This window comes from Lacticaseibacillus yichunensis (genome assembly GCF_003946405.1).
Classification (GTDB): domain Bacteria; phylum Bacillota; class Bacilli; order Lactobacillales; family Lactobacillaceae; genus Lacticaseibacillus; species Lacticaseibacillus yichunensis.
In genome coordinates this window covers 115,343-172,444 of sequence record NZ_RHOG01000001.1, presented here as the reverse complement: position 1 = coordinate 172,444, position 57,102 = coordinate 115,343, and the positions used below count along the sequence as shown (strand labels likewise).

Genomic DNA, 57,102 nt, shown 5'->3' with positions numbered 1-57,102 from the left:
CCTTGATCGTCCTCATTTTGATCGTTGTGACCTTTGTGACCTGGGTCCAGCAAGCGAACTACAAGATCCCGATTCAATACACGCGGCGCGTTGCGGCGACTGGCAGTGAAAGCTACCTGCCGTTGAAGATCAACGTGGCTGGGGTCATCCCAGTGATCTTCGCCAGTTCCTTCATCGTCACCCCGCAGACCATCTTGATGGGCCTGCAAAGCAAGTTCAAAGATGCTGGTTGGTATCAGACCTTGTCCAACATCTTCAACATGCAGACGACGGTTGGCACGATCATCTACACCGTCTTGATCGTTGTATTCACCTTCTTCTATGCCTTCGTTCAGGTCAACCCAGAAAAGGTGGCCGAGAACCTGACCAAGCAAGGCAGTTACATCATCGGTGTATGGCCTGGTAAGGAAACAGAGAAGTATCTCTCTGCACTTCTGATCCGGCTGTCCACGGTGGGGGCGCTGTTCTTGGGTCTGGTTGCGCTGATGCCGCAGCTTGCTGCGAACATCTGGGGCCTGCCGCAGTCCATTGGGCTTGGCGGTACCAGCCTTTTGATCGTGGTCATGACAGCGATCGAACTTGTCCGTCAGTTGAACGGCTTGCTGATGAAGCGCGAGTATGTCGGCTTCATCCAGGGCGACCTGACGAAGGACTGATCGCGTTTTCCACTTCGCTTTAGGAGGAAGAAAATTGAATCTGATCTTAATGGGGCTGCCCGGCGCGGGCAAGGGGACACAGGCGGAACGTATTGAAGACGCCTACCCGATCGCCCATATCTCGACCGGCGACATGTTCCGCGCAGCGATGGCTGCGAAGACCCCGCTTGGCCTTGAAGCAAAAGGGTTCATCGACAAGGGCCAATTGGTGCCTGACGATGTGACCAACGGCATCGTCAAGGATCGCCTGCAGGAAAAAGACACCGACCAGGGCTACATGCTGGATGGTTTTCCCCGGACGATTGCTCAGGCGGAAGCGCTCGAGACGATCACCAAAGACCTGAACAAGCCGCTTGACGCGGTGATCAACATCGATGTTGAACCTAGCGTCCTCATCGATCGCCTGTCCGGCCGCTTCATCTGCAAGACTTGCGGCGCCACTTACCACAAGTTGTACAACCCGACCAAAGTGCCGGGTGTGTGCGACCGGTGCGGCGGCACCGAGTTCTTCCAGCGTGAAGACGATAAGCCTGAAACGGTCAAGAACCGCATCAAGGTCAATATCGAAATGAACACCCCGCTTCTCGACTTTTACAAGCAGCGCGATCTGCTTTTCTCAGTCAACGGGGACCAAGACATCGACTTGGTATTTGCAGAAATCAACAAAATTCTGGCCACTGTGGCAAAGTAGACGACTGATGTCTTTTGCACCGCCTCGCGGACTGTTTTCAAAGTCTAGAAATTATGGTACAATATCGCGGTATGTGCGGTGAGTGCCAGTGGCCTCGCCCTTTTTAGCGCGTTTTACATTGCAACCCATCATTTAGGAGGAATATTTAGTGGCAAAAGACGACGTCATTGAAATTCAGGGCACCGTATCGGATACACTTCCAAATGCGATGTTCAAAGTCGAACTTGAAAACGGCGCGACGATTCTCGCCCATGTTTCAGGGAAGATTCGGATGCATTACATCCGTATTTTGCCTGGCGACCGGGTGACCGTGGAGCTGTCGCCTTATGATCTGACCAAGGGCCGGATCACCTACCGCTTCAAGTAATTGCCAGAATGCCCAGGTTCGCCTGGGACGTTTCCTGAGGAGGCTTAATCATGAAAGTACGTCCATCTGTAAAAAAGATGTGTGAGCACTGCAAAGTCGTACGCCGCAAAGGCCGCGTCATGATCATTTGCTCTGCCAACCCGAAGCATAAGCAACGCCAAGGGTCTTAATTCACTTAATAAATAGGAGGTGTCATCTACATGGCTCGTATCGCTGGTGTTGACTTACCACGTGGTAAGCAAATCGTAATCGCCTTGACCTACATCTTCGGGATCGGCAAGACCACTGCGCAGAAGATTCTGGCAGAGGCCGGCGTTCCTGAAAACGTCAAGGAAGAAGACCTGACGCCTGACCAGGAAGACAAGATCCGTGCAGCTGTCGACAACGTTAAAGTTGAAGGCGACCTGCGTCGTGAAGTCAGCCTGAACATCAAGCGCCTGCAGGAAATCGGCTCGTATCGCGGCATTCGTCATCGTCGCGGGCTCCCTGTTCGCGGTCAGAACACCAAGAACAACGCACGCACCCGAAAAGGTAAGAAAGTTACCATTGCCGGGAAGAAGAAATAATCAAGGGAGGTAAATTTCGATGGCAACACGCAAAACTACTCGCAAGCGTCGAGTACGTAAAAACGTTGAGACCGGTGTGGCTCATATCCACTCCACCTTCAACAACACGATCGTGATGATCACCGACCCGCGCGGCAACGCGATCGCATGGTCTTCGGCTGGTGCGTTGGGCTTCAAAGGCTCCCGTAAGTCGACCCCATTTGCAGCGCAGATGGCGGCCGAGGCAGCAGCCAAGGAATCCATGGAACATGGCATGAAGACGGTCGAAGTGACGGTCAAAGGTCCTGGCTCTGGTCGTGAAGCTGCGATTCGCTCACTTCAGGCAACTGGCCTGGAAGTTACGGCGATCCGCGACGTGACCCCAGTTCCGCATAATGGTTCTCGTCCTCCAAAGCGTCGTCGTGTGTAATTGTTACCCCGCGATCGTGTTTGTGTCGGGTAGACAAAACTTCACTTCTCGTTTTGAAAGGGGTACAGACTAGATGATCGAATTTGAAAAGCCAAACATCACCAAAGTTGACGAAAGCACCAACTATGGCAAGTTTGTCGTTGAACCGCTGGAACGCGGTTATGGGACCACCCTTGGGAATTCCCTTCGGCGTATCCTTTTATCCTCACTGCCAGGGGCTGCGGTAGCCAGCATCCAGATCGATGGCGTCCTGCACGAGTTCTCCACGATCGATGGGGTACTGGAAGATGTCACCCAGATCATCTTGAACATCAAGAAGCTCGCTTTGAAGATGAATACCGACGAAGATCGCACTGTTGAGATCGACGTGACAGGGCCAGCCACGGTCACCGCGGCCGACATTGTCACCGATAGCGACGTTGAAGTGCTGAATCCGGAGCAGTATATCTGCACGGTGGCTGAGGGCGGTCATTTCCATATCCGGATGACGGTCCGCACCGGTCGCGGTTATGTCGCAGCCGACCAGAACAAGGTCGACGACATGCCGATCGGTGTCCTGCCGGTCGATTCGATCTTCACGCCGATCAGTCGCGTCAACTACCAGGTGGAAAGCACCCGTGTTGGTCGCCGCAACGATTTCGACAAGCTGACCCTGGATGTTTGGACCAATGGCTCGATCTCCCCACGTGAGGCAATCAGTTTGGCCGCGAAGATCTTGACTGAACATCTTGATATCTTCGTTAATCTGACTGATGAAGCTAAGAACGCCGAGATCATGGTGGAAAAAGAAGAGACACACAAGGAAAAGATGCTCGAGATGACCATCGAAGAGCTCGACTTGTCTGTCCGTTCATACAACTGCCTCAAGCGCGCCGGCATCAATACGGTTCAAGAATTAACCAACAAAACAGAAGCCGATATGATGAAAGTGCGCAACCTGGGCCGCAAGTCGCTTGAGGAAGTCAAGAACAAGCTCTCTGATCTTGGCTTAGGATTGCGTAAAGAAGATTAACCAAAATTCGCAAAGGAGGCCAATTCCATGAGTTACCGGAAATTACAGCGCACGAAGTCTCAGCGTAAAGCTTTGCTGCGCAGTTTGACCACAGATCTGATCATTCACGAACGTCTGATCACCACCGAAGCTCGCGCTAAAGAAGTTCGCGGCACGGTTGAAAAGATGATCACCCTCGGCAAGCGCGGCGACCTGCACGCACGTCGTCAGGCAGCTGCTTATGTTCGCCAGGAGATCGCTGATGTCCAAGAAGTTGACGGCAAGCCGGTCGTAAAGAACGCTTTGCAGAAACTCTTTACCGATATCGCACCACGTTATGCAGATCGTAAGGGCGGCTACACCCGCATCTTGAAGACTGCACCTCGTCGCGGCGACGCAGCACCGATGGTCATCATCGAGCTGGTGTAATGTTTGACCTCCCGCCTCGGCGGGACCATTTCTAAAACGAATCGGCCCCCGTGGTCGATTCACTTTGATCATTTGATCGATGGAGCGTTACGATGTTGGCTGCCACTTCTGGCATGGGCCTTGCGCCCGGCACTGCTTGCAGCGCCGCCGAGTCTAGCTTGCGAGCACCGGGCAACCGGTGTCTCCATCATTAAATGATTTTTTTACATAGCGGAGCTGCGCCTTGGTGCGTGGCTCTTTTTTTGATTCAGGGGTTAGGCGGCGCTCGATGGGGAAAACAGGGCCTAATCATCGCGGCTTGGCTTATGTACCCCTGATCCAGTCGGGCCGTTAACTGGACCAGGGGCCACACACGTTGCGAACGACAGGCCCTCGCCAGTCGTAACTTGTGTGATTGCATTCCTCTTTGAAAACTTTGTGGTATCCGTGCCGCCGCCATATATCGATTGCTGGTGCAGTAAGCTTAGGTCATGTAGGCTTAGAATTTCGGTGACCTTCCCGCTTCCGAAGAAGAAGGCGTCGTTCTCAAGATGGGCCGCATACCCGGTGCTGCAAACAAAGGTGGGCTGCACGACACTTGTGTGGATGCCGGTGGTGCTTATTCAGCTGTCAAAGAGCGTGACATGGCGTTGCCGCCGGGGACGTTGCATCGGTAACGACCCGCTTGCGCAAGTCGTTCGTCTTTCATCATGGGTGGTTCTTTGAGTCGCCGCCATATCGGACGCTGGTGCAAGTTGGGTGACATATAGGCTTAGAATTTCGGTGACCTTCCCCCTTCCGAAGAAGAAGGTGTCGTTCTCAAGATGGGCCGCATTCAGCTCCTGCAAACGAAGGTGGGCTGCACGATATTTTGATGAAAGACTATTGTGGGGACCCGGGTCCCCGTGGTGCAGGTGGTGCTGAACGCTGCTGATCAGGCGTGCGCTCTGTAGGTGTGTTGTTTCCCTCAGTCCTGTCCGGATAGGGTTGGAACGCCTGCGCCAATATCCGGTTGACGCATGGCTCACCCAGGGGGCCGGTAAGAGTCCACCTTCCTGACCCTTACATATAGTTAAGCGGGTGGCAGGCGGAAAATGTGATCGAGATCTCGGGGAAATTTTAAACATTGGTCAGGAATGCCGATGTGACAGGATTTTTAAACACGCACGTATGGGCTAGACCATTCGCGCTGATGTACTGGGTTTAAAGCCTCCAAACCTGTGCCGCATTTATTGGCTGCGGACTTAGCTGTGCGCATCGTTCGTGAGGCGATTGCCATTGCTGACCCGCTGTCACCAGCTAAAGAATCGTGTGAAGCGGGTATTTCAAAAATTGCGATCCCATTTTTTGCCGCGCACTCGCTTAATTATATGGAGGGGAATAATGGGTGAAACGCACCCGCTGATTGTCTGAATCAGGAGCTGCACAAGTGGCAAAGAGGCGCCGAGGCGATTGCCCCGGCGCCAGATGCAATTCAATTGTTAGCTGTTTCGTGCCAGATCGCGAGTGGCACCTGGCCGGCAGAGGTGCGAACCTCAGTTAGAGGTGTGTCTACAAAATAGATCAAACTGGCAACTTGCCCTGTCGCGGTGAACACCTCGAGCGAGGAGCGGTCGAGGATGATCTGAAACGAGGTTGAAGGGGCGAGTGACAAGGCTAGATGTTGCGTCGGGATGGCATCGTGGGTAGTGATCATCAATGTCTGCGCGGTTTGCTCGAGCTGGATGGCCCCGTGTTTTCCAGCGAGCATCAGCGATTGGCCAGCCGCTAGTCCATCGCATGCAGTCACAGCCGTTGCAATCGCAAGCGGCATCGACTTGTCCGTCGCGACGACATCGGTTTCGTAGCCGGCCGGCAGCACGGGTGTTTGGCGCAATGTCCCGTTTTTCCCTAGATGGAGGACCCGCGGACTGCCCATCTGGCCGTTCCACTGCTGGTCGTGCGAGGGAAGATAATCCGTTGCGTCCGCCGAGTGGAGCCAGGAAATCAGGTAACGCGTACCGAGATGCTCAAAGGATTGCGGGGCATAGAAGTCGCGGCCGTGATCAAGTGGGTGAATGGTGCGCGGTGAAAATTGGCCCGTCTGCCAATCCATCTGGCCGAGTGCGAGGTTCACGTTGGCGCCGCCGCCCACGACGCCGATCGCACTGAAGACCAACGCGTCCTGGCCGTCGATTGTCAGGAGGTCCGGGCATTCCGCAATTGTTCCTAGCTCGGGAATCCCACGCAGCAAGATCGATACGAAGCGCCAATGCAGGAGGTCATCAGAGGTGTAGAGCAGGATCTGGCCGGCCTCGGCCCGGTCAGAGGAGGCGAGGACCACATAATAATGGCCATCGTGCATCGTCAGTTTCGGGTCGCGAAAATTTTGCACCGAAGCGCCGGCGGGCAGGTCCGCCTCTGTCAGCACTGGGTTGCTGGCGTATTTTGTGAAGTGAATGCCATCCGTCGAAGTGGCGATGTTCTGATTTTGCCGGACCGTTCCGTCGGCTTGCTGGACGTTGCCCGTGTACATCAAAACCAGCGTGTTGCCTGCCACAATCGCAGAGCCCGAGAAAACACCGTTGCGGTCGTAGTCCTGATCTGGGGCCAACGCGACCGGCTCGTCGTGCCAATCGATCAGGTTACGACTGGTCGCGTGGCCCCAGTGCATCGTGTCCCAGACAGCGCTGTAAGGATTGTACTGGTAAAACAGGTGGAAGCGGCCCGCAAAATAGACCAGGCCGTTGGGGTCGTTCAGCCACCCAATTGGCGCGGCAAAATGCGCTTGCGGGCGAAATTGTGGGGCGACGGTGGCGGCATGATCGCGGATATAGGCATCTGCTTGAGCAAGGGTAAGTGTCATGGTGACCTCCGAAGATGGGAAAGTGGGTCAAACAACCCCAAAACCGTAGCATTTGTGAACGCTTTCGTCAATTCTATGAGCTAGATAAGAGGTCAAACGAACTGATGGGGAAGGGGTAAAAGCATTCGAGCCGAACTAGCTACCCAGACCTGAACGCCGCGCGCCGCACCCTCCAGTTGGTCTTCGGCCCGCATGGTGGGTACATCTAACTGGCTTGGATGCTCGAGGCGAAGGGCACCTCAAGCACCCTAGCCAAGTTAGCTGACCCACCATCCCGCGGGTCTCCGCACCCTCCAGTTGGGCTTCGCCGAGCAGGGGTGGGACATCTAACTGGTTCCGTCACTCGGGGCTAAGTGCGGCCCCAAGCGCCAGAACCAGATTAGCTGCCCACCCCTAAGCGCTCGGCGCCGCACCCTCCAGTTGGGCTTCGCGCGGCAGGTCTGGGATATCTAGTCGACTCAGGCACTCGGTGGCCAAGTACACCACCAAGCGCCTAAGCCGAACTAGCTACCCAGACCTGAACGCCGCGCTCCGCACCCTACCTTTTCATCGCCTCCGCTTAGGGCTAAAATATGGTATTATGTTCGTGTTATGCATTGGAACGGAGGGGCGTCATGACAGAGGCCATTCAGATCGATCATTTGAGCTATACGTATCCCGACGCGACGCACCCGGCCTTGGCGGATGTCTCTTTGGACATCGCACAGGGGGAGTGGGTCGCCATTATCGGCCACAACGGGAGTGGGAAAAGCACACTCGCGAAAAATATCAATGGTCTATTGGCACCCACCAGTGGCCAGGTGACTGTGGCGGGGCTACCACTCACTGAAGAAAATATCTGGGATATTCGGGCGAAGGTCGGGATCGTTTTTCAGAATCCGGATAACCAATTCGTCGGCGCAACAGTCGGCGATGATGTGGCGTTTGGATTGGAAAATCGTGGGATGCCGCGTGACGAGATGATCGTGCGCGTTGATGATGCGCTGGAGCAGGTCAACATGTCTGCTTTTTCCTCGCGGGAGCCAGCGCGGCTTTCCGGTGGGCAAAAACAGCGGGTCGCGATCGCCGGGATCATTGCCCAGCGGCCGGACATCATCATCTTAGATGAGGCGACGTCGATGCTTGACCCGGCTGGCCGCCTGGAAGTGCTTCAATTGATTCAGGCGCTGCGTGAGCGGCAAAGTCTCACGGTTTTATCGATCACCCATGACATCGACGAGGCGGCCAGTGCGGATCGCGTGATCATTTTGAACGACGGCGCGATCAAGGAAAGCGGGACCCCGGCGGAGATTTTCGCCCGAGGGCCTGAGCTGATCGAGCTTGGGTTGGACGTGCCATTTGCAGAGCGCCTCAAACATGCGCTTATTTCCCGCGGGATCAATATGCCCGCACATTATCTTGACGAGGAAGGCCTGGTGAACTACCTGTGGACATTACATTCGACCATGTAAGCTTCACCTATCAGGCAGGGACCCCGTTTGCCGGGGAAGGCTTGCGCGACGTCTCGACCACCATTTCCAATCACAGTTATACGGCCATCATTGGCCACACCGGCAGCGGTAAGTCGACGCTTCTGCAGCACTTGAACGCGTTGCTGAAGCCGACCAGCGGCACGGTGACCATTGGCGACCGGGTGATCACAGCCGAGACCAATAATAAAAATCTGAAGCCGTTGCGGCAAAAAGTCGGGATGGTTTTCCAATTTGCGGAAAATCAGCTGTTCGAGCAGACCGTCGCAAAAGACATCGCGTTTGGCCCGAAAAACTTCGGGGCCAGTGATGATGAGGCGGCCGCCCTGGCCAAACAAATGGTGACACTGGTGGGCCTGCCTGAAGAGGTGCTCACGCAGTCGCCGTTTGATCTGTCGGGCGGGCAAATGCGCCGAGTCGCGATCGCAGGTGTGCTTGCGATGCAGCCGCAGGTGTTGGTGCTCGATGAACCGACTGCGGGCCTGGATCCGGCGGGCCGCCGCGACATGATGACGATGTTTGAGCGGCTCCATGAAACGCAGGGCCTGACGATCGTGCTGGTGACGCATCAAATGGATGATGTCGCCGATTTTGCCGACCACGTGCTCGTGATGGATCAAGGCGCTTTGATCAAGGAAGGCAGCCCGCGTGAGATCTTCGCGGATCCCGATTGGCTGCGTGCGCATCAGCTGGGGCTGCCAAAAGCCACCGCGATGGCCGAGCAACTGATGGCCAAGGGCTTTCGGTTCGACCCGTTGCCATTGACCTCAGATGAGCTGGCGGATCAACTGTTGCCACAGATCGGAGGCGCCCACCATGAATAAATTGATCTTAGGGCGCTACATACCGGGGGACTCCTGGATTCATCAACTCGATCCGCGGACAAAATTGCTGGCGAGTTTCTACTACATCGGCATTATTTTCCTGGCCAATGACTGGAAAAGCTATTTAGTGATGACCCTGGCCACTTTTTTCATGATCTGGCTATCTAAAGTCAAGCTGGGCTTCTTCCTGCGGGGCGTCCGGCCGATGTTGTGGCTGATTCTGTTTACCGTGCTGCTCCAGGTCTTTTTCACCACAGGCGGCAAAGTGTATTGGCAGTGGGGCTGGCTGGCGATCACGCAGTTTGGCCTGTCCAACGGGGCGTTCATCTTCATGCGCTTCGTGCTGATCATTTTCATTTCGACGCTGTTGACCCTGACCACGCAGCCTTTATCGCTGGCGGATGCGGTGGAAAGCCTGCTGCGGCCGCTGCGGGTGTTGCATGTGCCGGTGACCGAGCTCGCGCTGGTCTTGCAGATTGCGCTGCGGTTCGTGCCAACGCTGATGGATCAGACGACGAAGATCATGAATGCGCAGCGCGCGCGTGGCGTGGATTTTGGCTCGGGCAATCTTTTCCAGCAGATGAAGGCGGTCGTACCGCTTCTCATTCCGCTGTTTGTCGATAGCTTTAGCATCGCCGAGGACCTTGCCACCGCAATGGATGCGCGCGGGTACCAAGGCGGCGACGGGCGAAGCAAGTTCCGCGTGCTGAAGTATCACCGCAGAGACGGGGTGGCCGCCGCGGGGATGATCGTGCTCACGGGGTTGCTGCTGTTGCTCCGCGCTTAGAAAGGGAACCGTCAATGACGCATTATAAATTGACCTTGGCCTATGACGGCACGCATTTTGCCGGCTACCAAGTCCAACCCAATCAACGAACGGTCCAAGGCGTGTTGCAAAAAGCGCTGGCGAAAATGGCGAAGGTGGATCATTTCCACATCGACGGCTCTGGCCGCACCGATAGCGGGGTCCATGCGCTCGGGCAAGTCGTGTCATTTGATTACCCGGGAAATATTCCGGTCGAAGCGATACTGCGCGCGATGAACAGTTTGATGCCGCTGGATGTCGAGATTCTCAAGGCAGAGATCGTGCCGGCCGATTTTCACGCGCGCTATTCGGCAACTGGCAAGCGCTACCTGTATCGCGTTCAGCGCGGGCGCTACACCGATCCGTTCAAACGCCTGTACACAGGACATTTTCCCTATAAGCTTGACTTGGACCGGGTGCGGGTCGCGCTCGATGATCTGGTCGGCACGCATGATTTTTCCAGCTTTGCGGCAAGCGGTGGGGAGATTACGGACAAGGTGCGCACGATCTATGAGGCAACGGTGCGCGAGGATGTGGCTGCCAACGAGGTGATCTTTGAATTTTACGGCAATGGTTTTTTGTACAACATGGTCCGTATTCTGGTTGCAACGCTTTTGGAAATTGGAACCGGGCGCCGCGATGTGCACGACTTTTTGCGGCTGTTTGAGGTCAAAGACCGCCAGCAGGCCCGCGGCACTGCGCCGGCATCAGGGTTATATCTGAAAGAAGTTTACTATGATGGGGAGCAGCCGGTGCGTTGATTCCATCGGGCGTGCTGTCAGTTGGGCTCTGGCGAGCACCGCACCCTTTAGTTGGGTTCCGGCTCGCAGGGGTGGGACATTTAGCTGACCTAGGTACTCGGTGGCAAGGAGCGCCACCAAGCACCCAGGCTAAGCTAACTGCCCACCCCTAAACGCGAGCCTCCACACCCTTTTGATAATGATTGACACGCGCGCCTTTTTTTTGTATTCTAGTAGACGGTATTGTTTGCCCCACAATAAGCCCCGGAAACTTAATGCGTGTCAAACAGCACAGAATATTGGAGGAAACAAATCGTGCGTACAACATTCATGGCTAAGCCAGGTGAAATCGAACGCAAGTGGGTCCTGATCGACGCCACTGATATCAGTCTCGGCCGCTTGGCTTCTGTCGTTGCAACCATCTTGCGCGGCAAAAACAAGCCGACCTACACCCCTCATACCGATGTGGGCGACAACGTGATCGTCATCAACGCCGGCAAAGTTAAGCTGACCGGTCGTAAGGCAACGGATAAGATCTACTATCACCACAGTCAACATCCAGGTGGTTTGAAGCATGAAGTGGCTGGCGACCTTTTGAAGGACAACCCAGCTCGCTTAGTCGAATATGCCGTTAAGAAAATGTTGCCGACCAAGAACACGCTTGGCCATCAGCAATTTCTGAAGCTTCACGTTTACGCAGGGGACCAGCACCCTCACGAAGCGCAGAAGCCGGAAGTACTCGACATTACGAACCTAATCTAAGGAGGACACAACTGTGGCTCAAGTATCTTACAGCGGCACAGGTCGCCGCAAAAACTCCGTTGCCCGGGTCCGTTTGGTCCCAGGTTCCGGTAAAATCACGATGAACGGCAAAGACGTCCATGACTATCTTCCATATGAGAACTTGATCTTGGATATCAACCAGCCATTCGATATCACCGAGACAAAGGGCAGCTACGATGTCCTTGTCAACGTTAACGGTGGTGGCTTCTCCGGTCAGGCCGGGGCAGTTCGTCACGGCATTTCCCGCGCTCTTTTGACTGTTGACCCGGATTTCCGCGGTCCCCTCAAGCGTGCCGGCATGCTCACACGTGACCCTCGTATGAAGGAACGTAAGAAGTACGGTTTGAAGAAAGCCCGCAAAGCGAGCCAGTTCTCCAAGCGTTAATCTTTCGTCTCTCAATTTTTACAACAACGCTGCGATCCTCCTTTCGAGGGTCGCTTTGTTATATCCTGAACAAATTCGACGCGACCACCCAATCGCTGAGAGGGGATGGCAAGATGCAAAACAAGTTTCACCTGACGCCTTCGCAAGAAGCGATGTTGTTTGAAAAAAATTTGCCGGGGATCGTCTACAGCGCCGGTCATTTCGAGGGGCTTGCAACCACTCGGCTGGACACGGAGGCGATTCTCAACAATGTCACCGTCGCCGGCGTGAAGCCTGAGGCGATTGAGATCATCCTCAACTTGAAGCATGCGCTGGAATTGGCGAAGACGCTTCCTCAGATGGATCTGGCCGCAATCGCGCAACTGAATGCAGTCGTGCAAGGTGGTGGGGGAATGCGGCCCGGGACGCTTCGGACGGAAAATGTGCTGGTCAGTCTCAGTCGCGATGATTATGTCCCGCCATTGCCGGATGCAGTGATTGCAACGGCCACACTACAGGGACTAGAAGAGAATGCCGGAAGTGCGACTGAGACCGCGCTTCGGACGATGCTGTATTTGTCCAAGGCACAGCTTTTTTACGATGGCAATAAGCGGACGGCACTGGTCGCCGCCAATGCGATTCTCTATCACGCCGGCGCCGGTATTCTTGCCATTCCCGATGATAAGATGCACTGGTATCTGAGCCAGCTGCAAAAATATTATCTGACTAGGAATGATGCGGTGCTCAATTGGTTGTATGAGAATGCGGTGTTCGGGATAAATTGAAAGGTGAGTAGTCAAAGACGCCTTCATGCGCAGCCGATTCGGTTGCGTTTGAAAGGCGTTTTTTATACACCCCAAAAACAGTCGGACAGTGATTGTTGGGACCTAAGCTGAGATTCTTCATGACTCTTTTTGATTTGGACCAGTGGTAAAAGCAAAATAAATAGTTCTGGTCGTGGATTGATGGCGGCTCGCGAGAAGGGACAGCGCTTACTTATGATTTAATAGTCTGTTAAGAATTTACTACAAGTCAATTAAGCCTCTGATGATACATTGGGACCCTAAACAGGAACGCGTAATGGCGACTGAAATTTATACACTATTTGGAGGCTATGATGATGAGTAATTCTCGACATACTGTAAAGGCTGCATTACGGGACATGCGGGTTCATTACAAAGCATATAAGGTCGGAAAATTCTGGGTGTACAGTGCGATCGTTCTTGCGACCTTGGCCGGTGGTTTGGGTGGGACAATCACCGCGGTGAGTGCGGCCACTGAGCCAATTGCCATTCAAGCATCCGCAACTATGGATAAGACGACGACTTCTCAGTCATTACAGGACGCTCAGACCGCGCCTCAATCAACACAGGCTGATGAGACGACACCATTGGCGTCAAGCACTACTACCGCGACAGGTGAGGCATCGGGGACCTCCACTTCCACACCTGCTGATTTGGAGAAGGTCGCCAGCGCTGCGTCAACGCCGGCAGTCAGTTCAAATCTTTCGGCCAGCGAATTGACCGCCAACGTGACTTCGACTTTGATGGTTTCGGCTCAGACACTAGCCAATGCAACTGGTGATGGGCCGTTCACTGCCGGGGTCAACCAGGCCATTCCGTTCGAAGCGTTTGGTGGTGATGGGATGCTGACACGGTTGCTGTTGACCAGTGCCGCTTCTGCCCCATGGTCTGACAATGGGACAGGTGCGAATGCCGCGTTATCACCGGTTATGGGGCTGCCTAGTGGTCAGTATTTCTATGAAGTGGATCTTGGGGGTAACTTAACAGGGAAGCAAGGCCAGGCCCTGCTGGATCAGTTACGCGAAGATGGGACGCAAACAGTCAGCGCGACACTAAAAGTTTATGCCGCGGGTAGTGATGGCCAGGCTGATACAACGAACGTGGTGGCGACAAAGACGGGAATTCAGATCTCGTTCGCCGGCCTGACGAACCAGGTTAAAAGCACAATCACAGTGCCTGCACAGTATTTGGCAAATGCGACGGCATCAGGCCCGTTCACGGCAGGCGTCAACCAAGTGATTCCGTATGAGGCGTTTGGCGGGGATGGCATGCTGACACGTCTTTTGTTAAACAGTTCTGTGGCCGCACCATGGTCTGATAACGGAACCGCGATGAACGCCGCGCTATTGCCAATCTCAGGCCTTGCCACTGGTCAATATTTCTATGAAGTTGATCTTGCTGGCAATGTTGCGGGCAAGCAGGGCCAAGCCTTGCTAGAGCAGTTGCGGCTGAATGGCACCCAGACATACAGCGCAACAGTCAAGCTATACGCTGCAGGTGCTGACGGTCAGGCGGATACGTCGAAGGTCATTGCGACAAAGACCGGCATTCAGCTCAATGTTGAAGGCTTGACGAGCAACATTAAGAACCAGATCAATGTGCCGGCAGCCTATTTAGTGGCGGCCAAGGGCGATGGGCCATTCACCGCGGGCGTTAATCAGGTGATTCCATTTGAGGCATTCGGTGGGGATGGGATGCTCACCCGGCTTCTGCTGAGCGGCTCAAATCTCGCGGCGTGGTCGAACAATGGGACGGCCATGAACACGCCAATTCTGCCAATAAGCGGGTTAGCTAAGGCGGAATATGCCTATTCGGTGGTCCTTGGCGGCAATCTTGCCGGGAAAACAGGTCAAGCGTTGATTGATCAGCTCCGCAAAAATGGCACGCAGACTTACGGTGCAACCGTGACTATCTATGCGATCGGTAGCGATGGCAAAGCAATCACGACAAGCCCGGTCGCGACCAAGGCCGGCGTTCAGATCACCATCAATGTGCCTGAGAAAGCCATGACCACCCCAGATCAATCAAAGAGCGATCAGAGCGCGGCCATGCCTAAGCCAAGTGGTCATGGCGCTTCAACCGGCAAGATAGCTGCGATGACGGCCCCAGCCAAGAGTGGCATGACCACAAAACCTGGTTCTGACACGGCGATGAAGCCAGCCATGATGCAGAAATCTGCTGACAAATCGAGTCAGATGTCCTCCCAGATGCCTTCTGAAAAGTCGCTACCTCAGGCTGGCGATGCGGTCAACGAAGGGCTCACCCTGTTTGGGACGGCAATGCTCGCGTTGCTTGCTGTGGTTGGGACCACTGTCGGAATCAATAGCAAGCGGCGGGCTGGTTAGAGCGAGTCTTCAGCGGGAAATTGATAAGCAAAATAATTTGAATTTGGGGGATAGTATTATACATTATGTGTAGTACTATTCTTTTTTTAAGGAGAAAACTGTGGTGCAGACAATTTTGCTGGCAGATGACGAATCTGCCATTATGGAAATTAATCAGCGGTATTTGAAGGACGCGGGCTATGTTGTGCTCACTGCAGCAGACGGGGCCGAGGCGTTGAACGTGTTTAAACATCAACACGTCGACCTCGTGATCACGGACATCATGATGCCCAATATGGATGGCTATGATCTGATCGATGAGGTCCAGCTGTTAAATCCGGATCAACCCTTCTTGTTCATTACGGCCAAGACCTCAGATCAAGATAAGATCTTTGCACTGAACCTTGGGGCAGACGACTTTATCAGCAAGCCATTCAGTCCTCGGGAATTGGTGCTTCGCGTTGGAAATATCTTACGCAGAATCAATGGGTCTCGAGGCCAGCAAGATAAGACCCAACTGGGTAATTTGCGCGTCGACTACACTGCGCACGAAGCGACCGTGAAAGGCCAAGCACTTGATCTGACGGCTAAGGATTTTGAACTCCTGTGGTTATTGGCTGGCAACCCGAGACATGTTTTCTCGAAGACGGAGCTATATCAAATTGTTTGGGGCGAGGCTTATCTTGAGGTAGATGCAAACACCTTGAATGTCCATATTCACGCGTTACGCGCCCAACTCTGCTCTTATGGTGACGAACAGACGCCCACCATCAAAACAGTTTGGGGGTTAGGCTACAAAATTGAGGTATAGGGAATGAAGCTTAAATATCTGATCATGATGGGGCACCTTTTGTCGATCTTGATCACGATCGTTGCCGTGGTGTGGGCCGTCAACAAAATGTTTATTGTTCAAAGTAGCGGCTTTCTTTTGGTACTGATCACGTTGATCGCCAGTTCGCTGGGCGCGGTGGTTGACTTATTACTGTTGCGCCCAACGTTTCAGTCATTGGAGCGGCTAAAGGCTCAGGCGCAGGCAATCACTGAGAATCATTTTAATACGGTGCACGATGTTATCGGTCCCTCTGAATTTCGCGAGTTATCTGCCGACTTCAACACGATGTCGACCCACCTTGAGGCGTCCTTCGCGTCACTCAAAGAAAGTGAGCATGAAAAGGATATGATGATCGCACAATTGTCCCACGACATTAAAACGCCGATCACCTCGATTCGTTCGACTGTCGAAGGAATCCTGGATGGCGTCATCGCCCGCGAAGAGGTGCCAGACTATCTGCAAACCATCGACCGGCAAACCGACCGTTTAAACAATCTAGTTGAAGAGCTCAGTTACATCTCGCTACACACGCAAGCTAACCCACCGGTATTGGTCAGATCAGAGGTGTTGATTGACCAACTTTTGATTGAAACGCTATCTGAGTTCCAGTTTGAACTCGATAGGGACACCCGATCAGTCCATGTGTCGATTTTGCCGCCAGACGCGAAGATTATTTCGGATCGGGATAAATTAGCCCGCATCATCTACAACTTGATCAATAATGCGTTAAAGTATTCACCTGTTGGGAGTTCGTTGGAGATCTCCGCAACGCTGGCTGACCAGCAACTTCAGATTGCAGTGACTGATCACGGCATTGGCATTCGACCGAGTGATCTGGAAGATGTTTTTAAGCGCCTTTATCGGGCCGAAACTTCGCGAAGCACAAAGACAGGGGGCCATGGATTAGGGTTATACATCGCGCAGGCGGTTGCCCACGAACTGGGCGGCGCGATCACTGTCGCCAGTCAGCTTGAGGAAGGCAGTACGTTCACACTGACACTGCCGGTTGAATGAGTCGTCGTATTATGGTTTGCGAGGTCACTGCGGGATGCAAATCGATGCTTCCCGATAGATCAATAGTCAAGTTGTGGACTTTGGCCTTCGCACCTCACCTATGAAGTCAAATATTGAGTTCTAATATGAGGGAAAACCGTTTCGTTTCTGGTTTATGGCCGATTCAACAGGACGAGTCGCGTCTGTTCACGACAATTATGAAAGCTTGGTCGCTAAAGACTGGTTCGATTTGGTCTAGGCTTTTTTGAGTTGTTACTCGGGCTCCTCTTTACGCTAACGTTTGGGCGACTCTCGTTAAAGGAGTTGCTCTTTTTATATACCCGTGATTTTCGCCCCAAAGAGCCGAAGAGGGAAAAAATATGTTTGTAGAAAAAAACCTCCAGTGCGCTATCTGTCACGTCACCCCGCCAGCTTTGTCGCGATTGCCGCCAATGTGGCCACTGAGGCGCGCTTGCCGGTTTTCAGCCAGTCGATCGTCATTTTGTATAGACCGGCCGCCACGAAGCTGGTCCAGAAAAACGCGTAGTCGCCCGTGAACGGCACGGTTTTGACATGGTCGCGGTAGAAGTGGTCAACGTAGTAGGTGAACCGGTCGATCAGCACGTTTTCCGCGCCGCTTTGAATCAGCACCTCAAACAGTGTGCTGTGGCGGTCGATGTAGGCAAAATAGGCCTGGCTGATCGAGGCTGGGCCTTGGTCCACGCTGGCCGACAGCGCGTCATAAAAAGGGGCGACGCGCCGATCAAAATAGTCACTGAGCACCTGCTCCTTGGTGTCGTAATTGCGGTAAAAGCCCATGCGCGAGATACCGGCACGGGCGGCCAGCGCGCTGACGGTAATGCTGGCGAAAGCCTCGTGTTGCATGAGGTCAAAAAGCGCCAGCTGCAGGCTTTCTCGGCTGAGTTCTTGTTGTTCCTGACTATAAGTTGCCATGACACTTGCCCCCGATCTGTCACGGCTGCCCGTGATTGCCTTGTTTTTTGCGTCATCTGAGCCTAACATGAGCCAATGAATGTGACAAGTGTCACGCCAAAGGAGCGCGGAAAAAATGATTCAGTTGACGCAACAAGCACCGATTGCCAGTCCCTTTTCGAAAACAACGACGACCCGCCAAGTGATGCGCGGCGTTGATCTGACGGGAAAAGTCGCCATCGTCACAGGCGGCTACAGCGGCATCGGCCTGATGATCACCCGTGCGTTGGTGAAAGCCGGCGCAACGGTGGTGGTGCCGGCTCGCACTCTGGCCAAGGCCCAGGCGGCGGTGGGGGCGTTGCCGCACACCACAGTTGGCGTGCTGGATCTGATGGATGCGCAGTCGATCACGGCGTTTGCGGCTGATTTTTTGCGCCAGCATGACCGCCTCGACCTTCTGATCGAATGCGCGGGAATCATGTTTGCCCCATTGCACCGCGACGCCCGCGGCAACGAATCGCAATTGGCGACCAATTATCTCGGCCATTTTCAGCTGACGGCTGCGCTGTATCCGGCTTTGAAAAAAACGCTCGGTGCGCGGGTCGTCGTGGTGTCCTCCCGCGCCCAAAGCTGGAATGGCGTCGATTTCGCCGATCCCAATTTCGAGCGGCGCGACTATGACCCGCGGGTGGCGTATGCGCAATCCAAGGCGGCGGATATCCTGTTTGCCTTCGAGCTCGACCGGCGCGCCAAACAAGATGGCGTGCGGGCGTTTGCGGTGCATCCCGGACTCGTACCAGGCACCGGACTGGGCCGCTTCATTAATCAAAATGCGCACCTGCAGCGGGCAGCCGGCGTGGTGATGAACGATTTGCAGCGCACGCGGCTGATCAGTGCGTGGCATGCGGTTCAGGCCAAACGACGCGGCCACTCCGAGTACGATTATTTCAAGACCACAAGCCAAGGCGCAGCCTCAGTGCTGTGGGCCGCAACCAGTCCGTTATTGGCGGATCAGGGTGGGGTGTTCATTGAGGACTGCAACATCGGCACGGCGGTGGCCGCTGACAGCCAGTCCAAGTTCGGCGCCCGGCCTTGGTCGATCGACCCGGCCTTGGCGACTCAACTTTGGACATTGGGCGAAACGCTGAGTGGACGGGCCTTTACAATTTAGTGGCTCACAGCATGCCACACGGGAAAAAACGGCTCCCCCGAAAGAAGCACAACTACACCAAATAGCGGTGCCCCCAGAAGCGGCCCCGCTATATTTTTTGCGCGCAGCTCACTCACCGAAACAGCTCCACCGGCGCGAGGGTCTTGCAGCGATCAATCATGTCGGCGATCATCGCGGGGTCCTCGGTTGCGCCTTTCTGTAGCCACAGGAGGATGATCGAGACGACCGTCGACAAGAGGATCTCGCTGGCGTAATCGGCCGGGAACCCGACCTTATTGAAGCTGAATTCTGGTGACTTGGCTGCCTGCGCGTCGAGCAAGCCCGCGAGAATCCCTTTGAAGCGCCCGACGAATTTAGGATCGCCAGTCTCGCTCGTCAGCGCCTGCACAAACTCGCGGTCGCCTTGCACATAGATCAGCGCCTGGTAGACTGTGTCCCGGGAAATAAAGTCGATCGGCGTGGCATTTTCCACTTGGCCACAGGGGGCTGTCAAGATCGCGGTCAGGCGGTCAATGGTCTGGTCCTCGAAATACGCAAGCAAGGCGAATTTGTCGACAAAATGCAGGTAAAATGTCCCGCGGTTGATGTTGGCCCCGCGCGCAATATCACTGACGGTCAGATCGTTCAAGCCTTTCGTTTGCATCAAGTGGGTGAAGACCTGCTTGATCTTTTTTTCTGTTTGCGGCCGCATTTCTGGCACGCGCTCACTCCCTTTTTAAAAACAACACATTGTCGATTTGTGTTCATTTTGGGCGAAAATCAACACGTTTGATGAATCTGTTTATTGCAACTGGCCCATAGACAATCATATACTTGGGCCATCAACAAATCAACGTGTTGTTCATTTTTAAAAAAACAGGAGTGAGCGAAATGAGTTACATCGACGTCAAGCACAGCACCAAACGTTACCAAATGGGCGAGACCGAGATTCTTGCCAACAACGATGTCAGCTTTCAGATCGAAAAGGGGGAGCTGGCAATCATCCTCGGCGCATCCGGCGCAGGAAAGTCCACGATCTTAAACATTCTCGGTGGCATGGACACCAATAGTAGCGGGGATGTCATTATCGATGGCCAGAATATCTCCCATTTTTCCTCCCGTGAACTGACGGCATATCGGCGCACAGACATCGGGTTCGTCTTCCAGTTCTACAACCTGGTCCCGAACCTCACCGCTAAGGAAAATGTGGAGCTGGCCTCCGAGATTGTGGAAGGCGCCCAGGACCCGACGCAGACGCTGATCGACGTCGGGCTGGCGAAGCGCATCGACAATTTTCCCGCGCAACTGTCCGGCGGCGAACAACAGCGTGTCGCGATCGCCCGGGCCGTGGCGAAAAATCCCAAGATCCTGCTTTGCGATGAACCGACCGGCGCGCTGGATTATGAGACGGGCAAGCAGGTCCTCCAGATCATTCAGGACATGGCCCGTAAGCACGGTTCGACCGTGATCGTAGTGACGCATAACGCGGCGATCGCGCCGATCGGGGATCGCGTGATTCACATGCGCGATGCCAAGGTCTCCCAGATCACGCAAAACACGCATCCGGCGGCGATCGAAAACATTGAATGGTAGGTGAGACAGCGTGACGAAGCATATTTTATGGAAAGACATTTGGCAGGCGATCGGCAAGTCCAAAGGGCGGTTTCTGTCGATTGCGGGCTTGATGGCGATCGGGTCGTTTGCGCTCGTCGGCCTGAAAGTCGCAGGCCCCGACATGCGGGCGACCGGCGCCGACTATGCGAACCGCTTGAATGTTGCGGATGTAACGGTGATCGGCGATTACGGGCTCGATCAAAGCGACCAGGCGAAACTCAAAGCGGTGAAGGGCACCTCGAAGGTCGAATACGGCTATCTGAAAGATGTGACCATCAAGGGAAAAACCACCAGCCTCCGCCTTTTCAGCAAGCCCAGCACCATTTCGACCTACGACGTCAAAGCCGGGCGGATGCCGACTGCGGTCAATGAGGTCGCCTTGGACGCCGAGTATCAGGGCCAATACAAGCTCGGCGACACCCTGCGCGTCACGGAAAAAGCGGATGCGACCGGCGCTAAAGTCCTGCGGCGCACCAAGTTCAAGATCGTCGGCTTCGTGTCCTCCGGTGAGATTCTGTCCTCGGTCAACATGGGTGAGACCACAGCCGGCACCGGCGAGCTGAATGGTTATGCGGTGATTCTGCCCAGCGCCTTTGACTCGGATGTCTACATGCTGGCGCGGATGCGGTTCACCGATCTGAAGACCGTCGATCCATACGGCAACACGTACAAGGACCGCCTGCAGACGCACAAGACCGCGATCGACAAGGCGCTGAAGACGCAACCGAAAAATCGTCTCGCGCAACTTCAAACTGAGGCGGAAACGACGATTGCAAGCAATCAGGCCAAACTCGATGCGGCGGCCAAAAAATTGTCCGATACGCAGGCCAAGCTCCAAGCCGGCCGGCGCCAGCTCGATGCAGGGCAGGCGGAACTGACGGCCAAGCAAAAAGCGCTGACCACGCAGGTGACGGCGGCGCAAAAGAAACTCGATGACGGCGCCGCGCAACTGAAAACCGCGGCTGCCAAATTGAGTGCTGCGAAGCAACAACTGGCTCAGGCTGACACAAAGCTCAGGGCCGGCGCCCAAGAACTAGCGACCAAACGCGATGAACTGGCGAAGGCCGAGGCGAAGCTGGCGACGGCCCAAAAGCAGCTCACCGCCGCCGCAGCGCAACTCAAAACGGCCAAGCAGCAGTTGACTACCGGCCAGCAGACCATCGCCAAGACCCAAGCCACGCTGACCAGCAAAAAGAAGCAACTGACCGCTGCCAACACGCAATACAAGACCGGCCTCGCGCAATTGCAGGCGGCCGTCGCCCAGCTGGAAAAACAGCTCGCGCAATCGGGCCTCAGCGCGACCCAGCAGGCGCAACTGACTGCTCAACTCAAGGCGACCCAAGCCAACCTAACCGCCACCCAGCAGGCCTATGCCACCTTCCAGTCGGGCACCTATGACCCTGGCATGGCGCAGATCGCGGCAGGCACCAATCAGTTGGCCGCGGCGAAGTCCGAGCTCGCGCAAAAACAGAAACAGTATGATGCCAGCGAGGCGCGTTACCAGACTCAGCGCACCGCGTATCCGCAAGGCAAAGCCAAGGCGGCCACTGCCCAAACGCAGATCACCCAAGGCGCCAAAACACTCGCCGCCAGCCAACAGTTGTATGAAAAGAACTTGGCCACGTACAACGCCGGCCTCAAAGAGTACCAGGCGAAGACGGCCGAATTGGCACAGGGCAAGGCCACACTGGCCACCCAGAAGCAAAGCGGCGAAGCCCAGCTGGCGGCTGCCAAAAAGACGCTTGCAAGCAAAGAGCAGACCTACAAGAAAGGCGCAGCCGATTTTGCCAAGCAGGCCCCAGCCGCCCGCGCCGAGATCAAATCAGGGGAAACCAAACTTGTAGCCGCCAAGAAGCAAGTCAAACAGCTGGCCCTGCCGACCTATACCGCGTACAGCCGCCGCGAGATGCCCGGCGGAATCGGGTACAAGACGTACACCACGGTTTCCGAGATCATCGATGCGCTGGCCAATGTGTTCCCAATCTTCCTGTACTTTGTGGCCGCGCTGGTGACCTTCACCACGATGGGCCGCTTTGTCGATGAGGAGCGCATCAACGCAGGGACATTGCGGGCGCTGGGCTACGAGCCAAAAGACGTCACGCGCAAATTCACCGTGTACGGGTTTGCCGCCAGCATGCTCGGCACGCTGATCGGCGTCGCGGCGGGCCATACCCTGTTGCCTCTGATCGTCTATAACGCCTACAGCGACGGGTTCACCTTGCCGCGGATCACGTTGGCCTTTCATCCCTGGGTGACCCTGGCGGCGATCGCGCTGGCTCTTCTGTCTGCGGTGTTGCCGGCCTATCTCAGCGCAAAAGGGGAGCTCGCGGCCAATCCGGCGGAACTGCTTTTGCCAAAGCCGCCGGTCGCCGGGTCTAAGATCTTCCTGGAGCGCATCACGCCCGTATGGAATCATTTGAGCTTCACCCATAAAGTGACGGCGCGCAATACTTTTCGCTACAAGAAGCGCATGCTGATGACCATCTTCGGCGTGGCCGGCGCGGTGGCGCTGCTGCTGACCGGCTACAGCGTCCGTGCGTCGATCGGTGGGATGAGCCAGACGCAATTCGGCGGCATCATCCATTACGACATGATCGTCGCCAAGAATAGTGGGCTGACGTCGGCCGAGACGCGCGAATTCGCAAAGCAGGCGGAAAGTGACGCCATCAAGTCCACCAAGGCGATTCACTACGAATCCCTCAGCAAGGTCGCCGGGAAAAATAATGACAGTCAGGCCATCACTTTGATCGTCCCTCAGACCACGGCGAAATTTGAGCAATATGTCGAGACCCGAAACCGCAAAACGCAAACGGCGCTGCCGCTCCAGTCAAGCGGCGCGATCATCTCGGAGCGGCTGGCCAACCTGGTCGGCGCCAAAGTCGGCGACACGATCAGCTTCAAGGACGCCAGCGATGTGACCCGCCACGTGACCATCAGTGGCATCACCGAAATGTACATGGGCCACTTCATGATCATGAGCCGCACCGCCTATGAAAAAGCCTTTGCGACGGACTACACGACCAATGGCGAGCTGGTCATCCTCAAGAATCGCAGTCAGGCAAACGTCGAGGCCCAAGCAGCCAAGTTCATGGCTTTGTCGGCAACGGCGGGTGTCGTGCAAAATACGACGCTGACCAATCAGATCGACACGATCGTTAAATCTCTCAACAAGATCATGCTGGTCCTGATCATTGTCGCGGGCCTGCTCGGGGTCGTGATTCTCTACAACCTGACCAACATCAACGTGTCTGAGCGGATTCGCGAGTTGTCCACGATCAAGGTCCTCGGCTTCTTTGACAATGAGGTCACGATGTATATTTACCGCGAGACAATTTTGCTGACGGGCATCGGCATTCTGGTCGGCTTTGGCATCGGGGATGTGCTGTTCCGCTACATCCTGGCCGTGGTGCCGCCCGATGAAGTCATGTTCAACCCGGCGCTGGTCGGCACAAGCTTCCTGTGGCCGACGCTGTTGATCGCCGTGATCACTGCGGTGCTTGGCTGGGTCGTCAGTCGCACCCTGAAAAATGTGGACATGCTGGCCGCCCTGAAGTCGGTCGATTGAGTTCACCATAAGGACGCAAACGCGCGCATCCCTCAAATGGGGGTGCGCGCGTTTGCAAGTTCAGTAAGATTCTATTTTTCCAAGACTTCGCGGCCCAGAAAAGCTCTCGGCTATGCTAAAATCAACGCGGAGGCTCTTATGACACAACCTTTGCTTTCGGTGATCATGCCCGTATATAACGCACAAAAATACCTTGAGGCGGCGCTGGACAGTTTGCTTGCCCAAGATTATCTCAATTTCGAGGCGCTACTCATCGACGATGGCTCGACGGATGAAACGCCGGGAATCCTCGATGCCTACGCGACGGCCGATGCACGCCTGCAAGTGAGTCATGTGCCCAACCGCGGCCAGGCAATCGCGCGCCAAGTCGGGTTGAACCAGGCCCGCGGCGCCTACATCACCTTTATGGATAGCGATGACATGGTGCTGCCCAACTGGCTGTCGACCATGCAAAATGCGATCGGGGAGGCCGACATTGCGGCGGTCAATCATTACGCCTACTGGAATCCTGCGGCCAGATTCAGCCGCCCCTTTCATGCCCCGACCTTTTCGGCGACAGGCGATGAGATGTATCGGTTGTGGCTGGAGGACAAGGAAATGCGCGGCTACTTGTGGGATAAATTATTTGCCGCCCATCTGTTTGAGCCGCCGCTGCCCGTTGCGGATTTCAATTTGATGGAAGACGCGTTTTTGATCGGCCAGCTCCTGCCGCGGGTCAGCCGCATCAATTTTGTCGACGAGCCGGTCTATCAGTACCGCATCAACCTCGGCAGCACGGTGCACACGGGCTTCAAGCGCAGCGACCTCGAAGCGATTCACCAACTCGGTGCGATGTACCTGCAAGTGGCCGAGGCCAAGCCAGCCCTGACGCCGATCGCGGTGCGAAAATACGCCTCGCTGAGCCTGTTTGTGCTGTCGAAAATGAACGCGGCGCAACTCGTCCATCATTGGGGCTATGTCCAGCAGCTCGGCCGCGTGCTTCAGGAATACCGGCGCGTGTTTGCCGACGAGGTGGATGCCAAGGAAGCCGCCGAGCTGGAAAACGGGCCGCAAGCGACACCGAGTTTGCGCGCGCGGCTGGCCGCCTGGTCCACCCTGATCGGTCCGCCATCGCCGCTTGAAGAGGAGATCGCCAAGGAAAAACAAGCGGAGCTTTGATATCGATCAGCCGGCTTGACGCTGATCCATTGAGCGGTGCCATGAAATGCACTTAAAGAGGCGGCCGAGCAATGCGCTCGCCGCCTCTTTGTGTGCCTTCAGTTAGCTTGGATCGATGCCAGGGGCTTCATCCAGTTCGGCTTTCAGCATCCAGATCTTCTTTTCGATGTCGCCCTTGAAGCCGATGAAGATGTCTTGGCTCACATCGTCGTGTTCGTCGCCGCTCACGTCGATGCCGCGCTGGTAAGTATCCGCCAGCCGGCTGTACGCCGTCGCCAAGCCGCGCAGGCGCTCCGGGGTGGCCACGCCCCATTCGCCGGGTTCATCGGCCATCGTCGTGTGGTCGGCGAATTCCTTGAGGCTGGCATATGGCGAGCCGTCCAGCGTGATCAGCCGTTCGGAAACGACGTCGAGCTGGTCGTTGAGCTCATCCATATACTTGTCCATCAGGGGATGCAGCTTCAGAAAATTCGGGCCGCGCATGTACCAGTGCACCTGATGCACGTGGACCGCCAGCGCGCTGAGATCGGCGACAAGCTGGTTCAAAACAAGTTTGGTTTGAGAATATGACATAGTGATCCTCCTTTTCTTCTATTATATCTGGTTTCAAAATCGGTGGGCTAGCAGAATGACTTCGCCGCATACTGGACCAAGGCGCTGAGGCAAGGGGGAAGCCTGTGGCATAAGGGTGCGTCGCGCGGCGTTCAGGTCTGAGCAGCTAACAGGGGCTGGTGCTTGGGGGCTGAACTTAGCCCCGAGTGCCGGGCCCAGTTAGATGCCTCAGACCTGAACGCGAAGTCCAATAGGGAGGGCCCCCAGCCCGGTCAGCAGCCCCGCGTCAGAAACAGCACAAGCGACAACCAATAGCGCCAAACTCGACCGTTTCTCACTTCGAGAGCCCTTCCGCGATCTGATCCAGGTTCCACTTCATCATGTCATAGTAGTTATCGCCTTGTTGACCCGGCGCCGCGATGGAGTCGGTGAACAGGGTCGCGTGAATCGGAATGCCCGTGTCTTTGGCAACGGTGGCCATTGGCTTGCCGTTGACGCTGCTTTCGACAAACAGCGATGGCGTCTTGGTTTTCTTGAGCTTGCGGACCAAAGTCGAGATCTGCGCCGGGGTGCCTTCTTCCTCCGTGTTGATTTCCCAGATATAAGCGGAAGGAATGTTGTAGGCCTTGCCAAAATACTTGAAGCAGCCTTCACTGGTGACGATCAGCTTTTTCGCGGCCGGGATCTTGTCGAATTTGGCCTGGGCCTCTTTATGTAGTTTTGCCAACTTGGTAGTGTAGGCCACCATATTGTTGTTGTAGAACGTCGCGTTTTTCGGATCGGCATCGCTTAAGTGCTTGGCGATATTCTGCGCGTAAATGATGCCGTTGCCGACGCTGAGCCAGGCATGCGGGTCGAGCTTGGCGGCTTCCTGTTTGCCCTGTAGGTGAATGACCTCAACGCCATCACTGACGGCAAAGGCCTTCTTTTGCGCCTTGGGACCTTCGTTGGCCATCATCTTGGTGAACCAGGCGCCAGGCGCATTTTCCAGATTGATGCCGTTGTACAAGATCACGTCGGCTTTGCCCGCAGCTGACACGTCAGCCGGTTTTGGGTCGTATTCATGGGGGTCTTGACCCACTGGGACGATGACGTGAATCGTCGCTTTATCCTTGGCGATGTTGTGGGCGATGTCGCCGATAATGGTATCCGTTGCGACCACCGAGACTTTTTTGGCCAGCATGGGTTTGGTGGCCTCAGATGTTTTGGGTTGGGCGTGGCCGCATGCAGCAAGGCCAATCAAGGCAGCCACAGCGGCGGTCAGGGGCAAGAGACGGGTCATTGATTTAAACATTTTTTCCTCCAAGAGGGCGCGTGATCAGGTGCTGTTTTTTCGAAAATGGAAAACAGACGACGAAGACCAGCGCGCCGAGAATGACGATACAAGAACCAACTGCAATGTTGTGGGTATAGCCGAATACTAAGCCGACCAGCGAAATCAGGCCGCCGAGCAGGCCCGAGGCGATGACCATCACCACCAGGCGGTCCGCAAATAGGTAGCAGGTCGCGGCCGGCGTGATCAATAAGGCGACGATCAAAATGGTGCCGACGCTTTGCATGGACACAACGGCCACCAGCGTCAGCATGATCATCAATAGAAAATGGTAAAAGTTCGTGCGGATGCCCATTGCCTGCGCCATCATGGGGTCAAAGGACGTCAGGCGCAGGCGCTTGAAAAATAGGCCCACCAGCACCAGGACCGCGGCGGCAATGCCCAGCGTCAGGTTGCGGTCGGCATCTTGGACGGCCAGGACATTGCCAAATAAAATGTGAAAGAGATTGGTGGTGGTGTGAACCAAGCCGATCAAGATCACGCCCAGCGCTAAAAACGTGCTGAAGGTGATGCCGATCGCGGTGTCGCTTTTGATTGCGCTGAATTGCTTGATCAACGTGATGATGGTCGCCGCCAAAATGCCGAATGCGGCCGCGCCGATCACCATCGGAATGTGCAACATGAAGGACAACGCGACGCCGGGCAACACGGCATGCGAGATCGCGTCACCCATCAAGGACAGGCCGCGCAAAATGATGAAACTGCCGATCACCCCGGCGACAATGCCGACTGCCACCGCGGTGATCAAGGCGTTTTGCAAAAAATGAAATTCTGCCAGGTCAGTGAAAAATAGCTGAAGCATCGGGCGCTCCTTTCTCGGCGGGCTGCGGCAGGCCGTATGTCGCTGCAAGATTGTCAGGGGTGAAGGTGGTCGCGACCGGCCCGGCGGCGATCAGCGCGCGGTTCAGCATCACGACCCAGTCAAAATAATCGGGCACCGTTTTGAGGTCGTGGTGCACGATCAAGATCGTTTTGCCGGCCCGTTTTTGCGCGCGCAACACGGCCATGATCGCCGCCTCGCTTTGCACATCGATGCCGACAAACGGTTCGTCGAGCACCAACAGTTGCGCGTTTTGCACGAGGCACCTGGCGATCAAAACGCGCTGGAGCTGGCCGCCAGACAGCTGACTCAAGGGCCGGGCCGCAAAATCGGCCATCTCGACCTGCGCCAGGGCCTGGGCGACGGCTTCCGTTGCGCCGCGCACGTGACCGAACGCATTTGCGTCGGCTTGGCGGCCCAGCGCCACGCATTCGCAGACCGTGATCGGAAACGTCAGATCCAGGCCACTTTTCTGCTGGACATACGCGACATGGCGCGCCACCGCATGTAAGTCCTGCTGGTCAAAAAGGGTACGGCCGCGATGGGGGATGAGCGACAGCATCGCTTTGATCAACGTGGACTTACCAGCGCCATTGGGACCAATGATGCTAACGAGGCAGCCGGCCGGCAGGGTGAATGACACGGACTGGAGCACGGGCTGGCCACGGGAATAACTGACGCTGAGTTGACGAGCTTCTAAAATGAGATCACCTCCCTTCCAAAACGTAACGAGTACGTTTTACGGAGCTTAGGCTATCCTAAACACCGATTGCCGTCAATGAAAAATATGATGAGAGGGCTTCTCATGCAGCGGCGATGACGGGTGACAGGGGATGCGATCACGAAAAACGGACCCGGGGCAGCGGTCTCGGGAGCACAAAAAAGGACGCAAACCGATTGTTTTCGGTTGACGTCCTAGTGAGGGCAATCAAGGCGAACTAAGATTGATGCCGCTTATTCATGAGCAGATACAACCCATCCAAAAGCACGGCCGCCACCACGGTCAGCGCAAGCACGGCCCCCGGCGCCTGCCACGAAACGGCGGTGACCCCGAGGCCAAGCAGCGACAGGCCGACCGTCAGAATCACATTCACTGAGATCGCGGCCCCGACCGCGCGACTAGGTGCACTGCGCCAAAATGGCCGGGCGGTGCGGGTGATCAGGATCGTCAGCATGGCACTATCGATCAAATAGTTGAACAGCAAGGTGCTCATGCCCCCGGCTGACATGCCGGCCAGGTGCAGCCCGATCAACAAGGCGAGCCCCAGGAACGTCCAGCCGGCGCCGAGGACGCTGGCCGTCCGCAACAGGCGGCGCTGGCCCCAGTTTTCGGGGCGATAGGTGATGGTGGTGCGATCCGTGCCCAGCACCAAGGTGACCAGGTCGTTCAAGATCGCGACCAGCACCATCGCATTCAGGGCCAGGGGGACGCGGCCAAACAACAAGACGCCCAGCGTTAAGAGAATCATCAGCTCAGCCGTCCGCGATAATTTGGTGATGGTCCAAGTCAGCATGCGTTGGTACACCCGGTGGCCACTATCGAGAATCGCGGTCAGAGGCGTCAGGCCGGGCGTGAGCAGGACGATTTTTGCGGCACGCTTGGCGATCGGCACCGCATTGGCCACCGCGACGCCGACTTCGGCCTGGCGCAGGGCAGGGGCGTCGTTGACCCCATCACCAGTCATCCCGACAATGTGGCCGGCCGCTTGAAGCCGCTTGACGATGGTCAGCTTGTCTTCCGCCCGCACCTCGGCGATGCCGGCCAACGCCGTCACATCGGCGGTGTCAGACAGGTCGGCGAATCGCGCGACTGCGCCATCGAGGCCGACCGCGCCGGCGATCTGCTGAGCGGTGGCCTTGTGATCACCGGACAGCATGATCACCTGCACGCCGCGGGTTCGCAGCGCCTGCACCGCCGCTTGGCTATCCGGGCGCAGCGTGTCGGCCAAAATGAAGACGCCGCACAACTCATCGTCGATCATCACGGCGAGGCTGCGGCCTGTTTTCAGCGCCGCGGCCGGCGTCTCGAATGTATTTTGCGCCAGCGCCGAAAGCTTGGCAAACGCGCCGAGCCGGACGACGCCAAGCGGGGTGATCGCCTGGGAATACCCGCGCGTCGCGTCAAACGCGGAAAAATCGGTCGCGGTTTGCGGCAGCGGTCCGGCAAAATCGCGCACGGCCTGTTCAAGCGGGCTCGGCGCGATCGGATCGCAGGCCAGCGCGGCTGCCTGGCGCACCTGGACATCCGGCCGCGCGCTGAGATTGAGAAACTGCTGGACCGAGGTCTTGTTGGCCGTTAGCGTTCCAGTTTTGTCGACCACGAGCACATCCATCGCTGCGGCTTCCTGAATGCCGACGAGGTCGCTCACCAAAATGTGCTGGTAGCTCAAGACATTGGCCTCCACCGAATTCGCGACGGCAAAGCTCGACGGCATCGCAATGGGGATGGTCGCGATGAACAGCATCGCCAAAAAAGGCAGCAGGCTGATCAAATTTTGCCCGCGCACCAAGGCGGCGACCAGTAAGATCACGACAAGCACGCTGTCGACGAGCGCCAGATCCTTGATCACCTGGCCAAGCAGCCGCTGGAGATGCCCAGGCGCGCTGGCCGTCGCAAGCAGCGTCTGTGTTTTCCCACTGCGGCTCTGGGCGCCCGTCGCCGTGACCGTCGCCAAGCAATCGCCAGTCAAGACCGCGGTGCCCGCGAAAATAGGGTCGTGTTGACCCCGAGTCACCGCTTCGGATTCACCGGTGATACTGCTTTCATCGAGCTGGATCGGACCGCCTGCCAGGAGCTGGGCATCCGCCGGGACGATCGCGCCGAGACGCAGGCGGATGAGGTCCCCGCGCACGAGCTCGCGGGCCGGGCGCACGCCCCACTTACCATCGCGCATCACGGTCGCGGACAGGGTCAGTTGCTGGGAGAGGCTTGCCAGGACGCGATGCGCGCGCCCGGCCTGAATCGCGCCATTCACCGCAGCAAATAGCAGCATCAAGACGATGAAGCCGGCCTGCACGGTTTTGCCTAGCAGAAGCTCAACGACCAGCGCCGCCTCCAAGATCCAGGCGGACGGCTCCCACAGCCGCGTCGCCACCGCACGCCAAAATGAATAAGGCGCCTCGGCGACCTCGTTGGGGCCATCCGCTTTCAAGCGGGCCGCTGCTTCTTGTTCACTTAATCCGGTATCTGCCATGTTGATCTCCTCCAAAAGAAAGGGGCCGCGTACTTGGCGCGACCCGCATCCTGCCTATTATCACAAAGGGCGTCGCCGCCCCGGCAGTACCGTCGCCCACACTCGGCGGCACTGCCCCAGCGGCGAGGCTGAGGTGAAACTGTTGCGCTCACGTGACATGAGCGATGAGATGGTTTCAGTTGGGCTCCGCGCGGCAGGTCTGAGACATTTAGGTACGCCCGTCACTCGGGGCGAAGTGCGCCCCAAGCGCCAGGCTAGCCTAGCTGCTCAGACCAGAGCGCCGCGCGCCGCACCCTTTTTTAATCAAGGGTCACATCATCGGGAAAATGGGCCAGGCGGGTGCTATCTTCGCCGAGCTCCTCTTCGATTCGAAGCAGCTGGTTGTATTTTTCAACACGTTCGGAGCGGGCCGGCGCACCGGACTTGAGCTGGCCGCCATTGACGGCAACGGTGAAGTCGGCCACGAAGGTATCGCCGGTCTCGCCGGAGCGATGGGAGATCATGGTCGTGTAGCCGTTCTTGCGGGATAGACGCACCGCCTCAAGCGTCTCGGAGACCGTGCCGATCTGGTTGAGCTTGATGAGGATAGAGTTCGCCATGCCTTTTTGAATCGCCTCGCGAATCAAGGCCGGGTTCGTGCAGACCGGATCATCGGCGACGATCTGAACGCGGTCGCCATACTTCTTCGTGAACTTGGCAAAATTGTCCCAGTCCTCTTCGCCAAATGGATCCTCGATCGAAATGATCTCTGGGAATTCATCGAGCAGATGAGCGTAAACATCGCTCATTTCATCTGGGGTGTAAGTCTTACCTTCGAAATCGTAGTTCTTGGTGTTGCGGTTGTAGAAATAAGAAGCCGCGGCATCAAAGGCGATGGCGATCTCTTTGCCAGGCACATAGCCGGCTTGGAGGATTGCTTCGTGCAACATCTTCAAGGCCTCTTCGGAGTTGTTCAGGTCTGGGGCAAAGCCACCTTCGTCGCCCAGACCGGTGGTGAAGCCGGCCTTTTAGATGACCTTCTTCAAGGTGTGATAGGTGTTGGCGATTTTTTCAAAACCGTCGCGGAAGCTGGTGCGCTCGACCGGGGTGATCATGAATTCCTGGAAGTCGATGCCGTTGTCCGCGTGCTCGCCGCCGTTGATGACATTGTGGAACGTTTGCGGCAATTCGATATCGGTACCGCCAAGATAACGATACAGCGGGGTGTGCAGCGCGTTGGCAGCCGCGCGGGCGGTGGCCATGGAAACACCCAAGATCGCGTTGGCGCCAAGGCGTGCCTTGTTCGGAGTGCCATCGAGTTCGATCATCAATTGGTCGATGTGACCCTGATTGAACGGATCTTGGCCCTTGAGTGCGGCATTGATCTCGGTGTTCACATTGTTGACCGCCTTGAGGACCCCTTTGCCTTGGAGCCGGTCGCCGCCATCGCGGAGCTCCACGGCCTCTTTTTCACCGGTGGACGCGCCTGATGGGACCTCGGCGCGGCCCAGCGTGCCATCAGACAAGATGACATCGGCCTCAACGGTTGGGTTGCCACGTGAATCGAAGATCTCGCGGGCTTTAACACTTTCAATGACTACTGACATAATGCAGCTCCTTCCGCTACCAAAAAGAAAAGACGCCTACCAGACCCGCACGTGTGCGGACCTAGTAGACGTCATCAATTGATAGTCAATTATTAATGGCGAACGTCATCGCCTATTCGTTTGTACATCCACAGGTTACACCCTCAACTGAAACCGTGCAAGGGAAAAAGGGACGCGGACGCCGCTTATCGCCGAGCAGGTAGTTCGAACGTCCATTAAAGCGTACAATCAAAGTAAGGCATATTTGGAAATAGACGTTACCTTCCGGGTTCAACTGGCTGGAGGCATGGAGGAAAACAAAATGAGTGTTGAACTACATCGCGCTTTTGGCTGATATGGTGTGATCAGAATCGATGGCCAGCTTGTCGTCATGAAAAAAAGCGGCGGGCCGTATCGAAATCGTTATGACCTTCCAGGCGGCAGTCTTGATGGACCGGAGCCTTTAGACAAAACAGTTTTGCGTGAGGTCCGCGAAGAGACTGGCTTGACTTGCCGAATCGACCGCCAGTTAGGAGCCGTCAGTTTTGTTTACCCCTGGGCCTACAAACGCTGGAATCTCAATCAGCACCTGTGCATTTTTTACTCGCTGACGGCTGAAGCGGGCGGCCTGCTAAGTGACCCCGTTCAGTTCCAGGGCCAAGATACGCTGGGCGCGCTTTTGATGCCACCGGATTCTCTGACGTTGGCAAACAGTTCGCCACTTGTGTTGTGGGCGGCGCGCTTCTTGACGACTGGCACCGCCAATCTGACCTCGCGTACCTTTCAGGAGTGGCCTGTTCTGGAACGGCCGGTTTGGAACTGAGGGCAGCTTGGACGATCTCGGAGGTCATACGCAAGTGAGCCCCAGGGCGAAAAAATGAATCGGGACGCGGAATCCCGCTACCCCGGTCGATGAGCAATAGGAGTATTCGCCGCATGGCCAGGTACCTGCGAACGACTCAGAGGCGCCACTGTATTTTTACAAAAATAAAGGAGAAGCCTCATCTGAAGCCGATCTGTTCAGAGCTCTTTCAGATGAGTCAGATGACCATATGAGAAACTCATTTCGAATCATATGCAAGATTCCGATCTTTTGGGTGATTGTGCTCTCGATCACCGGGACGCAATTCTGCAACGCGTTTCTCGCGATTCTGACGCAACGACTGCTGGATGCGGCGTTGCGTCGGAATGGTCAAGCGATTGGCCTCCTTTGTGGTATTTATGCACTCAGTTTTATTGCGATCGTCTTGTTTGATTTTCTCTCCCAATATTATTCTCGTGGGCTTCGGACGCGTCTTTTGGTAAGCATGCAAGCGAGGTTGAGTCATCGCTTGTTAACGATGAGTATCACGGCCTTTCAAAAACATCAGACGACTCGTTATCAGAATGCCTACACGACCGAAATTGAATCGATCGTCGATGATATGTTGATGCCGGTTGTTGGCATCATCCAAGGGGTCACTGGCTTTGGGTTTAGCCTCGCTGCGTTGAGTTATCTGGATCCTGTTTTGATGGGTGTTGTTTTGGCCGCCAGTGTGCTGCCCCTTGTCATTCCGTTGTTGTTCCGGAAGTCGATCTCCCAGCGAAAACAGACGATGACCTCCTCAAAAGAAGCGAACTGGCGGGCTTTTTCCAACATTTTAAATGGGCATCGCATCATCAAGATTTTTAAGAGTGAGCCTCAGTTTCAAACACATATGGCCACTGCCAACAGTCGTTTTTACGACGCCTTCAAACGGTATGTCATAGTTACTGTGACGGCCAATGTTCTTGGTGGATTCTTTTTCTACATTTCAAGCCTGGCAGTCTTGGGAATCGGTGGGCTCCGAGCACTGCAAGGTATCATTTCGCCGGGGACTATTGCCGGGGTGCTACAACTCAATGACCAGGTGACTTATCCCATCCAGATCATCGCAGATAATATCAAGGACATTATGGGAACGAAGACGGTGTACGAGGATTTTGAGTCATTGATGCTCGGTGCCACTGAGTCGCATGAGAAATTGCCGATTACCGGCCGTGATGACGCGCTCAGATTGCAAGATCTCAGCTTCCAAAGAGGCGATGAACGCATCATTGACGACCTGACGCTGACACTTTTTCCGGGAGACCGCTACTTATTGACTGGGGCGTCTGGGGCGGGGAAAAGTACGTTACTGAATTTGATCAAAGGCAATCTCGTGCCATCGGGTAGGACTGTCACTTGCCAAAGGAGACTGAACAAGCGGACATTGTGCTACTTGATGAGACACGCTTTGTATTTGAGGCCAGCGCGCGCGACAATATTTCCCTTTTTCACAAAACGGGGAATGTGCCGATGACGGCTTGGATCAGTGAGGCAGACCTGGCGAATAAAATCGAGTCGCCGGTCAATGAGCTCTCGGAGGGCCAAAAACAACGGCTTGCCCTTCTGCGCGCAAAATTTTTCCAGTCAAAAATACTGTTGTTGGATGAAGCGACCTCGGCTTTGGACCCGGTCAATCAACAGCGATTGTTGTCATTGCTGCTGGATGGCTATTCTGGAATCGTGATCAGTGTGACTCATGATGTCAGTCCAATCGATTTGGCGCTGTTCACTCACCAAATTACGCTCGAAAATGGCAGGATCACGGGCTCAACCACAATCTGAGAAACCGAGACCCGTTGGCATCCATCCTTGCCACCGCCGCGCTCACTGTGTATACTAAAACGCATCTAAATGGCGAAGGTGTTCGCCTAAACGTTTGAGTTGATGACACCTATCCCAGTCGATTGGGGTAGGTGTCTTTATTTTGGGAAGGGGATCTAAATGTCTACGCACCTGAAAAATGATCTGGCAGTCTTCCTTGGTGGCGCGCTGGGCGGGGGCCTGCGCTTTGCGGTCAGCCAGCGCCTCCATGATAGCGACACCTTATTGGGCACCACCAGCGTCAATCTGCTCGGCAGTTTTTTGCTGGTGCTATTGACGTACGGCATCGCCATGCAATTCGACCTGCCCGAAACGCTGATCTTGGCGCTTGGCACGGGGCTGATCGGCGGCTTCACCACATTTTCATCGCTGCTGCTGAACGTGGCGAATCTGCTGGCGGATCGGCCGGCACAGGCGCTGGGCTTGCTGGCCGTGAATCTGGTCGGCGGCTTGCTGGCCAGCGCGCTGGGGTACCTGCTTGCGCGGCGCATCACGCATGACGGGGTGAAAATATGGTGATCGCGGTGGCAGCGGCGGCCGGTTGCGGTGCCGTGGTGCGTTATGAGGTGACGATCTGGGGAAAAAAGCGGTGGCCAAACTTGCCATTGGCGACGCTGCTGGTCAATCTCCTGGGCGCTTTTCTTGCCGGTACATTTTTCGGGTTATTTGCCACATGGGGCGGGTCGGTGATCCTGCTGGCCGGCTTTTGCGGCGGCCTCACCACATTTTCCACCTACATGACCGAGACCTTTATTCTGTTGAAAAATCGGCGGTGGGGCGCGGCACTATCCTATTGGCTAGGCAGCGTGGCGCTGGGCGGCGGCGCACTGGTGCTCGGTATGTTGCTGGGTAAGTGGGTCGGGTAGGCGGGCCGAGAGAGAAGTATGTAAAAACCGAGGCAGGGTGAGCGCCTCGGCTTTTTGTATAGGTTATTGCGGCGGTGTGGCGGAATCTGTGGTCCCGTCTTCTGGCTTCTTGTCGGAGACAGTTGGCGATTCGTTGGGCGCTAACTTAGATGCAGGGGTGCTTGATCGCACTTCGGACTCTGACTTTGAAATCAGGTCACTGGGCTTGTCCCCAGCTTCTGACTTTGTGCCCAAGTCAGGCACCTTTTCCTCAGTCGTTGGCTTGGCCTCAGCAGGGTTTGGCGCTTCCCCAATCGCTGGTTTTGAGTCGGACCCAACTGGCTCTTTAGCGGCTTCTAGTCGCCGGAAATCATCTTCTCCGAGCATGATCTTGCTCTTGTACGACCGGCTATGCGGCATTCCGATGGCGCTCCTATCACCAGTCGGGACGCCATCTTCGCGATCCTTCCACCACAAAAACAGCTGGTGGCGATAGACGGGATCTTTGATGCGATATTCGTTGTACGGCATCCGATCGTCAGTGATCTCGGAAGAATCGACATCATTAAGCGAAAGACCAATGATCAACGTGCGTTCCCGTGGCTTTGGTGCGGGTTGTGCCTGATACCGCGTCCATACTTGGCGCTGCCGCGAAAGCAATCGGCCAAGTGGACCTGTGGCTTTTTTACCATACTGGCCAGCCGCGCGGACTTCACTGGCTTGCATTGCCTCGAACGTGCCCTTACCTGATGCAAATTGTTTGGCGGCTTCCACCACTGGCTTGCCATTCTTTTGATCACGGGCAAAGTTTTGTGCGGCTAGAACAAGCTGATCACGCGCGGATGCTTTCTGTTTTTCCCAGTTTTGCACCGCCTCTGCAGAATAGATCACCATTCGAGCTAGCGTGACCGGGTGTTGGGGGCCAAGCTGGTCGCCCACGTTGACGTTGCGTGCGATGAAGTCCGTGGAAAACGGCATCAGCGCCTCTTCGGTATCGAGATCGACATCTTGTGCATACGTTTTCACCACACTAAGCTTGAAGTGAACGAAATCTCGCGGAACGAACTAACCGCTCGCATTTTGGACGTACTCAGTGACACCACCGATAATGGTCGCTGAAAGGTCGGCTTGAAACGCTTTTTCGGCCATAATTAGCATCTCCTATCGAAATTAGCTTTGCGGCTGAAAATGGTGTTGTTTCAGATCCTGAGGCAGATCACCTTCTTCGAAAAATGGCACATGATTGCGCGCGCGGTAAGTGGCCTCGCCCTGAAGCCGCTCGATCAGCCGCGTGAGCTTGGCCTCATAATCAAGATTTGGTTTCTCAATGAAATTTGGATCGACCCAGCCGTCGAGTTTCGCCTGATACAACCAGTCGCCAGGCTTGGCATTGAGCAAAAGCGGCACCGGCGCCCCGTTTTTGGCATCGTCCGCTTCGATGAGGGCGAGCTCGGCCCGCCGCTTTGCGACCAACTCGTGCGACAGGCCGCCTCGGTAGGGTTTGACGAGCTTTGTTTGAAGGTCATAAAGCTGGTCGAGGGTCAGCTCGGAATTCGTGTAACGCAGATAGAGACGATCGAGCCGGGTGAGGTCACGCGGGGCGAGGTCTTTTGCTTTCTTGAGGCGGCCAAGCCAGCTCGCTTCGATCCGCATCATTTCCTTTGCTGTAGCTGCCTGGCGAGTCAGCCGCCATTTGGTCTGTGGCATGGATACTGAGAGATAGGCCGCCGCGACTTTACCAGTGAAACTGTTCATCCCGGCGATATCCATCCTGAAGATGTCTCGTCGAAGTAGGGCTGGGGTCACGTCGATATAGACAATGATCGAGTCAATTGGAAGCCGGGACTCGTCTGCGCCGGCTTGCATCCAGTCGGCGCCAATCTTTACATAGACGCCTGTTGTGACGTGGCTGGTCACAGGGTCGATCATGTCCGCTTTGACGATGCCGAGAATCCAGCCATACAACGTGATGATCTGCTTTTGGGTCGCCATTTTGATCACTCCTTTCCTGGTTTGCCAAAAAGTTTAGACCGAATAGCGTTATTTGTCATTCAATTGGCTTGTGAAATTTGTATAGATCGAAAAACTCATATGTATCTAGAACCTAGGCTGCTAACTGAGACAAACACGATGATAATTGGGAGCAACGAGGGAACCCCTCTTTTTGTTGCAAGAAATAATTAAGCGAGATCGGCGAAAAAAGATTCACAAAACAGTTGACGATAGCGTTTTCTGGCGTTATACTGTTTTCGACACTGAGAGGCGTGGAGGAGCTTGCCACGAGTTCTCTCCCAGCGTCGGTCAGTCCGGCGGGAGCCAACCCGCGACCCACCCCGAGCGACGCAATGACGGTTACCTGCAGTAAGGGGGTGACCCAAAGGGCTTAAACGGACCCGGTACTGGGAAGTACCGGAAAAATGTACCACCCAATTTCTAACTGAATAAGTTTCCCTAACACCGACGGGAGGAATCTCGAAAATGAAGAGGGAAAGGGATCCAACCTAAAATTTGGCAGGCCGGAGCACGCTTCGGCCTGTTTGCTGTGCCTTCAGAAGGCTTTTATGGATCTTGCGTCTCAGGATGGTTCTGATCAAAGGCGTGTGCCTCGAATTTTCGCCAGCCGGGGCTTAAAATAAGGCCATACAGAAAGAAGGCTGGCAGATGCATACAACTGTTGAATTTCCCACGTTCGGTCTTGGGACGAATAAGGTCGGCGGACACAATTTGTTCAAGGACCTCAACGATGAGGATGGGTTTGCCGTGATCGAGCAGGCGCTGGCGGATGGCGTCACGCTGTTTGACACGGCGTACATATATGGCAAGGGGCGCTCCGAGGAGATCATTGGTGAGGTGCTTCAGCGCAGCCGCGCACGGTCGCGTGTGCTGATCGCGACCAAAGCTGCGCAGGATCCGGCAAACGATTGGCGGCCCAATAACTCGCCGGCGTTCTTGACGCAGGCGGTGGATGACGCGTTGCGCCGCCTTCAGACCGACACAATCGACCTGTTTTACATTCATTTCCCAGATGCGACGACGCCCAAAGATGAGGCGGTCGCCGCGCTGGCCAAGTTGAAGCAAGCCGGCAAGATCCGGGCGATCGGCGTCTCGAATTTTTCGCTGGCGCAACTGAAGGAAGCCAATCGGGACGGCTTGGTCGATGTGGTGGAGGACAATTACAGCTTGGTGCACCGCGAGGCCGAGCGCACGCTGTTACCTTATCTGAAAGAGGCCGGCATCGGCTTTGTCCCGTATTTCCCGCTTGCCTCGGGACTTTTGACCGGCAAGTACAGTGCGGCGGATGGGGCGCGTTTTCCACGCTTCACGGCGGGCCAATACGCGGGGATCATGACCGGGCTGGCGGAAGTTCGGGATGTGGCAAAGGCGCATGACGCAACCGTTGCGCAAGTGATTCTCGCGTGGTATGTGCAAAATCCGGCGATCATGACCGTCATTCCCGGCGCGCGGGTGCCACAACAGGTGACCGCCAATGTTGCGGCGCTCAAGCTCACGCTCAGCTCGGCGGAATATGAACAGATCGATCAGGCGTTTTCGACATTTAAATAAAAGCAACTCAAGGCGCGGACAAATGAAAAACTTGTCCGCGCCTTTTTGCGTTCGTTGAAAAAAGGCTTGACCTTTTTCTTCCTGCGTTATACTGTACATATGCACATATATACAATGTGCGAGGAGGAACACAAATGTTAGAGGTGCATGGTATCACCAAACATTTCGGCGATCAGCTGGCGGTGGCGGACGAATCGTTCACCATTCACCCGGGCGAGATCATGGGGTTGATCGGCCAAAACGGCGCCGGGAAAACGACGACGTTTCGCATGATCCTTGGCTTTTTGCGCACTGATGCGGGACAGATTCTCTGGGATGGGCAGCCAGTCGGGAAGATGAACCGCGACCTGATCGGCTACCTACCAGAGGAGCGCGGGCTTTATCCCAAGCTGAGTATCGAGGAGCAGGTCGCCTTTTTCGGCCAGCTGCACGGCATGCGCAAAAAAGACGTGCTGGACGCCTTGCCGGAGTGGCTCGAGCGCTTCGATGTGAAGGGCAAACGCACGGACAAGCTCAAGGATCTCTCTAAGGGCAATCAGCAGAAAATTCAATTGATCTGTGCGCTGATCTTCCAGCCGAAGTTGTTGATCCTGGACGAACCATTTTCCGGGCTGGATCCGGTGAATGCGAGCCTGCTGGAACAGGGCATCCAATTGATGAAAAAACAGGGGGCCGCGATCATTTTTTCCAGCCATGATATGTCCAATGTCGAGGCTTTGTCCGATCATTTGGTGATGCTGAAAAATGGCGAGACGGTGCTATCCGGCACGGTAGATGACATTCGCAATCAGTTCGGCCGCACGCGAATCTATCTGCAGGACCCGCCGCTGGACGAGGCACAGTTGCGCGCCTTGCCTGGGGTCACAGAGGTCCAGCAGCATGCCGGCCATTACACCTTGCACCTCAGCGATGAGGCGGCTGGCCGCGACATTTTCACCGCTGTCACGCAAAATGGGTACATTGCCCAATTTGCGCAGGCGGCGCCGACTTTGGATGAGATCTTCCGCTTGAAAGCAGGTGAGCCGAATGCGTAATCTGAAATTGATCGCGGGGCAGGTGTTCCGCAAAAATATCCGCAGTTTTTCCTGGTGGTCGCTGGTCTTGATGCCGCTGATCGGCGTCGCGGTGATCGGCGTGATCGCCTTTGTGATGAGCCAGACGCAAAAGCCGGCCACCGTTTTGGTCAGCGGCCCAGCCGCGGTCCAAACGGCGCTGGTCAAGCAAAGCAGCGACAGCCAGCACTACAAGGCTGTTGCCAGCAAAGCCGCCGGTGAAAAACAGTTGGCGGCAGAAAAGGCGGATGGGCTCCTGGTGCTGGCCAGCCTGCCGACGAAAAAGGCCGAGCTGTTTCAACGCGACGATGGCCAAAACATCCAGACCGACAGCCTGACTGCGGCGCTGGGCGGGCTGAACACTGCCGCCGTTGCGCAGTCGCTGGGCCTGACGCAGGCGCAGCTGAGCGAGCTATTGACGGCGCCGAAGTTGGCCAGTTCCAGCGTCACCTTCACCGCCAGCGGCAAAATGACCCTCGCAAAAAGCAAGTCCGAGGACCTGAAGAGCATGCTGTCGCTGGTCGTCGGGCTTGTGATGTATCTCTTTTTGCTGAGCTATGGCACAATGATCGCCCAGGAGATCGCCACGGAAAAAGGGTCGCGCATCGAAGAGTCAATTCTGACGGCGATGCATCCGAGCACGCAATTTTACGGCAAGATCACCGGCGTGGCTGGCTTGCTCGGGGTGCAACTTGTCGTGTATGCCGTGATGGGCGGGGTCGCCTGGGCGGTGCGGGACAAAATTCCCCAGGTGCGCGATCTGCTCAAGAGTTTTGACTGGTCGCAGATCGGTTGGCCGTTTGTGTTGGTCGTCATGGGCTTTTTCATCATTGGCATCCTGAGTTACACGATTTTGGCCACGGTCTGCGGCTCGCTGGTCGCGAATCAGGAGCAAGCTGGCCAGGCACTTCAGCCGGTGGTGATGGTGTCGATGATCGGCTATTTTGCGGCGATCATGGCGGGTTCCGGCAACAGTCCGATCATCGCGGTACTGAGCTACGTGCCATTTCTGTCGCCGATGATCATGCCTGCGCGCTTTGGCGTCGATCAAGTCGGCCTGGCCAACGTCAGCGTGGCACTGCTCCTGAACCTCGTCTTTTTGGTCGCCTTCACCTGGCTGGCCGCCAAAGCCTACGCCGCAAACGTTTTGGTCTACAACGATAGCGGCCTGTGGAAAGCGATGAAGAAGAGCATCACGGTGGCCAAGGCGCGGTAAGCATTTTTGAAAAATAGAAAGAAGGGAATTGCATGCAGGTCGTCTTATCCAATCAGGCCGGGGTGCCGATCTATCAACAGATCGAAGACCAGGTGAAAACACAGATTCTCAATGGCGACTGTCCGGCGGGGATGCAGCTCCCGTCGATTCGGGAGCTGGCCAAGGACCTCAAGATCTCTGTGATCACCACCACTCGAGCCTACCGCGACCTTGAAGCGCAGGGCTTTGTGACCAACATGCAAGGCAAGGGGACCTTTGTGGCGCCGCAGGACAACGAATTGATTCACGAACACGCCCTGCGCGCAATTGAAAATGGCCTCCAGATGGCGATCGACGCGGCCAGACTTGGCGGCGTCGAGACGGCTGATCTGCACACGATGCTCGACACCTTGCTGGAAGGAGAAAATGATGGCTGATCTGCTCACGGTCAAAGACCTGACGAAACAATACCAGGAATTCACGCTTGGCCCGTTGTCTTTCAACGTGCCGGCGGGTTACATTTTGGGCATGATCGGCCCAAACGGTGCAGGCAAAACGACGACGCTGCGGCTCTTGCTGGACATGGCGGCGCCGACTGCCGGGACTGTGACGCTCAACGGGGACACGACGCCGGCCGCCCGGGCGCTGGCCCGCGCAGAGGTTGGCGTGGCGCTGGACACGACTGGCTTTCCCGAAAGCTGGCGCGTGGCGGATGTGGATTCCGCCATGGCGCTGTTTTTGCCAAATTGGGACGCGGCGCGGTTCCACGAGCTGATCGACTTGTTTGGCGTGGCTAAAAAAACGGCATACAAGAAGCTCTCACGCGGCACGCAGGCCAAGGTGAATCTGGCGGCAGCGCTGAGTCATGACGCCAAGCTTGTGATCTTGGATGAACCGGCGGCGGGGCTGGACCCGATCGCGCGCGACCAGTTGATGACGCTGCTTCAGGCGTATATCGAAGACGGCCAGCATTCGGTCATCCTCTCCAGCCACATCACCGGCGACCTCGCCCGCATCGCGGATTATCTGCTCTACATCGTGGGCGGCCACCAGCTATTTTTCGGCGAGACGGCCACGCTTCTGGACCGCTATGTGCTCGTCAAAGGCGGGCGCGGCAAGCTGACGCCGGAGCTGAAGAAATTGGGACTTGGGCTGCGCGAAACGGCGGTTGGGTTCTCGCTCATGATGCGGGCAGAGGCGGCGCGCAACTTACCGGCTGGGCTGACAATCGAGCCGGTGGATCTGGACGCGCTGATGATCTATTACGGAAAAGAGGTGCAGGCGGATGCGCAATAGTGTCAAAGTCGCGCAGCTGGATCTGCGCACGCTTCAGATAAAATTCCCATGGTGGGCGCTGCTTTTGGCAACCGATGCGGTGATCTTGGTGCTGGCCATGCTGAATTTTGACGTGTTTGCCATCATCGTGGGCATCGTGTTTGGGGCGGGTAGTTCGGTGGTAATGGTGCCGTTTTACAGCAATCAGCAACGCGGCGTCGACGGCTTGTTGGCGGCTTTGCCGGTGACGCGCCGGCAAGTGGTGCTCGGCCATTATCTGTTTGCGGTGGGCGTGCAGTGCGTGATCGCCTTGAATCTCTTCGTCGTGGCTGCAATTTACAGTTTCATGCGGCCGGAAGATCTGCCGCTTTCGGTGGCCGCCATGGTGGCATTGGGCGCGCTGACTTTTTTCCTTGTGTTAGTCGCGGTGCCATTCCCATTCTTGATGCGCGTCGGCTATTCCAGCGCGACGATCGGGATCTACACCGGGGTGATTGTGCTGGTGGTGATCGGGCTCAACTTTCTGTCCGCGCTCGGCGATAACTTTTCGCCGAGCTTCACCTTTGGCTGGGTTGTGGCAGGGGCCGTCGCGTTGTTGGTGGGGTCGGTGCCGCTGAGTCTGCATTGGTATTCGAAACGAGAACTGTAAGTTGAACTGAAGAAATGCGACCGCATGAACGAGGGCGGCCGCATTTTTTTGTTTGTGTCTAAGCCGGGCGTATTGTTGTTTATTTTGAAAATGCCAGGTATTCTCTGATGACAAATTCGAACAAGTCATACGGACGCGGAATGCCATTAATTGCGCTTGTCTTGAGCTTCTGACATCTTCCGAGGGCTTTTGGTGAGATGAAAGCGGCGGGATTTTTTTCGTGACGCACCCTGGCTGGGCAGCAGTGCCCATTTCGTTATTGATTAAGTTAGCATAATTAACGACCCAAACGACCGTGTATACGGTATCATGACAGAATAATGTGAAACGGAGGGACGCGCCCATGAAAAAACGGTGGCTCGCAGTCGCAGGTGCGATTCTGGTGCTCGGATTCGGCGTGGTCGTTTGGTGGCAAGATACGCAGCGTACTGTGGCCCGACCAGCGGCAATCGCGGCGGAAAAGTCAGATCAACAAGCCGCCAGCAGTCGGGCGGCGCGCAAAAAGGCCGAAGCGGCGAGTAGCTCAGCGGCGACCCAAGCGAAGGCAGCGGCTAAAGCCAAGGCTGAATCGGCATCGCGGGCCAAGGCCAAGGCGGCGTCGGCAGCCAAGGCGGCCTCGCATGCCAAATCAAAGGCAGCCGCAGCGGCAAAAGCCCAGGCCAAAGCGGCGGCCGCCGAAGCCAAAGCTAAAAAGGCAGCGGCCCAAAAAGCAGCGGCTTCCTCCAAAGCCAAGGCAGCCAGTGCGGCATCCACGAAATCGCAGGCCGCCACGACCGGCACCACTTGGGCGGCCCGGCAAAAGCAGTTGAAGGCCTATTTGACTGATGTGGCGGCGGACGGCACCGTCAGCGTCAGTTACACAAATTTGACCCCGGTGGCTGGCTCCAAGGCGGCCGCGTCGGCGCCGGCCCGCTACAAATATGAGACCAGCGTGAATGGCAGGACCTGGACTGTGTCGGCCAGCACCTACAAGCTTTACATCACCGCGTTTTTGTATCATTTACGGTTGACGGGCCAGCGCAAGTGGACAAGTAGCGATGCCCTGAATTTTAAAAATATGATCGAGCAGAGCCTCAATCCATTTGCGGAAGGCATCCGGTCGACTTATGGCAACACCACGATCAATGGTTATCTCAACACGTTCGGCATCACGAGCCCCTTTGTGACCGGCCAGGCGGCGTCGACGACTAGCAATGATCTGATGCGCCTGCTCAAGCTTTTGGCGGCGGGCAGCGCGCCTTTTTCGGACGCGACAATGCGCAATGAGCTACTATCGTACATGGGCGTGCAGATCTATCGCAGCGGCATTCCGGCCGGCGTGGCGAGTGTGACACCTGGTGCGACGGTGCAGGACAAGGTCGGGTTTTTGAATGATCAAAATAACGATGCGGGGCTCGTCACTTTGCCGACTGGCCAGCGCTATCTATTGGTGATCATGACCCGCGGCCATGGGCAGGAGACGCTTGATTTTTCACGGATCAAAGCCATTGCAGCGCAAGTTGAATCGATCATGTATGAGTGAGCGGACCGTTGCCAAAAAAATACCGCACGTTTTTCAAAAACATAAACGGTTGATTATGTTGACGATAAGCAAATACGTGTTATAATTTTCCCAATAAACAATATGGGAGGGTTTTCATATGGAAGTCACGAAAGGCGCGATCGTACAGTGCAAGCCAAACGGCAACATGGAGCACCCCTTTACTGGTAAGGTCGAGAAGGTCTACGAAAATTCGGCGTTCGTGTCGATCATCGAATACGATGACGAAGACACGATGAATGCCCGCGAGCTCTTATTCCGCGCGGTCATTGCGAAAAAGAAGATGAAAGTCCTCAAGGCAGGCGAGCCGATGCCCCTGCCGGCAATCGACGAGGTGGGTTGACCGCCAATTTGCTGGCTGTGTTATAATCGAAGACTGTAAGTAGACGCAGATAAATCAGGCTAGACAGAAATAGGGGGACCTTCTTTGGACGAAGAGATCGCAGTCGGTGATAACGTTTCGGTGCGCAAGAGTACAAATGTGCCGCTGAGCTTCAAGGGCACAGTGGAAAAATTGTACGCGAACTCGGCTTTGCTCACCATCACCAGTTTTGCAGAGGCAGATGCCAGTCTGGTCGAAGACTTGAAGCATAAGACCGTCGTCAACTATAAACACATCCGCAAGGGCGGCAAGGCGGTCATTCCGCCGCAGCCAGAAGAGAATAAGTAATGCGAGAAGACTTGCTGCGGCAGGTCTTTTTGCTTGCCTGATCATGCACAATGGCTCGCATTTTCGCCGCCACGCACGCCGCGAAAATGCTATGCTTGGGGCATCCAAATTTGTGGGGAAGAGGCCAACAGTCATGGCAACCTTCGATTCAAGACTCAGCAATCAGCTCCATCACCGCACCATCCGCCGCTTTTTGCCGGCACCTATCAACCCGGCGACCATCGACGCCTTGGTGGCAGTGGCGCAGCACACCGCGACGTCGCATTTTCTTCAGTCTTTTTCCATGATCTCGATCACGGATCCGCAGCTTAGGCGGCAGATCGCGGCGATCTCCAAGCAAGATTATGTGGCGGGAAATGGGCATCTGTTTATTTTCGTTGCGGACCAGCACCGGGCTTGGCAGATCGCCCAGCGTGCCGGGATCACGGCGACACACCTGGGGTCGGCGGACAAGTTCCTGCAGGCGACCTCGGATGCGTTGCTGGCCGCACAAAATGTGGTCAACGCAGCCGAGAATTTGGGCCTGGGCACTGTTTTGCTCGTCAGTATTCTCAATGACCCGTTGCAGTTGATCGACTTGTTGCAACTGCCACGGCTGACTTTTCCCGTGATCGGCCTGATCGTGGGCGTGCCAGATCAAGCGCCGCAGTTCAAGCCGCGGCTGGATTCGGCGCTTGTGCATTTTGAAAATCGCTATCGTTTGCCGGCGGATGAGGCAGCGCGGGTGACCGCGTACGATGAGGTGATCCGCGAGTATTACGCCACGCGGGACACCAATCAGCGCGCCGAGACGTTTTCGCATTTGATCTCTGGCAGTAGCCAAGTGCTGCCAGCGCATCGGGGGGACTTGAAAGCCGCCTTGAGTCAGCAAGGATTTTTCGCCGAATGAGAAGCCGAGGTGTTCAGCTCGCAATTGCAGGCGTCATCCTGCTACGCTTGAAGTAGGAAAGGAGGTGTTGCCCCCATGACAGACTTCGATGCGATGAAGGATAAGGTCGTCGGCAAGGTGAAGGAAACAGCTGGCAAGGTTTCCGGTGATGAAAAGCTGGAAGCCAAAGGCAAAGCTGAGCAAATGGCAGGCGAGGCCAAGGACAAGGCCGCCGAGCTGAAAAAGAAAGCCGAAGATGCAACAGACGACGCCACTGACAAAGTGGCAAAGAAGTTCAATGACGCCGTCGATTCATCAAAGAAATAACTCATTTGCTGGGTCCATGGCGCTCAGCACATAAGGGCTCCCCGCTCGCCAGGGAAAAAGCCCGCAAAAAAATCGGCCCTGCGCGACGGACGCAGCGGCCGATTCTTTGTGTTCCGTGGGAGTCAACGTGGTGTTGCACGCTGAATCATAAACTGCCAAACATACAGCGTCACCGCCAAGAGATACGCGCATGTGCCAATCAGATACGCAAGTGCCAGGTGCAGCGTCATCGCGGTGTAAAGCGCATCGATGAGCAAGGTAAAGCCGATGAAAAACCAACGCTTGTAGCCGGTATCGATGGTGGATTCCCCACACCAGGTCAGCAAGGTAAAAACGGCCAGGCAAAATGCGGCCAACAACGCCCAGCGCAAGGCGCCAAGCCACAAAGCCGCATCGTCGAGTTGCAGCAGTCCCGCAGAGCCCAGCGCGCTGGCCAGCAGCACGACATGGCCCAGCACAAAGGCCGGCAGATGGGTGGCGGCGCGGGTGAAATGGGGACCGGCGATGGCGTACATCGCGAGCATCAGCCCGATCGCAATGGCGGCCGGCAGTGCAGTCTTGGGCGCGCCCCGACCATCGCTGGCCAGCTGAATCAAAAGCAGGCCAAGCACCAATTCCACGAGTAGGACCACATGGCCAACCGGCAGCTGACCTGTTTTTCGCGCGAGGCGCATGGCGCCAGCAAAGGCCACCAGCTGGGCCGCCCACAGAAAGCTGGTAGCGAGCCCGGTCGGCAGAAAACTGACCGCGGCGGTCGCCAAGGCGCCGGCCCCCACCAGCCCGCTGGCCAGCCCGTCCCGGTGCCAGGTTTGCCAAGCGAGCCAGCCTTCCGCCCCGGCAATCGCCAAGGTGGCAGGCAGACTCGTGGCCACCTGGGTGCCGGCTGTGATGGCAAACACAAGCGAGAATCCGAGTGTGATCAGGGGCGTGAGGCTGTGCAGGTAGCGGCGGGTGCCGGTGATCAGCAGTGTTTGCAGGCCCCAGATGGTGATCCATGCCACAAAACGCAACCCGCTTTCGCCGAAACTGGCAAGCGTAGTGGCGGCGGTCATGGTCGCAAGTGGGGGCAGTGCTGCCTGCAGAAGGGTCGCGGCGGCGATCAATAGCAGCACTTGTTCGAGTAGGGTGGGACGGGCAGTCTTGGGCATGGGAGATCCTTTCTGACGATTCAATAAGGCCAGTTTCTCAAAAATAAGCGGGCGCTTCAACCGGCTATAGCCTGAGACTGAGGGCGCGGGGCCAGATGACAAAAGTGTTCGGTCAAAATGGCGATGCTGGACGATTTTTCCCATTACGGGGATAAAAAAAGAGCCGAGATCGCTCTCAGCTCCGAAAAAACTAGTCCGTGACGGTCAAGCCCTGTTCGGATGGCTCAAGCGGCACCACTTTGCCCGCGGTCAATAGTGGCGTCAGTGTCTGCAGGAAATTCAGCTGCGTCTTTGGCGCAACGGCGATGAGCGCCGGCCCACTGCCGCTTGGGAACACCCCGAACCCGCCGACTTGCCGGACTGCGCGCCGGACCATTTCCGCATGTGGAAAATAGTTCGGCGTGACCATTTCGGCGAGTGGCTCGATCGGGAAATGTCGCATCAACCAGATCGTATCGCCGGTGGCCAGCGCGCGCAAAAGCGGCTCCAGCCCGGCGCTTTCGATCTCGTGCGGCTCGCTGAGCGGCACCGGGAGCGCGGTGAAGTGATCCGGCACATACAGCGCGCCTTGGACGCCATGGAGCTGCAGTTTCTTGACGGCTGTCCCGTTGAGCTGGACAAACCCGCCATGCAGCGCCGCGGCCATCGCAGCCGGAAATGGCTCATAGGGTGCGGCGAGCTTGGCAATGCGCGGCAGCTCCAAGGCCTCGCCGTTCAGCGCGGCCGCCAAGGAAAAACCGGCGAGCATTGCGGCACTTGAGCTGGACAACCCTTCGCCCATCGGCAGCTGACTTTCCACCTGCAACTGATGCGGCACCAAGGTCGGATCGGCCATCAGGGCTGCCTCCACGATCGGATTAGACTGATCGGATGCGATTCCCTTTGTTGAGGATGAGACTTCCCATTCCAGCGCTTCATCGCCGACAGTCACGGTCATGCCGCGGTCGACCGCCAAGCCAAGCGAGTTGGCAAGCGGCGTCCGGGCAGTGACGACACCTGGGACCCAGATCTTCATTTGGCAGCACCTTCTTTCAAAATTAGATATTAATAGTATATCTAATATGGCTCTCATTTTCTACCGTTTTCAGCAAAATTAACAAAATGGTATACTGGTCGCATCAGGAGGCGCTCATGGTCAAATTGGTCTTAGTGCGGCATGGCGAAAGTGCTGCGAATTTTTCAAATACATATACTGGCTGGTCGGATGTCCCCCTCACAGCGCGCGGGGCGGCGCAGGCTAGCGCGGCGGGGCAATTGTTGGCGGACACAGGCATCGCCTTCACCTGCGTGCACACCTCGGTCCTGCAGCGAGCGATCACCACGGCCTATTTAGTGCAGGACGCGATCGGTCAAAATTGGCTGCCGATTCAAAAATCATGGCGACTCAACGAACGACATTACGGCGCGCTGCGGGGGCTGAATAAAGATGCGACCCGCACGCTGTTTGGCGCCAACCAGGTCGCGCGCTGGCGCCGTAGTTATCAGGCCGAACCGCCGCTGCTTCACGTGCCGGTCGCGGGCCGGGCGTATGCGGCTTTTCCCGCCACCATCATCTCGCGTGGGGAAAGCCTCGCCGATGCCAGCCGGCGCCTGTTGCCATACTGGGCCGACGAGATCGCGCCGCGGCTGATGCGTGGGGAAAATCAATTGGTCGTTGCCCATGGCTCGACGCTGCGGGCGTTGATCAAGTGGCTGGAAAACATCGGGGATGCGGACATTGATGGCGTGGAAGTCGCAAACGCCGAGCCGATCATCTACACGCTGGGGCCGGACCTCAGCATTGTTGCCAAAGAAGTTCTGGTGGCCGACTGACCGGCTGCTGGGACACAAGGAGGGTTCACGATGAACTATCGCACATTAGGCAAAACAGGCTTCAAAATTTCGGATGTTTCGCTGGGCACCTGGCAGCTTGGCGGTAAATGGGGCGCCCCGTTTGACCAGCAAGTCGCAACGGCCACGCTGGAGGCGGCGGTCGCAGAAGGTGTTAATTTCTTCGATACGGCGGATGGCTACCAAGATGGCAACAGCGAGCGCACAGTTGGCGCTTTTCTGAAGACCCATCCCGAGGTCCATTACACAACGAAGATTGGGCGCAAAGAGGGGCCTTTGAGCCTGGCCCATTTTCAGCCGGATGCGCTGGATCGCTACATCGACGACTCACTGAAGAACATGCAGACCGACGCACTGGATTTGGTGCTCCTGCACTGCCCGCCAATGCAGGCGTACTATGATCCAGAGATCTTCTGGCACTTAGATCAGTTGAAACAGGCGGGGGAAATTCGCAACTATGGCGTTTCCGTTGAGCGCGTCGAAGAGGCGATCAAGGCGCTGGATTATGATGTCTCCGCAGTCGAGATCATTTTCAACATGTTTCGTCTGCGCCCCAGCAAGCTGTTTTTCGACCTGGCGCAAAAGGCGAATGTCGGGATCTTGGCGCGGGTGCCACTGGCAAGCGGCCTGCTGTCCGGCAAATACACGGCGGACACCCAGTTTGCCCCGACGGATCAGCGCAGTAATAACCGCAATGGCGAATTGTTCGATAAAGGCGAGACCTTCTCCGGCGTCGATTATCTGACCGGCGTAAAGGCGGCGCAGGTCCTGAAAACACGCCTGGGGACGGACAACTTGGCCGCGCTGGCGCTGCGTTGGTGCTTGATGTTTCCGGCCGTCTCCGCGGTTATTCCGGGTGCCAGCAATCCCACCCAGATCACGTGCAACACCGATGCGTCGGACTTGCCTGCATTGACCCACGAGCAAATGGGTATTGTGCAGGATGTCTACGATGACTATATCAAAAAGCCGGTCGACTATCTTTGGTAGAAGCGCCCGGCCAGCCCCGGTTTCGCCCACGCGCATGGGCGGCAGCCGGGGCTTTTTTTTACGCAAAAAAACGCCTCGCAGCGGGTTGGCTACGAGGCGTTCGGTTATGCAACTAGTGCGGTTACTTGGAAGCCAGTGACCCCATCGGATCCCATGGCTTGAGCACGGTCGGGTTGTCATACTCGTTGGTGATCACGAGCTGCAGGTCAGCTGGCAAGTACTTCTTGTTGATGACAACTTGGTAGACGAATTCGTCGAACCAGGCGTCACTTGCAACGAAGTAGCCTTTTTCGCCGACTTTATCGCCCCAGGAGTTCTCGACCTTCCACTTGGTCGGCTTGCCGTCAACAATGTCAACGCCAGTCAGGACCATCGCGTGGGTCATCAGGCTTTCGCCGTAATCGAGACGTTCTGCCTTGGTCATGGAGAAGTCAACGTCAAACAGCGTGTCCTTGTCGTAGATCTTGGTGTCAAGAATCCCGATCTGACGGTCAGAGGACTGGCCAACATCACTGCCGAACCAAACTGACTCGCCGGCTTCAAGCTGCTTGATGGCGAGCTGCTTGAAGGTGTCGATGTCGAGGTTCAAGTGACGCACTTCGCGGCCGCCGATGACGTTGCCGAGCATCTCAACGGTGTAAAGGTGGTTGTATGGCTTGTCAGCGGTCGGGCCGTTGATGATGCTTTGGTAAGCGGTCAGGTCCCAGCCGATATACTTCGCAAAGAAGGTCTTCGGGGTGAGGTCGCGGTCGATGTGATATTCCTTGTCATCGTCGCGATACTCAAAGTCAAATTGTGTCGGCGGGTTGCCCAGCGTGTAAGCCAAGATGCGGTAGATCTCGCCGAGCTTCTTGGTGCGCGCGGCCTGGATCTCGTCATCACTGGCGCCATCTGCGACCAGTTGGCGAAAATCAACAGCATCCTTACGCAACTTGAGGTTCAAAACGGAATCCAGTTCGTTGGACTTGCTGGAGCTGTAAGTCTCAGGCATCACAGACTTCGGCACGATGCCGTATTTTGCGATGAGCGCCGTCAGCATATCCCACTGGCCGCCATCGCCTTGTGGGGTTGCCATCAGCCAAGCGACTTTGCGAGAGTCGATCGGCTCGCCTGCGGTCTTCAGAACATTCTCATAAAAGTAGTTGGACTTTTCGAACTTGTCCCAGAAGAAGGTGTAGTTCTGGCTCAGCTCAAAATCTTTGATCTTGAACTGCTTTTGAATGCCGTGACGCATCGTGTTGAGCGCCGCGAACATCCAGCAACGGCCGGATTGCTTCTGGTTGGCAACGGCGCCAGTGTCCAGTTCGATGGAGAAGGTCTGGTCCATCGCCACTTTGGAATCGGTGCTTTCGGCAGTCTTCAAGACACCGTTGTTCATAACGGCCTTTTGAATGACGTCATGGGCTGGCGTGTTTTCAAGGTCAGCTTGGAACTTGCTAAGATCATCAGCTGTGATAGCTGTAGACATGCGCTTCACTCCTTAAATTAGAAAATAATGATATTTTTCAGACTTCATCAGTTTAGCATAAAGCCGCTCGCAATTGAACTGGCTGACGCGCTTTTGCGTAATCTCTACAATAGTTGGGCGAAATGTTCAACCACGCGGCGCGAGTGCCTGATCTGACGGCAAAAAAACGTGGTTAGTTGTGAATGAGTTGGGCGGCTAAAGTAGGAGCGGGGTTACCCGACTTTTTGTTGAAGTCTGGCGTGCACCTGCACACCCTAGTTGGGTTTCGGTGCGCATGGCGGATGCATCTAACTGTCCCTGTCACTCGAGGCGAAGTGCGCCCCAAGCGCCAGGGCCAAGTTAGCTGATCCGCCATCCCGCGTCCCTACATACCCTAGTTGGGTTTCGGTGCGCATGGCGGCTGCATCTAACTGTCCCTGTCACTAGAGGCGAAGCGCGCCCCTAGCGCCAGGGCCGAGTTAGCTGATCCGCCATCCCGCGTCCCTACACACCCTTTGGCTCACGGAGAACGTCCTGGTATTCCGCTTTTGTATCGAATTCATGTCGGGCAAAGGTGCACAGCGGCTCGATCTTTTTGCCTGTTGCGCGGGCTTCGTCGACCACCGCCCGCACCAGTTTGCCGGCAATGCCTTGGCCGCGCAGGCTACTGTCAACGAAGGTGTGATCGATGACAAAATTTTGCCCGTCGTCGATGTCTTGGTAGGTGACCTCGGCGATCAGCTTGCCGTTGTCGTCGGTCAGAAAATAGCGGCCCGGTTCATGTTCAAATTCCATGGAAAGACCTCCTTATTTTAATAGAAGAGAAGTGGCTGGTATCACGACCATTATCGCATATCCCGCGGGTAAATGATTCTTTAACCTGTGCGTGCCGGCGTAGTTTCGAATTGCCTGCGGTGGTAAGATTGATAAGAGAAAGAACTGATGGAGGACATTATGCACAAACGTGGCTTTGAGATCGTTTCAGCGTATCAAGACGACCCAGCGGTGAAGCTGCCGGTCCGCTCAACGAAGCAGGCGGCGGGCTACGACTTTTTTGCCCGGGAAGATTTCGTTTTAAAAAGCATCTGGCGCTATGATTTTATCCGGCTTTTTCGCCTGATCAAAAATGAACATCCATTGACCGAAAGCGATTTTCGCCGCGCCACCAAGATCTTGAAACCCCTCCTTGTGCCCACAGGCGTCAAGGCGTACATGCAGCCGGACGAGGTGCTGATCTTGGCCAATCGTTCCAGCAATCCGCTCAAGCGCGGACTGGTCATCCCAAACGGCATTGGCGTGATCGATGCGGATTACTACAACAATCCGGATAACGAAGGCGAGATCTTCATCCAAATGGTCAACACGAGCCCCAAGGATGTTGTGATCGAGCAGGGTGAGCGCATCGGCCAAGGCATCTTCATGCCATTTTTGACCGCCGATGACGACCAGGGCGGCCAAGGCGAACGAACCAGTGGCTTTGGGTCGACTGGCCGCTGATTTTTCTTGAGAAAGGAGCCGCGACATGGCTAAATCAAAAACGCAATTTGTCTGCCAAAACTGCGGCTATATCTCGGCCAGTTATATCGGCCGCTGCCCGAATTGCCGCGCGTGGAACAGCTTAGTTGAAGAGGTCGTCGAGGCGGCCCCGACTGCGGCCAAGCCCCGGGCGACGGTATCTGGTCAGCGCGTGCGCCCGCAGAAGCTCGAGAAGGTCACGATCGAAAAAGAGCACCGCGTCAAGACCGGCCTCAATGAGTTGAACCGGGTGCTGGGTGGCGGCGTCGTGCCGGGGTCGTTGGTCCTGATCGGCGGCGATCCCGGCATCGGGAAGTCGACGCTGCTCCTTCAAGTTTCCGGCCAGCTGTCGGCGACCGGTGGCACTGTTTTGTATGTGTCCGGCGAGGAAAGCGCCAGCCAGATCAAGATGCGCGCCGGACGCCTCGGCGTCGGCGAGACGGGGATGTACTTGTATCCGGAAACAGATATGCCCAGCATTCGTAGCGCGATCGAGGACCTCAAGCCGGATTACGTGGTCATCGACTCTGTCCAAACGATGAACGTGCCCGAGATGAACGCGGCGGTGGGCTCGGTCTCCCAGATTCGGGAAGTCACCGCGGAGTTGATGCGCATCGCCAAGGTGAACGCCGTGACGATCTTCATCGTTGGCCATGTGACCAAGGACGGCGCCATTGCCGGGCCGAAGATCCTGGAGCACATGGTGGATACAGTCCTGTATTTTGAAGGCGACATGCACCACACCTTCCGCATTTTGCGCTCGGTGAAAAATCGCTTCGGGTCGACCAACGAGATCGGCATCTTTGAAATGCACCAGGACGGCTTACATGAAGTGGCTAATCCCTCGGAACTGTTTTTGGATGAGCGGCTGGCCGGGGCGAGCGGCTCTGCGGTCGTTGTGTCGATGGAAGGCACGCGGCCGATCTTGGTCGAATTGCAGGCCCTGATGACGCCGACGCAATACGGCAACGCAAAGCGCACCGCCAGCGGCCTCGATCACAATCGGGTCAGCTTGATCATCGCGGTGCTGGAAAAACGGGCGAACCTGATGCTCCAAAATCAGGATGCCTATCTCAAAGCTACAGGTGGGGTGCGGTTGGATGAACCGGCGATCGACCTTGCGATGGCCATGGCGATCGCCAGCTCTTACCGGGATGTCGAGATTCAGCCAACCGATTGTTTTGTTGGCGAGCTTGGACTGACCGGTGAGGTGCGCCGGGTCAGCCGCATCGAGGATCGCATTAAGGAGGCGGCCAAGCTCGGGTTCAAACGCATTTTTGTCCCGAAAAACAATCTCGCGGGTTGGCAGTCGCACGAACCGATTCAGGTGATCGGCGTGACCAGCGTCGCCGAGGCGATGAATAAGGTATTCAACGAACGGGGCTGAGTCGATTTGCGATCACCCAATCAATTTTGCATCACCTGGCCGACATGGGCGTACCAGTCGGCCAGATCTAATGGGCACCGGCCTTGAGTGGCAGCAAGGCCGGCTTGCACAGTGAAAGGAGGATTCTATGAAGAAACGAATGATCTCACTGATCTTTGCAACTGTCGGTTTCGGGGTCGGGCTTGGCGCATTGCCATATTTATGGGCTGCCCTCAACCTTGAACAGTCGTGGTTGATTAGTCCTGTGGCCAACGCCGTCCTTGGCGCGTTGATTTTTTTGATCTTGGGTGAACTGTCCAGCGGCTGGATCCTGCGCGAGCTCAAACAGATCGAAAAAGCGTTGAGTGAGCGCTCAGCCAGTTATCTCTTGTTCGGCAGTCTCGGTACCATTGTGGGCCTTGTGTTAGCAGCCATTATTTCAATTCCACTTAATAATTTACCTGGCCCATTTGGTACTCTTTTTCCAATTATTCTGATGATCTTGCTGGGGTATCTCGGCTTTCGTGTGGGCACCACGCGCCGCGAGGAATGGCGCAAGTTGCTCAACATCAAAACAAAGCCGAAAGACTCAGAAGGCGAGGTGCTTGAACGCAAGGTGGGGGACAACTTCCGTAAATACAAGTTGCTCGACACCAGCGTCATCATTGACGGCCGGGTGCAAGCCATCGCCAAAACCGGGTTTCTCGAAGGCACATTGCTGGTGCCGACCTTCGTGGTGCATGAACTTCAGCTGATCTCCGATTCCGCAGATGCGCTCAAGCGCGGGCGCGGGCGGCGCGGCTTGGATATCATCAACCAGATGAAGGCCGATCCAGAGATCAATGTCGAGATGTACGATGGTGATTTTGACGATATGACCGAAGTCGACAGCAAGCTGCTCAAGCTGGCTAAGCTCCTCGATGGGGTCGTCATGACCAACGACTACAACTTGAACAAGGTCGCGCAGTTTCAAAATGTGCCGGTGTTGAACATCAACGCGCTGGCCAACGCGCTCAAACCGGATGTGATTCCTGGCGAGGGCATGACGGTCACCGTGATCAAGTCCGGTACCGAGCGGCAGCAAGGGGTCGCTTATCTGGAAGATGGCACGATGGTCGTGGTTGAAGACGGCCAGTATTACATGAGTCAGCCGCTTGATGTGATCGTCACCTCGGCGCTGCAAACGGCGGCCGGCCGGATGATCTTCGCCAAGCCTGCCCACCAGCAGAAATCGCTGCGGGAAAAACCGGAAGCGGATGACAGTAGTAATAAGAAAAAACAGAAACGCTGATCGTCATTGCGCAAGGCGGCATCCACCACGGGTGCCGCCTTTTTGTGCGCAGTGAGGGGGCGGGGCACAGGGCGGCGAAAATGTGCGAGGAAGGCTGCAGAGTATAAC

55 protein-coding genes, 2 pseudogenes and 1 riboswitch (1 of these 58 running past the window's edge) are annotated in these 57,102 nt (G+C 56.0%); of the genes and pseudogenes, 42 read left to right on the top strand and 15 right to left on the bottom strand.

Annotated elements, in window-relative coordinates; genetic code table 11:
• The 8 genes from secY to rplQ form a co-directional block, all read left to right on the top strand.
• Positions 1–656 carry the 3' portion of a preprotein translocase subunit SecY gene (gene secY / locus EKM95_RS00775; protein ID WP_125695925.1) on the top strand. Its footprint begins 661 nt before the window's first position, so only the last 656 of its 1,317 coding nucleotides appear in the window; its start codon lies off the left edge, out of view; it ends in the stop codon at positions 654–656.
• Positions 657–690: 34 nt separating this feature from the next.
• The gene (locus tag EKM95_RS00770) at positions 691–1,347 is read left to right on the top strand and encodes an adenylate kinase (RefSeq protein WP_125695924.1); all 657 of its coding nucleotides are present in this window, start codon (positions 691–693) and stop codon (positions 1,345–1,347) included.
• A 148-nt stretch (positions 1,348–1,495) separates the two neighbouring features.
• Positions 1,496–1,714, top strand: a complete 219-nt coding sequence (infA, locus tag EKM95_RS00765; RefSeq protein WP_125695923.1) for a translation initiation factor IF-1 — start codon at positions 1,496–1,498, stop codon at positions 1,712–1,714.
• 50 nt (positions 1,715–1,764) lie between these two features.
• The gene (gene rpmJ / locus EKM95_RS00760) at positions 1,765–1,884 is read left to right on the top strand and encodes a 50S ribosomal protein L36 (protein WP_125570994.1); all 120 of its coding nucleotides are present in this window, start codon (positions 1,765–1,767) and stop codon (positions 1,882–1,884) included.
• A 30-nt stretch (positions 1,885–1,914) separates the two neighbouring features.
• A complete protein-coding gene (gene rpsM, locus EKM95_RS00755; protein ID WP_125695922.1) occupies positions 1,915–2,280 on the top strand; it encodes a 30S ribosomal protein S13 in 366 nt (121 codons plus the stop codon).
• Positions 2,281–2,299: 19 nt separating this feature from the next.
• The gene (gene rpsK, locus EKM95_RS00750; RefSeq protein ID WP_125695921.1) at positions 2,300–2,689 is read left to right on the top strand and encodes a 30S ribosomal protein S11; all 390 of its coding nucleotides are present in this window, start codon (positions 2,300–2,302) and stop codon (positions 2,687–2,689) included.
• A 73-nt stretch (positions 2,690–2,762) separates the two neighbouring features.
• On the top strand, positions 2,763–3,701 hold the full coding sequence (locus EKM95_RS00745) for a DNA-directed RNA polymerase subunit alpha (protein ID WP_125695920.1): 939 nt from the start codon (positions 2,763–2,765) through the stop codon (positions 3,699–3,701).
• A gap of 27 nt (positions 3,702–3,728) precedes the next feature.
• Entirely contained in the window at positions 3,729–4,109 is a 381-nt protein-coding gene (gene rplQ, locus EKM95_RS00740; RefSeq protein ID WP_125695919.1) for a 50S ribosomal protein L17, read from the top strand.
• Positions 4,110–5,562: 1,453 nt separating this feature from the next.
• Here the strand turns inward: rplQ and EKM95_RS00735 are convergent.
• Positions 5,563–6,933: a glycoside hydrolase family 32 protein gene (locus EKM95_RS00735; protein ID WP_125695918.1), complete on the bottom strand. Its 1,371-nt coding sequence runs from the start codon at positions 6,931–6,933 to the stop codon at positions 5,563–5,565.
• A gap of 614 nt (positions 6,934–7,547) precedes the next feature.
• Here EKM95_RS00735 and EKM95_RS00730 point away from each other — a divergent pair.
• The 10 genes from EKM95_RS00730 to EKM95_RS00685 all read left to right on the top strand — a co-directional run bounded on the left by EKM95_RS00730 (position 7,548) and on the right by EKM95_RS00685 (position 16,891).
• Positions 7,548–8,384, top strand: a complete 837-nt coding sequence (locus EKM95_RS00730) for an energy-coupling factor ABC transporter ATP-binding protein (RefSeq protein WP_125695917.1) — start codon at positions 7,548–7,550, stop codon at positions 8,382–8,384.
• Positions 8,360–9,226 carry an energy-coupling factor ABC transporter ATP-binding protein gene (locus tag EKM95_RS00725; RefSeq protein ID WP_125695916.1) on the top strand — a complete coding sequence of 289 codons (867 nt, stop codon included), beginning with the start codon at positions 8,360–8,362 and terminating at the stop codon, positions 9,224–9,226. Before EKM95_RS00730 ends, EKM95_RS00725 begins: the two co-directional genes overlap by 25 nt.
• Complete coding sequence (locus EKM95_RS00720) at positions 9,219–10,013, top strand: energy-coupling factor transporter transmembrane component T family protein (RefSeq protein ID WP_125695915.1); 795 nt, start codon at positions 9,219–9,221, stop codon at positions 10,011–10,013. The genes EKM95_RS00725 and EKM95_RS00720 overlap by 8 nt, the downstream gene beginning before the upstream one ends.
• Positions 10,014–10,027: 14 nt before the next feature.
• Positions 10,028–10,792 (top strand): tRNA pseudouridine(38-40) synthase TruA, encoded by a 765-nt coding sequence (gene truA, locus EKM95_RS00715; protein WP_125695914.1) that lies wholly within the window; start codon positions 10,028–10,030, stop codon positions 10,790–10,792.
• Between the two features lie 294 nt (positions 10,793–11,086).
• The gene (gene rplM, locus EKM95_RS00710) at positions 11,087–11,533 is read left to right on the top strand and encodes a 50S ribosomal protein L13 (RefSeq protein ID WP_125695913.1); all 447 of its coding nucleotides are present in this window, start codon (positions 11,087–11,089) and stop codon (positions 11,531–11,533) included.
• A gap of 13 nt (positions 11,534–11,546) precedes the next feature.
• A complete protein-coding gene (gene rpsI / locus EKM95_RS00705) occupies positions 11,547–11,939 on the top strand; it encodes a 30S ribosomal protein S9 (protein ID WP_125695912.1) in 393 nt (130 codons plus the stop codon).
• Between the two features lie 113 nt (positions 11,940–12,052).
• Positions 12,053–12,703: a Fic family protein gene (locus tag EKM95_RS00700; RefSeq protein ID WP_125695911.1), complete on the top strand. Its 651-nt coding sequence runs from the start codon at positions 12,053–12,055 to the stop codon at positions 12,701–12,703.
• Positions 12,704–13,038: 335 nt separating this feature from the next.
• Complete coding sequence (locus tag EKM95_RS00695) at positions 13,039–15,066, top strand: SSURE domain-containing protein (RefSeq protein ID WP_225423099.1); 2,028 nt, start codon at positions 13,039–13,041, stop codon at positions 15,064–15,066.
• A 100-nt stretch (positions 15,067–15,166) separates the two neighbouring features.
• Positions 15,167–15,856, top strand: coding sequence for a response regulator transcription factor (locus EKM95_RS00690; protein WP_125695909.1), 690 nt, complete (start codon positions 15,167–15,169; stop codon positions 15,854–15,856).
• A 3-nt stretch (positions 15,857–15,859) separates the two neighbouring features.
• A complete protein-coding gene (locus tag EKM95_RS00685) occupies positions 15,860–16,891 on the top strand; it encodes a sensor histidine kinase (protein ID WP_125695908.1) in 1,032 nt (343 codons plus the stop codon).
• Positions 16,892–17,290: 399 nt separating this feature from the next.
• Here EKM95_RS00685 and EKM95_RS00680 read toward each other — a convergent pair whose 3' ends face one another.
• Positions 17,291–17,824: a TetR/AcrR family transcriptional regulator gene (locus tag EKM95_RS00680; RefSeq protein ID WP_164510033.1), complete on the bottom strand. Its 534-nt coding sequence runs from the start codon at positions 17,822–17,824 to the stop codon at positions 17,291–17,293.
• A 115-nt stretch (positions 17,825–17,939) separates the two neighbouring features.
• Between EKM95_RS00680 and EKM95_RS00675 the strand changes: the two genes are divergently transcribed.
• Positions 17,940–18,974, top strand: coding sequence for an SDR family NAD(P)-dependent oxidoreductase (locus EKM95_RS00675; protein WP_125695906.1), 1,035 nt, complete (start codon positions 17,940–17,942; stop codon positions 18,972–18,974).
• A gap of 112 nt (positions 18,975–19,086) precedes the next feature.
• On the opposite strand, the gene EKM95_RS00670 is transcribed toward EKM95_RS00675, so the two are convergent.
• Positions 19,087–19,665, bottom strand: a complete 579-nt coding sequence (locus tag EKM95_RS00670) for a TetR/AcrR family transcriptional regulator (protein WP_164510032.1) — start codon at positions 19,663–19,665, stop codon at positions 19,087–19,089.
• A 179-nt stretch (positions 19,666–19,844) separates the two neighbouring features.
• Between EKM95_RS00670 and EKM95_RS00665 the strand changes: the two genes are divergently transcribed.
• From EKM95_RS00665 to EKM95_RS00655, 3 genes are all read left to right on the top strand, one after another.
• Entirely contained in the window at positions 19,845–20,546 is a 702-nt protein-coding gene (locus EKM95_RS00665) for an ABC transporter ATP-binding protein (protein WP_125695904.1), read from the top strand.
• Between the two features lie 10 nt (positions 20,547–20,556).
• Positions 20,557–24,132 carry an FtsX-like permease family protein gene (locus EKM95_RS00660; RefSeq protein WP_125695903.1) on the top strand — a complete coding sequence of 1,192 codons (3,576 nt, stop codon included), beginning with the start codon at positions 20,557–20,559 and terminating at the stop codon, positions 24,130–24,132.
• Between the two features lie 138 nt (positions 24,133–24,270).
• Positions 24,271–25,290 carry a glycosyltransferase family 2 protein gene (locus tag EKM95_RS00655; protein WP_125695902.1) on the top strand — a complete coding sequence of 340 codons (1,020 nt, stop codon included), beginning with the start codon at positions 24,271–24,273 and terminating at the stop codon, positions 25,288–25,290.
• A 102-nt stretch (positions 25,291–25,392) separates the two neighbouring features.
• Here EKM95_RS00655 and EKM95_RS00650 read toward each other — a convergent pair whose 3' ends face one another.
• The 6 genes and pseudogenes from EKM95_RS00650 to eno all read right to left on the bottom strand — a co-directional run bounded on the left by EKM95_RS00650 (position 25,393) and on the right by eno (position 32,775).
• Entirely contained in the window at positions 25,393–25,863 is a 471-nt protein-coding gene (locus EKM95_RS00650) for a Dps family protein (RefSeq protein ID WP_125695901.1), read from the bottom strand.
• 313 nt (positions 25,864–26,176) lie between these two features.
• The gene (locus EKM95_RS00645; RefSeq protein WP_191988579.1) at positions 26,177–27,124 is read right to left on the bottom strand and encodes a metal ABC transporter substrate-binding protein; all 948 of its coding nucleotides are present in this window, start codon (positions 27,122–27,124) and stop codon (positions 26,177–26,179) included.
• 4 nt (positions 27,125–27,128) lie between these two features.
• A complete protein-coding gene (locus EKM95_RS00640; protein ID WP_125695899.1) occupies positions 27,129–27,977 on the bottom strand; it encodes a metal ABC transporter permease in 849 nt (282 codons plus the stop codon).
• Positions 27,955–28,698, bottom strand: a complete 744-nt coding sequence (locus EKM95_RS00635) for a metal ABC transporter ATP-binding protein (RefSeq protein ID WP_125695898.1) — start codon at positions 28,696–28,698, stop codon at positions 27,955–27,957. Before EKM95_RS00635 ends, EKM95_RS00640 begins: the two co-directional genes overlap by 23 nt.
• A 235-nt stretch (positions 28,699–28,933) precedes the next feature.
• Positions 28,934–31,189 (bottom strand): HAD-IC family P-type ATPase, encoded by a 2,256-nt coding sequence (locus EKM95_RS00630; RefSeq protein WP_125695897.1) that lies wholly within the window; start codon positions 31,187–31,189, stop codon positions 28,934–28,936.
• Between the two features lie 299 nt (positions 31,190–31,488).
• Positions 31,489–32,775, bottom strand: a pseudogene (gene eno / locus EKM95_RS00625) (phosphopyruvate hydratase).
• Positions 32,776–32,833: 58 nt separating this feature from the next.
• Positions 32,834–32,897, bottom strand: a riboswitch (Fluoride riboswitch).
• A 218-nt stretch (positions 32,898–33,115) separates the two neighbouring features.
• On the opposite strand from eno, the gene EKM95_RS00620 reads away from it, so the two are divergent.
• The 4 genes and pseudogenes from EKM95_RS00620 (at position 33,116) to EKM95_RS00600 (ending at position 36,288) form a co-directional block, all read left to right on the top strand.
• The gene (locus EKM95_RS00620; RefSeq protein WP_225423097.1) at positions 33,116–33,577 is read left to right on the top strand and encodes an NUDIX domain-containing protein; all 462 of its coding nucleotides are present in this window, start codon (positions 33,116–33,118) and stop codon (positions 33,575–33,577) included.
• A 229-nt stretch (positions 33,578–33,806) separates the two neighbouring features.
• Positions 33,807–35,383 (top strand): annotated as a pseudogene (locus EKM95_RS00615) (ABC transporter transmembrane domain-containing protein).
• Between the two features lie 159 nt (positions 35,384–35,542).
• The gene (locus tag EKM95_RS00605) at positions 35,543–35,941 is read left to right on the top strand and encodes a fluoride efflux transporter FluC (protein ID WP_125695894.1); all 399 of its coding nucleotides are present in this window, start codon (positions 35,543–35,545) and stop codon (positions 35,939–35,941) included.
• The gene (locus EKM95_RS00600) at positions 35,935–36,288 is read left to right on the top strand and encodes a fluoride efflux transporter FluC (RefSeq protein WP_125695893.1); all 354 of its coding nucleotides are present in this window, start codon (positions 35,935–35,937) and stop codon (positions 36,286–36,288) included. The genes EKM95_RS00605 and EKM95_RS00600 overlap by 7 nt, the downstream gene beginning before the upstream one ends.
• Before the next feature lie 63 nt (positions 36,289–36,351).
• On the opposite strand, the gene EKM95_RS00595 is transcribed toward EKM95_RS00600, so the two are convergent.
• On the bottom strand, positions 36,352–37,293 hold the full coding sequence (locus tag EKM95_RS00595) for a hypothetical protein (protein ID WP_125695892.1): 942 nt from the start codon (positions 37,291–37,293) through the stop codon (positions 36,352–36,354).
• Positions 37,294–37,437: 144 nt separating this feature from the next.
• Positions 37,438–38,259: a hypothetical protein gene (locus EKM95_RS00590; RefSeq protein WP_125695891.1), complete on the bottom strand. Its 822-nt coding sequence runs from the start codon at positions 38,257–38,259 to the stop codon at positions 37,438–37,440.
• A gap of 669 nt (positions 38,260–38,928) precedes the next feature.
• On the opposite strand from EKM95_RS00590, the gene EKM95_RS00585 reads away from it, so the two are divergent.
• The 11 genes from EKM95_RS00585 to EKM95_RS00535 all read left to right on the top strand — a co-directional run bounded on the left by EKM95_RS00585 (position 38,929) and on the right by EKM95_RS00535 (position 47,407).
• The gene (locus EKM95_RS00585) at positions 38,929–39,831 is read left to right on the top strand and encodes an aldo/keto reductase (RefSeq protein WP_125695890.1); all 903 of its coding nucleotides are present in this window, start codon (positions 38,929–38,931) and stop codon (positions 39,829–39,831) included.
• A 134-nt stretch (positions 39,832–39,965) separates the two neighbouring features.
• The gene (locus EKM95_RS00580; RefSeq protein WP_125695889.1) at positions 39,966–40,865 is read left to right on the top strand and encodes an ABC transporter ATP-binding protein; all 900 of its coding nucleotides are present in this window, start codon (positions 39,966–39,968) and stop codon (positions 40,863–40,865) included.
• Entirely contained in the window at positions 40,858–42,099 is a 1,242-nt protein-coding gene (locus tag EKM95_RS00575) for an ABC transporter permease (protein ID WP_125695888.1), read from the top strand. The genes EKM95_RS00580 and EKM95_RS00575 overlap by 8 nt, the downstream gene beginning before the upstream one ends.
• Before the next feature lie 32 nt (positions 42,100–42,131).
• Positions 42,132–42,515: a GntR family transcriptional regulator gene (locus EKM95_RS00570; RefSeq protein WP_125695887.1), complete on the top strand. Its 384-nt coding sequence runs from the start codon at positions 42,132–42,134 to the stop codon at positions 42,513–42,515.
• Positions 42,508–43,374 carry an ABC transporter ATP-binding protein gene (locus EKM95_RS00565; protein ID WP_164510030.1) on the top strand — a complete coding sequence of 289 codons (867 nt, stop codon included), beginning with the start codon at positions 42,508–42,510 and terminating at the stop codon, positions 43,372–43,374. Before EKM95_RS00570 ends, EKM95_RS00565 begins: the two co-directional genes overlap by 8 nt.
• Complete coding sequence (locus EKM95_RS00560; RefSeq protein WP_125695885.1) at positions 43,364–44,002, top strand: ABC-2 transporter permease; 639 nt, start codon at positions 43,364–43,366, stop codon at positions 44,000–44,002. The genes EKM95_RS00565 and EKM95_RS00560 overlap by 11 nt, the downstream gene beginning before the upstream one ends.
• 343 nt (positions 44,003–44,345) lie before the next feature.
• Positions 44,346–45,524, top strand: coding sequence for a serine hydrolase (locus tag EKM95_RS00555; protein ID WP_125695884.1), 1,179 nt, complete (start codon positions 44,346–44,348; stop codon positions 45,522–45,524).
• A gap of 118 nt (positions 45,525–45,642) precedes the next feature.
• Complete coding sequence (locus tag EKM95_RS00550) at positions 45,643–45,885, top strand: DUF2187 domain-containing protein (RefSeq protein WP_125695883.1); 243 nt, start codon at positions 45,643–45,645, stop codon at positions 45,883–45,885.
• 84 nt (positions 45,886–45,969) lie between these two features.
• On the top strand, positions 45,970–46,212 hold the full coding sequence (locus EKM95_RS00545; RefSeq protein WP_125695882.1) for a DUF2187 domain-containing protein: 243 nt from the start codon (positions 45,970–45,972) through the stop codon (positions 46,210–46,212).
• Positions 46,213–46,345: 133 nt separating this feature from the next.
• Entirely contained in the window at positions 46,346–47,101 is a 756-nt protein-coding gene (locus EKM95_RS00540) for an NADPH-dependent oxidoreductase (RefSeq protein WP_125695881.1), read from the top strand.
• Positions 47,102–47,176: 75 nt separating this feature from the next.
• Positions 47,177–47,407, top strand: a complete 231-nt coding sequence (locus EKM95_RS00535; protein WP_125695880.1) for a CsbD family protein — start codon at positions 47,177–47,179, stop codon at positions 47,405–47,407.
• A 122-nt stretch (positions 47,408–47,529) separates the two neighbouring features.
• Here the strand turns inward: EKM95_RS00535 and EKM95_RS00530 are convergent, their stop codons facing one another.
• Positions 47,530–48,555, bottom strand: a complete 1,026-nt coding sequence (locus tag EKM95_RS00530; protein WP_125695879.1) for a hypothetical protein — start codon at positions 48,553–48,555, stop codon at positions 47,530–47,532.
• A 190-nt stretch (positions 48,556–48,745) separates the two neighbouring features.
• On the bottom strand, positions 48,746–49,570 hold the full coding sequence (locus tag EKM95_RS00525; RefSeq protein WP_164510029.1) for a GHMP family kinase ATP-binding protein: 825 nt from the start codon (positions 49,568–49,570) through the stop codon (positions 48,746–48,748).
• A gap of 116 nt (positions 49,571–49,686) precedes the next feature.
• Here EKM95_RS00525 and EKM95_RS00520 point away from each other — a divergent pair, with 116 nt between their 5' ends.
• Positions 49,687–50,367 carry a 2,3-bisphosphoglycerate-dependent phosphoglycerate mutase gene (locus EKM95_RS00520; protein WP_125695877.1) on the top strand — a complete coding sequence of 227 codons (681 nt, stop codon included), beginning with the start codon at positions 49,687–49,689 and terminating at the stop codon, positions 50,365–50,367.
• A gap of 30 nt (positions 50,368–50,397) precedes the next feature.
• Positions 50,398–51,375 carry an aldo/keto reductase gene (locus EKM95_RS00515; protein ID WP_125695876.1) on the top strand — a complete coding sequence of 326 codons (978 nt, stop codon included), beginning with the start codon at positions 50,398–50,400 and terminating at the stop codon, positions 51,373–51,375.
• A 121-nt stretch (positions 51,376–51,496) separates the two neighbouring features.
• Here the strand turns inward: EKM95_RS00515 and EKM95_RS00510 are convergent, their stop codons facing one another.
• Positions 51,497–52,843, bottom strand: coding sequence for a C1 family peptidase (locus tag EKM95_RS00510; RefSeq protein WP_125695875.1), 1,347 nt, complete (start codon positions 52,841–52,843; stop codon positions 51,497–51,499).
• A 483-nt stretch (positions 52,844–53,326) separates the two neighbouring features.
• Positions 53,327–53,617, bottom strand: a complete 291-nt coding sequence (locus EKM95_RS00505) for a GNAT family N-acetyltransferase (RefSeq protein WP_125695874.1) — start codon at positions 53,615–53,617, stop codon at positions 53,327–53,329.
• A gap of 159 nt (positions 53,618–53,776) precedes the next feature.
• Between EKM95_RS00505 and EKM95_RS00500 the strand changes: the two genes are divergently transcribed.
• From EKM95_RS00500 to EKM95_RS00490, 3 genes are all read left to right on the top strand, one after another.
• Positions 53,777–54,319: a dCTP deaminase/dUTPase family protein gene (locus EKM95_RS00500; protein ID WP_125695873.1), complete on the top strand. Its 543-nt coding sequence runs from the start codon at positions 53,777–53,779 to the stop codon at positions 54,317–54,319.
• 25 nt (positions 54,320–54,344) lie between these two features.
• Positions 54,345–55,724, top strand: a complete 1,380-nt coding sequence (gene radA, locus EKM95_RS00495) for a DNA repair protein RadA (protein WP_125695872.1) — start codon at positions 54,345–54,347, stop codon at positions 55,722–55,724.
• A 127-nt stretch (positions 55,725–55,851) separates the two neighbouring features.
• A complete protein-coding gene (locus EKM95_RS00490; protein WP_125695871.1) occupies positions 55,852–56,994 on the top strand; it encodes a PIN/TRAM domain-containing protein in 1,143 nt (380 codons plus the stop codon).
• Positions 56,995–57,102 lie beyond the last annotated feature (108 nt).

Excerpts from the sequence above, each read along its gene's own strand:
- rpmJ (WP_125570994.1), top strand. The coding sequence starts at position 1,765 with ATGAAAGTACGTCCATCTGTAAAAAAGATGTGTGAGCACTGCAAAGTC.
- rpsM (WP_125695922.1), top strand. The coding sequence starts at position 1,915 with ATGGCTCGTATCGCTGGTGTTGACTTACCACGTGGTAAGCAAATCGTA.
- rpsK (WP_125695921.1), top strand. The coding sequence starts at position 2,300 with ATGGCAACACGCAAAACTACTCGCAAGCGTCGAGTACGTAAAAACGTT.
- EKM95_RS00745 (WP_125695920.1), top strand. The coding sequence starts at position 2,763 with ATGATCGAATTTGAAAAGCCAAACATCACCAAAGTTGACGAAAGCACC.
- rplQ (WP_125695919.1), top strand. The coding sequence starts at position 3,729 with ATGAGTTACCGGAAATTACAGCGCACGAAGTCTCAGCGTAAAGCTTTG.
- EKM95_RS00735 (WP_125695918.1), bottom strand. The coding sequence starts at position 6,933 with ATGACACTTACCCTTGCTCAAGCAGATGCCTATATCCGCGATCATGCC.
- EKM95_RS00730 (WP_125695917.1), top strand. The coding sequence starts at position 7,548 with ATGACAGAGGCCATTCAGATCGATCATTTGAGCTATACGTATCCCGAC.
- EKM95_RS00720 (WP_125695915.1), top strand. The coding sequence starts at position 9,219 with ATGAATAAATTGATCTTAGGGCGCTACATACCGGGGGACTCCTGGATT.
- truA (WP_125695914.1), top strand. The coding sequence starts at position 10,028 with ATGACGCATTATAAATTGACCTTGGCCTATGACGGCACGCATTTTGCC.
- EKM95_RS00700 (WP_125695911.1), top strand. The coding sequence starts at position 12,053 with ATGCAAAACAAGTTTCACCTGACGCCTTCGCAAGAAGCGATGTTGTTT.
- EKM95_RS00695 (WP_225423099.1), top strand. The coding sequence starts at position 13,039 with ATGAGTAATTCTCGACATACTGTAAAGGCTGCATTACGGGACATGCGG.
- EKM95_RS00685 (WP_125695908.1), top strand. The coding sequence starts at position 15,860 with ATGAAGCTTAAATATCTGATCATGATGGGGCACCTTTTGTCGATCTTG.
- EKM95_RS00680 (WP_164510033.1), bottom strand. The coding sequence starts at position 17,824 with ATGGCAACTTATAGTCAGGAACAACAAGAACTCAGCCGAGAAAGCCTG.
- EKM95_RS00675 (WP_125695906.1), top strand. The coding sequence starts at position 17,940 with ATGATTCAGTTGACGCAACAAGCACCGATTGCCAGTCCCTTTTCGAAA.
- EKM95_RS00670 (WP_164510032.1), bottom strand. The coding sequence starts at position 19,665 with ATGCGGCCGCAAACAGAAAAAAAGATCAAGCAGGTCTTCACCCACTTG.
- EKM95_RS00665 (WP_125695904.1), top strand. The coding sequence starts at position 19,845 with ATGAGTTACATCGACGTCAAGCACAGCACCAAACGTTACCAAATGGGC.
- EKM95_RS00655 (WP_125695902.1), top strand. The coding sequence starts at position 24,271 with ATGACACAACCTTTGCTTTCGGTGATCATGCCCGTATATAACGCACAA.
- EKM95_RS00650 (WP_125695901.1), bottom strand. The coding sequence starts at position 25,863 with ATGTCATATTCTCAAACCAAACTTGTTTTGAACCAGCTTGTCGCCGAT.
- EKM95_RS00645 (WP_191988579.1), bottom strand. The coding sequence starts at position 27,124 with ATGACCCGTCTCTTGCCCCTGACCGCCGCTGTGGCTGCCTTGATTGGC.
- EKM95_RS00640 (WP_125695899.1), bottom strand. The coding sequence starts at position 27,977 with ATGCTTCAGCTATTTTTCACTGACCTGGCAGAATTTCATTTTTTGCAA.
- EKM95_RS00630 (WP_125695897.1), bottom strand. The coding sequence starts at position 31,189 with ATGGCAGATACCGGATTAAGTGAACAAGAAGCAGCGGCCCGCTTGAAA.
- EKM95_RS00605 (WP_125695894.1), top strand. The coding sequence starts at position 35,543 with ATGTCTACGCACCTGAAAAATGATCTGGCAGTCTTCCTTGGTGGCGCG.
- EKM95_RS00600 (WP_125695893.1), top strand. The coding sequence starts at position 35,935 with ATGGTGATCGCGGTGGCAGCGGCGGCCGGTTGCGGTGCCGTGGTGCGT.
- EKM95_RS00590 (WP_125695891.1), bottom strand. The coding sequence starts at position 38,259 with ATGGCGACCCAAAAGCAGATCATCACGTTGTATGGCTGGATTCTCGGC.
- EKM95_RS00585 (WP_125695890.1), top strand. The coding sequence starts at position 38,929 with ATGCATACAACTGTTGAATTTCCCACGTTCGGTCTTGGGACGAATAAG.
- EKM95_RS00580 (WP_125695889.1), top strand. The coding sequence starts at position 39,966 with ATGTTAGAGGTGCATGGTATCACCAAACATTTCGGCGATCAGCTGGCG.
- EKM95_RS00575 (WP_125695888.1), top strand. The coding sequence starts at position 40,858 with ATGCGTAATCTGAAATTGATCGCGGGGCAGGTGTTCCGCAAAAATATC.
- EKM95_RS00570 (WP_125695887.1), top strand. The coding sequence starts at position 42,132 with ATGCAGGTCGTCTTATCCAATCAGGCCGGGGTGCCGATCTATCAACAG.
- EKM95_RS00565 (WP_164510030.1), top strand. The coding sequence starts at position 42,508 with ATGGCTGATCTGCTCACGGTCAAAGACCTGACGAAACAATACCAGGAA.
- EKM95_RS00560 (WP_125695885.1), top strand. The coding sequence starts at position 43,364 with ATGCGCAATAGTGTCAAAGTCGCGCAGCTGGATCTGCGCACGCTTCAG.
- EKM95_RS00555 (WP_125695884.1), top strand. The coding sequence starts at position 44,346 with ATGAAAAAACGGTGGCTCGCAGTCGCAGGTGCGATTCTGGTGCTCGGA.
- EKM95_RS00550 (WP_125695883.1), top strand. The coding sequence starts at position 45,643 with ATGGAAGTCACGAAAGGCGCGATCGTACAGTGCAAGCCAAACGGCAAC.
- EKM95_RS00540 (WP_125695881.1), top strand. The coding sequence starts at position 46,346 with ATGGCAACCTTCGATTCAAGACTCAGCAATCAGCTCCATCACCGCACC.
- EKM95_RS00535 (WP_125695880.1), top strand. The coding sequence starts at position 47,177 with ATGACAGACTTCGATGCGATGAAGGATAAGGTCGTCGGCAAGGTGAAG.
- EKM95_RS00530 (WP_125695879.1), bottom strand. The coding sequence starts at position 48,555 with ATGCCCAAGACTGCCCGTCCCACCCTACTCGAACAAGTGCTGCTATTG.
- EKM95_RS00525 (WP_164510029.1), bottom strand. The coding sequence starts at position 49,570 with ATGAAGATCTGGGTCCCAGGTGTCGTCACTGCCCGGACGCCGCTTGCC.
- EKM95_RS00520 (WP_125695877.1), top strand. The coding sequence starts at position 49,687 with ATGGTCAAATTGGTCTTAGTGCGGCATGGCGAAAGTGCTGCGAATTTT.
- EKM95_RS00515 (WP_125695876.1), top strand. The coding sequence starts at position 50,398 with ATGAACTATCGCACATTAGGCAAAACAGGCTTCAAAATTTCGGATGTT.
- EKM95_RS00510 (WP_125695875.1), bottom strand. The coding sequence starts at position 52,843 with ATGTCTACAGCTATCACAGCTGATGATCTTAGCAAGTTCCAAGCTGAC.
- EKM95_RS00505 (WP_125695874.1), bottom strand. The coding sequence starts at position 53,617 with ATGGAATTTGAACATGAACCGGGCCGCTATTTTCTGACCGACGACAAC.
- EKM95_RS00500 (WP_125695873.1), top strand. The coding sequence starts at position 53,777 with ATGCACAAACGTGGCTTTGAGATCGTTTCAGCGTATCAAGACGACCCA.
- radA (WP_125695872.1), top strand. The coding sequence starts at position 54,345 with ATGGCTAAATCAAAAACGCAATTTGTCTGCCAAAACTGCGGCTATATC.
- EKM95_RS00490 (WP_125695871.1), top strand. The coding sequence starts at position 55,852 with ATGAAGAAACGAATGATCTCACTGATCTTTGCAACTGTCGGTTTCGGG.